At 43.7% G+C, this 57671-nt stretch carries 44 protein-coding genes (1 of these 44 running past the window's edge); 20 read left to right on the forward strand and 24 right to left on the reverse strand.

The features are described from left to right. The 6 genes from F0364_RS29065 to F0364_RS24170 all read left to right on the forward strand — a co-directional run. A partial coding sequence (locus F0364_RS29065) for a hypothetical protein (RefSeq protein ID WP_207632534.1) occupies positions 1-839 on the forward strand: 839 nt, incomplete at its 5' end. A gap of 253 nt (positions 840-1092) precedes the next feature. After that, a complete protein-coding gene (locus tag F0364_RS24150) occupies positions 1093-1992 on the forward strand; it encodes a HamA C-terminal domain-containing protein (protein ID WP_153800389.1) in 900 nt (299 codons plus the stop codon). Beyond that, positions 1959-4265, forward strand: coding sequence for a helicase-related protein (locus F0364_RS24155; protein ID WP_153800390.1), 2307 nt, complete (start codon positions 1959-1961; stop codon positions 4263-4265). The genes F0364_RS24150 and F0364_RS24155 overlap by 34 nt, the downstream gene beginning before the upstream one ends. A 210-nt stretch (positions 4266-4475) precedes the next feature. Further along, positions 4476-4808, forward strand: a complete 333-nt coding sequence (locus tag F0364_RS24160; RefSeq protein WP_153800391.1) for a hypothetical protein — start codon at positions 4476-4478, stop codon at positions 4806-4808. 100 nt (positions 4809-4908) lie between these two features. Next, a complete protein-coding gene (locus F0364_RS24165; protein WP_153800392.1) occupies positions 4909-5865 on the forward strand; it encodes a hypothetical protein in 957 nt (318 codons plus the stop codon). Between the two features lie 211 nt (positions 5866-6076). After that, on the forward strand, positions 6077-6799 hold the full coding sequence (locus F0364_RS24170) for a hypothetical protein (RefSeq protein ID WP_153800393.1): 723 nt from the start codon (positions 6077-6079) through the stop codon (positions 6797-6799). Positions 6800-6988: 189 nt separating this feature from the next. On the opposite strand, the gene F0364_RS24175 is transcribed toward F0364_RS24170, so the two are convergent. Continuing rightward, positions 6989-7639: a tyrosine-type recombinase/integrase gene (locus tag F0364_RS24175; RefSeq protein WP_153800394.1), complete on the reverse strand. Its 651-nt coding sequence runs from the start codon at positions 7637-7639 to the stop codon at positions 6989-6991. Positions 7640-8602: 963 nt separating this feature from the next. Between F0364_RS24175 and F0364_RS24180 the strand changes: the two genes are divergently transcribed. After that, positions 8603-8992, forward strand: coding sequence for a hypothetical protein (locus tag F0364_RS24180; RefSeq protein WP_153800395.1), 390 nt, complete (start codon positions 8603-8605; stop codon positions 8990-8992). Positions 8993-9780: 788 nt separating this feature from the next. On the opposite strand, the gene F0364_RS24185 is transcribed toward F0364_RS24180, so the two are convergent. Beyond that, positions 9781-10437 carry a SanA/YdcF family protein gene (locus tag F0364_RS24185; RefSeq protein ID WP_153800396.1) on the reverse strand — a complete coding sequence of 219 codons (657 nt, stop codon included), beginning with the start codon at positions 10435-10437 and terminating at the stop codon, positions 9781-9783. Positions 10438-10632: 195 nt separating this feature from the next. Here F0364_RS24185 and F0364_RS24190 point away from each other — a divergent pair, with 195 nt between their 5' ends. From F0364_RS24190 to F0364_RS24200, 3 genes are all read left to right on the forward strand, one after another. Next, entirely contained in the window at positions 10633-11583 is a 951-nt protein-coding gene (locus F0364_RS24190) for a hypothetical protein (RefSeq protein ID WP_153800397.1), read from the forward strand. A 372-nt stretch (positions 11584-11955) separates the two neighbouring features. Continuing rightward, positions 11956-15174, forward strand: a complete 3219-nt coding sequence (locus F0364_RS29270) for a glycosyltransferase family 117 protein (protein WP_235921237.1) — start codon at positions 11956-11958, stop codon at positions 15172-15174. Positions 15175-15380: 206 nt separating this feature from the next. Beyond that, the gene (locus F0364_RS24200) at positions 15381-15656 is read left to right on the forward strand and encodes a hypothetical protein (protein ID WP_153800398.1); all 276 of its coding nucleotides are present in this window, start codon (positions 15381-15383) and stop codon (positions 15654-15656) included. A gap of 187 nt (positions 15657-15843) precedes the next feature. Here the strand turns inward: F0364_RS24200 and F0364_RS24205 are convergent, their stop codons facing one another. Both F0364_RS24205 and hppD read right to left on the reverse strand, forming a co-directional pair. Then, the gene (locus F0364_RS24205; RefSeq protein WP_153800399.1) at positions 15844-16599 is read right to left on the reverse strand and encodes a L,D-transpeptidase family protein; all 756 of its coding nucleotides are present in this window, start codon (positions 16597-16599) and stop codon (positions 15844-15846) included. 88 nt (positions 16600-16687) lie between these two features. After that, positions 16688-17821, reverse strand: coding sequence for a 4-hydroxyphenylpyruvate dioxygenase (gene hppD / locus F0364_RS24210; protein ID WP_235921238.1), 1134 nt, complete (start codon positions 17819-17821; stop codon positions 16688-16690). Between the two features lie 266 nt (positions 17822-18087). On the opposite strand from hppD, the gene F0364_RS24215 reads away from it, so the two are divergent. After that, positions 18088-19206 carry a 5-(carboxyamino)imidazole ribonucleotide synthase gene (locus F0364_RS24215; RefSeq protein WP_153800400.1) on the forward strand — a complete coding sequence of 373 codons (1119 nt, stop codon included), beginning with the start codon at positions 18088-18090 and terminating at the stop codon, positions 19204-19206. 3 nt (positions 19207-19209) lie between these two features. Here F0364_RS24215 and F0364_RS24220 read toward each other — a convergent pair whose 3' ends face one another. The 6 genes from F0364_RS24220 to F0364_RS24245 all read right to left on the reverse strand — a co-directional run bounded on the left by F0364_RS24220 (position 19210) and on the right by F0364_RS24245 (position 25743). After that, positions 19210-20649, reverse strand: a complete 1440-nt coding sequence (locus F0364_RS24220) for an NAD(P)(+) transhydrogenase (Re/Si-specific) subunit beta (protein WP_153800401.1) — start codon at positions 20647-20649, stop codon at positions 19210-19212. 53 nt (positions 20650-20702) lie between these two features. Further along, the gene (locus tag F0364_RS24225) at positions 20703-21011 is read right to left on the reverse strand and encodes an NAD(P) transhydrogenase subunit alpha part 2 (RefSeq protein ID WP_153800402.1); all 309 of its coding nucleotides are present in this window, start codon (positions 21009-21011) and stop codon (positions 20703-20705) included. A 391-nt stretch (positions 21012-21402) separates the two neighbouring features. After that, the gene (locus F0364_RS24230) at positions 21403-22524 is read right to left on the reverse strand and encodes a Re/Si-specific NAD(P)(+) transhydrogenase subunit alpha (RefSeq protein WP_153800403.1); all 1122 of its coding nucleotides are present in this window, start codon (positions 22522-22524) and stop codon (positions 21403-21405) included. A 107-nt stretch (positions 22525-22631) separates the two neighbouring features. Next, a complete protein-coding gene (locus tag F0364_RS24235) occupies positions 22632-23015 on the reverse strand; it encodes a VOC family protein (RefSeq protein WP_153800404.1) in 384 nt (127 codons plus the stop codon). Positions 23016-23142: 127 nt separating this feature from the next. Continuing rightward, positions 23143-24165, reverse strand: a complete 1023-nt coding sequence (locus tag F0364_RS24240; RefSeq protein WP_153800405.1) for a hypothetical protein — start codon at positions 24163-24165, stop codon at positions 23143-23145. Between the two features lie 51 nt (positions 24166-24216). Further along, positions 24217-25743: a hypothetical protein gene (locus F0364_RS24245; protein WP_153800406.1), complete on the reverse strand. Its 1527-nt coding sequence runs from the start codon at positions 25741-25743 to the stop codon at positions 24217-24219. A gap of 186 nt (positions 25744-25929) precedes the next feature. Between F0364_RS24245 and F0364_RS24250 the strand changes: the two genes are divergently transcribed. Then, the gene (locus F0364_RS24250) at positions 25930-27906 is read left to right on the forward strand and encodes a KUP/HAK/KT family potassium transporter (protein WP_153800407.1); all 1977 of its coding nucleotides are present in this window, start codon (positions 25930-25932) and stop codon (positions 27904-27906) included. Between the two features lie 394 nt (positions 27907-28300). Further along, positions 28301-30892: a TonB-dependent receptor gene (locus F0364_RS24255; protein ID WP_153800408.1), complete on the forward strand. Its 2592-nt coding sequence runs from the start codon at positions 28301-28303 to the stop codon at positions 30890-30892. Between the two features lie 240 nt (positions 30893-31132). Here F0364_RS24255 and F0364_RS24260 read toward each other — a convergent pair whose 3' ends face one another. From F0364_RS24260 to F0364_RS24290, 7 genes are all read right to left on the reverse strand, one after another. After that, entirely contained in the window at positions 31133-32284 is a 1152-nt protein-coding gene (locus F0364_RS24260; RefSeq protein WP_153800409.1) for a PepSY-associated TM helix domain-containing protein, read from the reverse strand. A gap of 5 nt (positions 32285-32289) precedes the next feature. Then, entirely contained in the window at positions 32290-34653 is a 2364-nt protein-coding gene (locus F0364_RS24265) for a TonB-dependent receptor (RefSeq protein ID WP_153800410.1), read from the reverse strand. A 114-nt stretch (positions 34654-34767) separates the two neighbouring features. Next, positions 34768-35403, reverse strand: coding sequence for a class I SAM-dependent DNA methyltransferase (locus F0364_RS24270; RefSeq protein WP_153800411.1), 636 nt, complete (start codon positions 35401-35403; stop codon positions 34768-34770). 182 nt (positions 35404-35585) lie between these two features. Then, positions 35586-36494, reverse strand: a complete 909-nt coding sequence (miaA, locus tag F0364_RS24275) for a tRNA (adenosine(37)-N6)-dimethylallyltransferase MiaA (RefSeq protein ID WP_153800412.1) — start codon at positions 36492-36494, stop codon at positions 35586-35588. 57 nt (positions 36495-36551) lie between these two features. Further along, positions 36552-37712 (reverse strand): sigma-54-dependent transcriptional regulator, encoded by a 1161-nt coding sequence (locus F0364_RS24280; RefSeq protein ID WP_153800413.1) that lies wholly within the window; start codon positions 37710-37712, stop codon positions 36552-36554. Positions 37713-37817: 105 nt separating this feature from the next. After that, positions 37818-40397 (reverse strand): cytochrome c biogenesis protein CcsA, encoded by a 2580-nt coding sequence (ccsA, locus tag F0364_RS24285; RefSeq protein ID WP_153800414.1) that lies wholly within the window; start codon positions 40395-40397, stop codon positions 37818-37820. Between the two features lie 35 nt (positions 40398-40432). Further along, positions 40433-40849: a cytochrome c maturation protein CcmE domain-containing protein gene (locus F0364_RS24290; protein ID WP_153800415.1), complete on the reverse strand. Its 417-nt coding sequence runs from the start codon at positions 40847-40849 to the stop codon at positions 40433-40435. Positions 40850-41263: 414 nt separating this feature from the next. Between F0364_RS24290 and F0364_RS24295 the strand changes: the two genes are divergently transcribed. From F0364_RS24295 to F0364_RS24310, 4 genes are all read left to right on the forward strand, one after another. Further along, a complete protein-coding gene (locus F0364_RS24295) occupies positions 41264-42307 on the forward strand; it encodes an agmatinase family protein (RefSeq protein ID WP_153800416.1) in 1044 nt (347 codons plus the stop codon). Next, a complete protein-coding gene (locus tag F0364_RS24300) occupies positions 42307-42882 on the forward strand; it encodes a hypothetical protein (protein ID WP_153800417.1) in 576 nt (191 codons plus the stop codon). Before F0364_RS24295 ends, F0364_RS24300 begins: the two co-directional genes overlap by 1 nt. Positions 42883-43083: 201 nt before the next feature. Beyond that, the gene (locus F0364_RS24305; protein ID WP_153800418.1) at positions 43084-44397 is read left to right on the forward strand and encodes a radical SAM family protein; all 1314 of its coding nucleotides are present in this window, start codon (positions 43084-43086) and stop codon (positions 44395-44397) included. A gap of 41 nt (positions 44398-44438) precedes the next feature. Then, complete coding sequence (locus F0364_RS24310) at positions 44439-45347, forward strand: DMT family transporter (protein WP_153800419.1); 909 nt, start codon at positions 44439-44441, stop codon at positions 45345-45347. A 348-nt stretch (positions 45348-45695) separates the two neighbouring features. Here F0364_RS24310 and F0364_RS24315 read toward each other — a convergent pair whose 3' ends face one another. Then, a complete protein-coding gene (locus F0364_RS24315; RefSeq protein WP_153800420.1) occupies positions 45696-46121 on the reverse strand; it encodes an Hsp20/alpha crystallin family protein in 426 nt (141 codons plus the stop codon). A 230-nt stretch (positions 46122-46351) separates the two neighbouring features. Here F0364_RS24315 and F0364_RS24320 point away from each other — a divergent pair, with 230 nt between their 5' ends. Then, on the forward strand, positions 46352-46765 hold the full coding sequence (locus tag F0364_RS24320; protein WP_153800421.1) for a BrxA/BrxB family bacilliredoxin: 414 nt from the start codon (positions 46352-46354) through the stop codon (positions 46763-46765). Positions 46766-46948: 183 nt separating this feature from the next. Continuing rightward, a complete protein-coding gene (locus F0364_RS24325) occupies positions 46949-48247 on the forward strand; it encodes a prolipoprotein diacylglyceryl transferase (protein WP_153800422.1) in 1299 nt (432 codons plus the stop codon). Positions 48248-48395: 148 nt separating this feature from the next. Here F0364_RS24325 and F0364_RS24330 read toward each other — a convergent pair whose 3' ends face one another. From F0364_RS24330 to F0364_RS24355, 6 genes are all read right to left on the reverse strand, one after another. Continuing rightward, entirely contained in the window at positions 48396-49742 is a 1347-nt protein-coding gene (locus tag F0364_RS24330) for a D-arabinono-1,4-lactone oxidase (protein ID WP_153800423.1), read from the reverse strand. A gap of 87 nt (positions 49743-49829) precedes the next feature. Next, positions 49830-50696 (reverse strand): dTDP-4-dehydrorhamnose reductase, encoded by an 867-nt coding sequence (rfbD, locus tag F0364_RS24335; RefSeq protein ID WP_153800424.1) that lies wholly within the window; start codon positions 50694-50696, stop codon positions 49830-49832. A gap of 280 nt (positions 50697-50976) precedes the next feature. After that, entirely contained in the window at positions 50977-52269 is a 1293-nt protein-coding gene (locus tag F0364_RS24340; protein WP_235921241.1) for a nucleotide sugar dehydrogenase, read from the reverse strand. Continuing rightward, positions 52266-53249: a UDP-glucuronic acid decarboxylase family protein gene (locus tag F0364_RS24345; RefSeq protein WP_153800425.1), complete on the reverse strand. Its 984-nt coding sequence runs from the start codon at positions 53247-53249 to the stop codon at positions 52266-52268. Before F0364_RS24345 ends, F0364_RS24340 begins: the two co-directional genes overlap by 4 nt. A 37-nt stretch (positions 53250-53286) precedes the next feature. Further along, entirely contained in the window at positions 53287-54588 is a 1302-nt protein-coding gene (locus tag F0364_RS24350; protein ID WP_153800426.1) for a UDP-glucose dehydrogenase family protein, read from the reverse strand. 31 nt (positions 54589-54619) lie between these two features. Then, positions 54620-55750, reverse strand: a complete 1131-nt coding sequence (locus F0364_RS24355; RefSeq protein WP_153800427.1) for a DegT/DnrJ/EryC1/StrS family aminotransferase — start codon at positions 55748-55750, stop codon at positions 54620-54622. A 952-nt stretch (positions 55751-56702) separates the two neighbouring features. Here F0364_RS24355 and F0364_RS24360 point away from each other — a divergent pair. Then, positions 56703-57671: the 5' portion of a 3-deoxy-D-manno-octulosonic acid transferase gene (locus F0364_RS24360; RefSeq protein ID WP_153800428.1), read on the forward strand. 297 nt of this gene lie beyond the right edge of the window; the window shows 969 of its 1266 coding nt (coding positions 1-969); the start codon lies at positions 56703-56705; its stop codon lies off the right edge, out of view.

The following is a 57671-nucleotide window of genomic DNA, read 5'->3' on the forward strand; positions in this document are numbered from 1 at the left end:
CAGCTTACCAATACGACCTTTATTCACAAAACAAGAGCTTTTACTATAAGTCAATTCCATTCTACAACTACGACCAGACAAATTTTGGGAAGACGATTGTTTACGATGCTAAGACAAAAAAGAGGTTGTATCAAATTGACAACTATCTGCCTCGTCAAGCTTTTCTGAGTAATAACGGTAAATCGCTTATCACGACAAGATATTGGATGTGGGGACATGATAACTTTGACGACCAAGAGCTCATTGAATTTTATGTGAATGGGAAAAAATCAAAGAAGTACTTTGTAAAGGACTTAATAAGCGACAGGTCAAAACTTCAATTTACTTCATCACATACTCTATGGTATGATGATATGTTTATTTACAATGACACACTATTTGTGTTGACCTTAGATGATAAGGCAATACTTATTGACGCCAACAAGACTGAAATCATTGGAAGAAAAGACAAATCATTTGTGACGAAGCGGTTCGACTTGAAAAAGCTTCCTCAACTGAAATCGGTGGTGTACGATAAAATAAAATATCCAGAAGGTTATCAGTTTCCAGATTTGATTACGGGAAGGAAGTTTAGGACTGAGTTAATCAAAGGTTTAAACAAGACCGAAGTAAAAGACTACGATAGCTGCAAATTCTATATTATGGTTTATGGAGCTATTGACAGGAAAGGCCATTGTGATATTTTCTTACTATCTGCAAGTATAAATAAGAGTGACAAAGATGACCCACTATGGAAAAAGCAAGTTGCAGATTGGGTAACAAGGCAAAAGTACAAGACTGACCTCATTCCAATTAACTGCGACAAATGGGTTTTTCAGGAATTCTTTTATCTCAAGTGACGAATAGCAGCACACAACAGGCAGTTTTGCGTCAGCAGGGGGCGACGACTAAATCCTCATCGGTAGTACTACCATCACCTACATATCCGGCTGATCGAACACAGATGAGCAAGAGAATATATTTTCAGCTTTTGTAACTTACATCGGCTGCAGTTCCGGGCTGGACGTTTTTCAAATGCCCTGCCGAACGCAAAGCTGTGGGCGTTAGGCGTTATGCAATGACAGCCCCTACAAACCATCAACAGACCGGCAAATGAGACAGTCTTTACTCAACCTTATTGAAAAAACAATTGTCTACCAATATGACCTGCCTAATTCAAATGTTGGGATATCAAAAACTATCATCTCTGTTGATAATGACCAATGCTTTAAATCTCTCGACAAAAACGACTTTACTGAAATTATTTACAATTCTATTTTAGAATATTCATTTAATGAATTTGAAATTGAAAACAAAGACTTTGACAAATTACATTTTATAGCATTACAAAAGAGGTTAAAATATAATCCCGATTTGGACCTTGACCAAAAGGTGAAATATGGTTTTTTAGGAGAGGTTATCTTGTTTGGGGTGCTATACGTACTATTTAAGTCGCAGCCATTAATAGCAAGAGGATACTTTTATAATCCATTAGAGAATTCAGAAACTAAAGGATACGACTCTTATCATTTAATTGAAAATAATAATCAGACAGAACTTTGGTTTGGCGAAGTCAAATTTCATAAAAATTTTAAAACTGGAATTGATAGCATTTTTAAAAATATTGACAAAGCAATTTCCGATGATTATCTAAAGACAAACGTATTCGCTATTTCAAACCAAATTAATAATCTACATTACCGAGGTTCAAGAATTGAATCAGTTATTAAAGATTGGGAAGAGAATCCCTACTTGTCTATAATTAACGAACTACGGCAACACAATATGAAATTGGTTTATCCTGTGATGCTGTTGTATGAAGAAGATGATTCAGGATTTGATGAGAGTATCAAAAATGTACCTCAATATATTCAAGACAATTATACGGCAAAGGCTTTTAACATTACAGTGCCATACTCGATTTTTTTTATTTTGGTTCCTATGAAAGACGTTAAAACAATTAAAGAAGAAGTTATAAAATGGATAGAATTAAGGAAACCACTAATGTCTTAAGACAGATAAACAAATTCAACTCAAAGGAAATATCTGATGATGTCCTTATTAAATCTGTATGCGACTACTTTAACGAAATAAAAAATGATACTTTAAATCAGTCAGACTTAAAATTTCTGAAATACATATCAAATATCTCAGGCATTCCTCATTACTTCGATTTACTTAACAATTTCAACCAAACTACTGAAATAGAAAATTTCAACTTAAACACATTTGCATCTTTACTTTACGAAAGCACTTTACATACTAATGACAATTTAAAAGTTCATAAATATCAAATGAAAATTATGGACTTATATGAGGCTGGAAAGCTGAACAGATATTTTCTATCTGCAAGCACATCCTTTGGCAAAACCCATATAGTTTTTGAAATAATAAAGAAAATGAACTATGGAAATGTGGTTTTGATATTTCCAACCATTGCGTTACTATCGGAGAATTTAGAAAAAATAATATCAGATAGCAACTATGAATACTTTAGAAATAAATACAAAATCCATACTTTAAGTGAGGCAAGTCAATTCGGCGAAAATAATTTATTCATATATACTCCAGAAAGATTCTTGTCCTTCAAAGAAAAAAATCCAGAAAAAATTAGTTTTGATTTTGCATTTATTGATGAAATATACAAAATCGACAATGAATATATTATGGACGATGAGGTTAAAGAAAATGAAAGAGACGTCGCTTATCGTTTGTCAGTATTCTACGCTTTGGAAAATAACGTGGATGTTTTGTTAGCCGGACCATACATTGATTTTTACGATTCCCAAAAGAACGGATATAATAGTTCATTCGACAATTTCCTAATGCAAAACAAAATTGAGCTCGTCAACTATAATCAGTATGAGATTGTTAGTAAATCTTATGAAGACATTAAGTCCAAAAAGCATATTGAGGTTGATAAAGAATTAACATTTGATTTTGAATCCACAAAAAAATCAGATAAGTTTATTGAAGTAGCCAGAAAAATAAATGCAATTGATGAAAATACCATTGTATACTGTTCAACTAGAAACTCTACAGAGAACTATGCAACGACGCTTTTAGAATCCAATGTATTTAATAACCATTCTGACTCAAGTTATTCTGATTTTATAAACCATATATCAAGAAACTTTAACAAGGAATGGACAATTATAAAAGCCCTTCAAAAAGGAATTGGTGTCCATCATGGCTTAATTCCAAAGTACATTCAAAAAGAAATTATTTCTTTATTCAATGCTGGTTATTTAAAAGTTTTAATATCAACAACTACAATAACTGAAGGAGTAAACACATCTGCGAAAAATTTAATTGTATTACATAGTAAGAAAGGCGATAAAGACCTTAAAAAATTTGATGCAAAAAACATAGCAGGAAGAGCTGGAAGGTTTGGGCATCATTATGCAGGAAGAGTAATTGTACTCGACTCAAAATTTATGAAAGCAATTGAATCAGATGCACAGGGAATAAAGCATAAAAATTACGATTTACAAGCCCCCAAAGACGAAATTGATTTATTTTACTCTAATGATGAATTTCTTACTCAAGCTGACAAAGCAAGAAAAACGGATATAAAAGCAGAACAAGAAAAGAGAGGCATTCCCGATGAAATTTTCAATTTATATAAAGTTGTAAGTCGCCTTGATAAGATTGTAATTTATGATGAGATTAAAAAATTGACAGCCTTAGAAATAGAATCTATAAGAAATCTCATTAGAGTTATTAACTATAAGATGGACATTGACAATGATGGTTTCCAAATAATTTTAAAAGTCATTTTTCCAATCGTCAAAAATGAAAAGCTCAAGTTTTATATTACACAAAGAGATAAAAACGAACAATATTCAGTACTAACACACTTAATTCATTTTTATCTAATCGGTGGTTTTATGAGTTCAGTTAGGTTTAAACTAACTCAAAATAAAACGATTGATAAAGCTATATCCGAGACAGCCGATTTTGTTTATAATACTTTGAAATATCAGGTCGTCAAATATCTAGGTGTGTTTAATGTTATGTTCAGGTTTATACAAGCGCAGGAAAATAATAAAACATTTGATGAGACTACTGGTATTGACCGTCTTTTAGTAAAACTTGAATATAATGCCTTAACTGAATTTGGACGGATAGCAAGTGATTATGGAGTGCCGTCCAACATTATAGACTACTATGAAAATAGCGATAAATCAAATGCGATTAGAGCTAATTTTGACACTTATGAGATGAGCATATTTAATAGAATTGAAAAAATAATTAACTCGACAGACAGAAGCACAAACGCCTAACAAAAGGTTTGCCGCAAGGCTGGCGGACTGAATAACAATTGGCAGTTGTACTATTATCAGCTAATATCGGGCTTGACCGAATTCTATTTGGCTTTTAGTTGTTAACTTCAACATCAGTTTTTCAATCGGCTTCAGTTGCCGGGCAGACAGTTATAAAATACCAGCCCTGCGGCAAGCCCCGAACGTTGGCAGTAATGTTATATGAGCCTTATGCAAACAATAGAGAAGCAAGTAGCAGATACAATAAGAACAATCGAATCTTTTTTTTCAGAAAGCTTTTTTGAAGTTAGTAGCACTCATGAGACATTAAATAAAGCTGTTGCTAAAACTCAGAGAAAAGATGAAGGTTTTTTCTTCGAATTTTCAAAGATGAGTTTGCCATCTCAAGATGATAGGCACAAGATTACATATGCCCCGACATTACCAATTAGATTTTCAAATAATTTTAGGATTATCGAATTTGACTTAATCAAATCAAAATGCAATTTTTCTTTTGGGTTTGCAGGATTCACTTCGGTATCTGGTTTTATAAAAAGAGTTTAAGACTGAAGCATTGCCAAGTCACAACCATTCTTATTATCGAGCAGTAATTATAAGAGAGACAGATCATGCCTTAAGCGGTTTTTTTGCACACAATAATTGTTTGAAAATCGGGACAAGCACATATGGCTCGGGAGTATTAGAAATTAACATAAAAGGCACTCAACTTAATCTATTTTCCTATAAATCAAAGGAAACAAAAAATTCATATTTCATAATAGAGACTCAAGACAAGTGCTCTTATTCAAATTTCATTTCACTTCAAGATGAGATAATACTTGCAATTACTTATTTAACTGGGACTTTTTTAGGAAAAGAGATTTATATAATTGGTAGCGATACAAATACTTTTGAAAAAAACTCTGTATTGAGCTTAAAACGCTTTTTTGATGATTTAAAAAATGGTTATGCAGCGATTCCAGATGTCACTCTTCAGCATCAGGTAAATGCACCAGTTATAAGATTTTCAGTTAAATGCCTTGAGAGCCTTATCACTGAACTCATTGATTCATTGGTTTACAAAAGAACTCTTTTACTTCTTTGCCAGGCTCACACTGAGCCAGCTTATGTGACATCAACTTTATATTCTGTAGCTCTCGAAACTATCACAAACAAAATATCAGAAGAAATAAAAGAAAAAATAAAGCCAATAAAAGAAAAGGAAATTTCCAACAACCTTAGATGCGAACTTAAAAAGGCACTACAAGAATTTAAAGCTAAACTTTCAGACGAAGCATTTACAAAAATCACATCTGACATTGATAGAATTAATTCGCCGACTAATAAACAAAAACTATTACAGCCATTTAAACATTTAAATATTACCCTGCCATCAAAAGACATTGAAGCTATAGAGAGACGAAATGATTTTTTACATGGTAGGATACCTGAGCAAGACGATAAACATTATCTGTCCTTAACTAACGGAAGGCTTCTGTTTTGCATCAATTGTTTAGTTTTAAAGCATATTGGTTTTGAAGGATATGTAGTTTATCATCCGAGCATATATCAATTTAATAACAACCTAAAAATTGAAGAGAGTTTAATTCGAAAAGTGTAAAAACACTACTGCCAACAAAAGGTTTGCCGCAATGCTGGCAGACGTAATAACCATCGGTAGTTTTACTACTATCAGCTAATATCGGGCTTGACCGAATTCTATTGGCTTTTAGTTGTTAACTTCATCATCAGTTTTTCAATCGGCTTCGGTTGCCGGGCGGACAGTTACAAAATACCAGCCCTGCGGCAAGCCTAGAACGTTACCTGCAATTATGAGACTACTCACAACCATATTTCTGCTGAAACTTATTCAGTCATGCAAAGACACAAAACAGCATGACAGACGAACTGCTTTCGATGACAATTTATTAATCGGTGAATGGCGACTTGACTCTTCAACTAATCGCTTCTTTTCTTATGACAGACTGATTATTTTAGAAGACAGCAGTCTTTATTTATTTTCAGGTTCGGACGGAGGTTCTTTAATGACTACAGGACGCAGGTTTGGGAAAGATTCAATTTTGACAGAACTCTATGGCACTTTGAAATTAAATTTAATTGACTCTAACCATTTCCAGTTAGGCGGTGGTTGGACAAATAATGAAAACTTTTACAAACGATCTAAATATGGAGACTTTCATGACAACTTAAAAGAATACTTAAAGCAAGATTCCTTAAGAAAAAAAGTTATTGGTTGGTGGAAACTAGTCTCATTTCAAATGCCTGTAAAACTTATTAATTACAGCGGCTATTTTGACAAATTCACATTAAATATTCGAGAAGACGGTAATGCAGTTTTTTATCTTGAGAATAAACTTGATTCTACAGTTGACTATTCATACAAGGTTAATGTAGACGGCATTGACTTTAATCGTGGTTGTATTGTTGGGTCAGACTGTAAGACATCTTTTGATTCTAAAGGGAGAATGAAATTAGTACTTGACAACAGAATGGGCGACACATTACTGTTAGAAAGACTTACCGACCTAAAATAACTGCAGGTAACATTGGTATTGCCAATAGTGGGGCTTGACATTGGAGCAATCAGTAGTAGTAATTCTGTTGTACTGCGGTTCGGGGCTCGACGAATTAAGCCCAGCATTAGTTCTTAATATTTATCTTTATCAAAAAGCCAGGCAGCGGTTCCGGCGGACGGAATTCTAATTCCCCACCAGCGGCAATACCTATTCGTTACCTGCAAGCATAGAGCGACACACCCTAACGAATAGCACTTCCTGCATGTAAAGGGGCAGCTTGCGGGCGATGAATTTGGAGAGGCCTACATACCGGTCTTTTTTGCCTTTGCCCAGGCGGATATGCACCTGGCTGCGCTGCACATCTACGTCCGTTATCTTGAGCAGCCGCAGTTCATTGATCCGCAGGCCGCCTGCGTAGGCAAAGGCTAACAGGAAACGGTGCTTTAAGGGGCGGGGGGACTTAAACAGCTCTTTGCATTCCTGTTTGGATAACACCACAGGCAACTTCTTTTCTTTCTTTACCGGCGGCATCTGTATGGCTTTATCTTCCATATTAAACAGCCGGAACCAGTAACGAAGGGCGAATACGGCATGCTTGAAATAGGTAAGGGAACATTGTTCATGCACCATCATGCGGTAGAGGTAACTGTTAATCTCTTCCACGCTGACAAGGTGGGGTGGCCGGTTAAAATGAATGGCTATATACGCCAGGCTGCGGCTGTAGTTTACCAGCAGGCTTTTACTGCTTTGTTCTATTGTTGCCTTTTCGATAAATTTGGCGTATGCATCTGCAAAACCCGGTACGCCTTTCTTTGCTTGTGATACAACCGCGTTGTACTGTCTTTTGATAGAACTCATAGTAAATGGTTTTGTTGAACCTATAAGTTCCGAATTTTGATATAAGGCAGGAAAGGCTACCGAAGGTTTAGTTCAACAGGCGGTTTGCCACCATACCGGCTGAAGAACAAGTGTTAAACAAGTGAACATTATTCAACTTCGTAATAAATTTAAACCGACGAACCACGAATGCCGCTACAGCGGCAAGCCGATGGACATTATGCGCGACCTCCTGACTCAAAGCCATGAAAACTAATTTTCAAATTGAACACTTTAGAGATATATTGTTTGATGGCAGGCACATAGACCTTCACAACAATTTTAAGTTCCAGGATTTTCATTACGACCTGGATAAGGGCCAAGTTACACTTCGGTGGATTAAAGACGCTGGAGACTGGATTGTTCAGAATGAACTCTCTAGGGTCATGATCACCCATATCGGAGTTACATACTTTAAATTTCTACCAATGCTGGAGCCGGTTTTACCAGAGGATTCCCAAATCTTATCCGAAGTGACTTTTTTCCCGTCGGCTGACAGACAACAGGACACACATTTTCTCGATCAATCCAAACCGGACCAAGAGGACGATATAATCTACACATTCATTGGCGGACAGGTATTGAGGATTGGCTGCGATGAAGCGACCCTCTCGATTTGACCGAAGGCACACAACAAGCGGTTTGATGTTACTCTGGCTGACCGAGCTCAGCTTAAGCTTCGGTTCGCTTATCAGCAACAGATACGGCTGACGATACGCTAATGGACGAAAGAATATATTTTGTACTTTGGTTTTTTAATCGGCTGCAGTTACCGGCTGGCCGTTATAATATCAGCGCAGCAGCAAGCCGTAACCGTCGGTGCAATTAAATTTGACGCACCCTAATATGCAAAGTGGGATAAGACAGCAACAATATAGAAAATGCTTATATACTCCAACTTCGGGCTGTGCAAAATTTCAATGTTTACTATATAACATAGGGAAAATGAAATTTGAATGCAGAAAAATATCAGTAATTGATGAAGAATTTGGCTGCACCGTTACTCTATCGGAAAATGAAGATAAGTGGTCATCGGTACTGGACATAAATGCTGTCAGCGTAATGGCTTCAGTGGAACAGTATCTTTTGCTCCAACGGACTTTTTCAGAAGATGAATTTGAAAGTGATTATTATTACATCGAAACAAATGACCCTGAGATATCAGGCGAGCTTACAGTATTTAGTATCTACTTATATCGTAAATATTTATCAATGACTTATGAAAACGAGCTGATTGAAATCAGTCTTAATGTAAACGACAGGGAATTTGAAAGTTTGAAGCAAGGGTTAAAGAAATTGACTGGTGGCATTGGCCACTTGATTATTCCTGAGTAACGGAAATTACTATCAATTTTTTTTCGGATATATAGACTTAAGCTCAAAGTAAAAAGCGTTTTTATTACCAGTTAATATTGCCACTATACGGCATTAAAACCACATTCGTGCATTGACAAATACTTTGATCAATCATAGTTGAAATTTCTCATAATCGGATGGTTATTGACGTCAATTAATCTCCCATGGACTGAAAATTTATTATCAGAAAATATCCCTTTAGCAACTTTTTGCCTCCACAGATGTCTTTGCATTAAGCAAAACGCTGAGAAGATATGCAGGATACCCTCCCTGTATACAACAATGCTTAGCTGTCGTCATTACTCCTGATATTTCTCCATGCCTTCACTCCAGGCGATTCCTGGGAGTCATGCAAATCGGGCGTTAGAAAAAATAATGTTTAAATCTCCGGAGCGTCAAGGGTGACTGCTTTTATTTCCAAGATCTTTTCACTAAATGCTGACCTCTTAATGCACTATGCGTATCCGATAAAACAACGCTATTCGGAGATTTCAATCGTAGGTGCTGTTGTAGATAACTGTAAGGTGGCGGAAAAATAAGCGTACTTTTGTACAGATATGCTATTCTTTGTAAAGGTTTATAAGGAACAAGGTGAAAATCAATTTCTGTTCGGCGAAAAATTCGACAAAAAGTATAAGTAATTGATTTGCAATAAGATAGACTCCTCTAAGTAATCCCTCCGGAACATAGTAGAACGTAAATGGCTATTCTACCCACGACACGTCCCTCTGGGACATAGTAAGACTATATGTTTATTCAACCTGATCCTACTGGCAACAATTAATCAACCGGTAAATACCTCTTTTTCCCATGTATCCAGGTGTGTAACCCAATACGATATCTATCATCAGTTTTACCCTCGCCAGCTTTTCCCGGCAATAGGTTTCAGCACCCGTGTATCCATCCACATCTGCGGCATTAAAGCCTATAGCGTTAACACCGGTTTTTTCCGCTGTATAAATGGCCCGCTCGTTATGGAATAACTGGGAAATAATGGTAACAGAATCCTGGCCGAATATTTCTTTAAGACGAACAACAGAATCAAAGGTCCTGAGGCTGTTGCAGTCTAAAAAGATAACGGCAGAATCCACCCCGGCCTTTAGGAGATCTGCACGCATGCTCCAGGGCTCGTTGTATTTTTCTGCGCTGCTGTCGCCGCTAACCAGCAGGTATTTAATCTTATGCAGCCGCATCAATACTGCGGCAGCTTCAATGCGGTATTGGTAATACTGGTTGGGTTTGCCATATGTAGTATATTTTGGCACCCCTAACAACAATCCTACCCTTCTATAGGGCAGGTCGGCGGCGTTGGTGTAGGTTTTGCCCTTTGCGGCATTAACAACCATACTATTGCATATCAAAACTATTACTATTAAAACAGCAAGGCCGCAGGCAATAATTATAATTATTCTCTTTTTAAGCATAAGCAACGCAAAGTTAACCTGCCTGTTGTTACCAGTTGGCCGGGCACACACTATTCTGCAGGGCCTGGCAGGCTATTTCATTTAACAGGGCCGCAGTATGGCAAACAGTTGTTACCCCGCAAAACCAATTGCATCACATGCCCAAAGAATTTGCCATCTTCATGCGGTTTCCCCTATTTTTATCAAAAGAATTTTATGTACAGGTTGTACTGCGTATTATTATTGCTGGCCTTTACCGCAGGTTGTAAAAGCGGAGATAAATCGCTGGCCGGCAACGAACCCGTTAGTGATGATGACTTCTTTGCAGCCTTTTCCAAACTGGCATTGCCAACGGTGTACGCAGATACCAATATGCTCAGGCGGGCAGATACCACTACCATCAGTTACGCGGTCTTTAACCAGTTTGTGCCAGACAGTGCCCTTCAGAAAATTACCGGCAAAACGCCAAAAAAATTGTCTATTCACCCGGTGGGTATGATAAAAAAAGAAAATGAATTTTACCTGCTTGCCAACTTCACCCAAAACAAGCGCACCAAACTGGCGGTATTCACGTTTGACAAACAAAAAAAATTCAGGTCTTCTTTAGAACTGCTGCACGATAAATATGATGATGGCTACCGGCATTATGTATCCGTTAATAAAGAACCGACTTTTAGTGTTGCCAAAGAAAAAATAGCCGATGGCAGCCAACTTTTATATACACGCCAGGGATACGCTTTTAACAATGATGCCGGCATTTTTTTCGTGGTGGTTAACGACTCAAACGAAGACATAAAAAAGCTTTCGGAAATACTGAACCCACTGGATACATTGCCCCGCAAAAACAAATTCAGCGGCGACTACGTGAAAGACAAAAAGAATTTTGTGTCCATACGGGATGGCAAGGCCCCTAACAAATACCTGTTTTTTACCCACTTTGAAAACAAAAGCAATGATTGCACCGGCGAACTTAAGGGCGAATTGGTTATTGTGGCCGATAACAAAGGCATCTTTAAAGAAACCGGTGACCCTTGTGTAATTGATTTTTCTTTTTCAGGCAATACAGTTAAAGTAAAAGAGCAGGGCAGTTGCGGCAACCACCGTGGTATTAAATGTTACTTTAACGACAGTTACACCAGGAAAAAAGAGCCGAAAAAGAAAAAATAGTCATCGTGATAAATGGCGGCAACTTTTCAGTGCGGGCTTTCTACCTGGGCCTGAAAAGTTGCCCATTGAACAGAACGATGAAGTGCTTGCGACGCAACGATGATGCCATGAAACAATGTGGCTGGTACCATAAATCGTGAATGGTGAATGGTCAATGGTGAGTGGGGCACTCCATCTGCCACTTACATCGTACAACATGCCACATCGTATTCCATTTACATCGTACATCCCACATCTTACATCTTACATAGAAAAGGTAACCCGTACTTGCCGGCTGCTCCTTTCCTAATCTATTCTTAAAATCCGTTTTCCACATTTTAACATTTTGCTGTTTAGCTTATATTAGGTTTTCCTTCCTTCAAATCAAAACCTATGCAGTTTAGAACAATCAACAACATTGCCGGCTGGCTGGTATGCCTGCTTGCATGCTCCGTTTACATTCTTACCGCCGAAGCTGGCGGCAGCTTATGGGATTGTGGCGAATTCATCAGCAGTTGCTTTAAACTGCAGGTACCGCATCCCCCCGGCGCACCGTTGTTTGTTTTGATTGGAAGGATATTTATTGTATTCTTTGGCGATAACCCGCTTACGGCTGCTAAAGCTGTTAATATACTCAGCGCACTGGCCAGCGGCTTTACCATATTATTCCTTTTTTGGACCATTACCCATTTTGCCCGCAAAACAGTACAGCAACAGGCGGAACAGCTTACCAAAGCACAGGTAATAAGCATTATTGGCGCCGGTTTGGTTGGCGCCCTGGCATACACCTTCAGCGATTCTTTTTGGTTTAGCGCCGTGGAAGGAGAAGTATATGCGTTGTCCTCTTTTTTTACCGCCATTGTATTTTGGGCTATCCTGAAGTGGGAATATGCGGCGGACAGGCCCGGCGCTGACAAATGGATCGTTTTTATCTTCTTCCTCATGGGGCTTTCCATTGGTGTGCACCTGCTAAACCTGCTGACCATACCAGCCATTGTAATGGTATATTACTTTAAGAAAAGAAACCAGTTTAACTACAGGCTGTTACGCAAATACTTTTTACGTATTACGCTTACCTGCGGGGCACTGGCCTCGCTTACAGCGTTGGCAAGCGCAGGCAGCCAGGCCAACGAAAGCCTTGGCATAGCTATGGATAGCACCGTTGCAGGCTTAATGCTGCTGGCAACCCTGCTGTGCGCAGGCTTTCTTTACCTTGTTGAAACCATTGGCAAAAAACAAAAAGAAATATATGGCGGGGCGTATATTTTTCTTGTACTGGGCTGTGCCATTACCGGCGCTGTACAGGTAGGCGTTATTAAATACTCCGTAAAGCTGGCCGGTAACTTTGATGTATTTTTTGTTAACCAGCTTGGCCTTCCTTTCTTTTCAGGCTTCGCATTTTTCTTTGTGCTTGTGGCCCTGGCCATTCGCCTTGGGCTTAAGTATGCTGAACGCAAAGGCATGCCGTACCTGCGCCTGGGGCTTTGGTGCTTCACTTTTATGCTGGTAGGCTACAGCAGCTATATTACCACCATGCTGCGCAGCAATGCAGACCCCGCACTGGACATTTCCAACGTAGATAACCCCGTAAGCCTTAACGCTTACCTGGGCAGGGAGCAGTATGGCGATTTTCCGCTGCTGTATGGCCAAAAATTTACCGCCCAGCCTATTGACTATAAAGAAACATCTACCCGTTACGTAAAGGGCGACAAAAATTACGTGGATGCCGGCAAAAACTTCGAACCTGTTTATGCACCGGAAGATAAAATGATATTCCCACGCATGTGGGATACCAATAACGAGCAAAACCATGCTGATTACTATGCCAACTTTGCCGGCATTGGCAGGCTTAAAGATGGCAGTTACGAAAGCGCTCCAAATTTTGCCGACAATATCAGTTACTTTATCAGCTACCAGAACTACTACATGTACTTCCGCTACTTCATGTGGAATTTCAGCGGCAAACAAAACGACCTGCAGGGTATGTTTAACGGCTATGCCCGGGATGGCAACTGGATAACCGGCATAGGTTTTATTGACAACCTGCTTTATGGCAACCAGAAGTTACTGCCTGACAGTATTAAAAACAACAAGGCACATAACAAACTGTTCATGTTGCCGTTGATACTTGGCTTAATAGGCTTGCTGTTTCATTTTAAAAGAAGGGGCGGCGATGCATTGGCCAATCTGTTACTATTCCTGTGTACAGGCGTAGCCATTGTATTATACATCAACCAGCCGGGCTTTCAGCCGCGGGAAAGAGATTATGCCTATGTAGGCTCTTTCTTTGCTTTCTCGGTGTGGATAGGCCTCGGCGTACTTAAGGTTAAAGAATGGTTTGCCAAACTTACTGCACCGGGTTTGGCATCTTCCTTAGCGGTGGCGCTGTGCGTAATTGCTGTACCACTGCTGATGGCGCAGCAGGGATGGGACGACCATGACCGCAGCAAAAAACAACTTGCCCGTGACCTTGCCAAAAACTACCTGGAAAGTTGTGCGCCCAATGCCATCCTGTTCAGTACCGCCGATAACGATACGTACCCGTTGTGGTATGCGCAGGAAGTTGAAGGCATACGTCCTGATGTACGCATCGTTATCACATCGCTGCTTACCGCGGATTGGTATATTAACCAGTTGCGCTATAAACTTAACAACAGCAATGCCGTTGATGTAATATGGAGCAAAGAGCAAATTACAGGCAGCAAGCGGGATGTAGCCCTATACCGCCCACTGGCCCAATACCCGGAAAACAGGTATTACGACCTGTACGACATGATGAAAAACTATATTGGCAGCGATGACCCTGCCAATATGGAACAACGCGGTATAGGCAGCTACAATACCTTTCCCGTAAAAAAAGTGGCCGTGCCGGTAGATAAAGAACTGGTACTAAAAAACGGCACGGTAAACGATACCGATGTTGTTTTGCCAGAGATGCGTTTTGAACTCACGAAAAACATTTTGTACAAACACGATCTTGCCATACTTAATATCATTGCCGCCAACAAATGGCAGCGGCCTGTGTATTTTACCCTGCCCAATGGCGGCAGCCTGGGCTTTGAAAACTACCTGCGCAAAGATGGTCTTACTTACCGCCTGGTGCCGGTTGCCAACAACACCGGCATCAATACAGATTATATGTATGCCACGGTAATGAATAAATTCAGTTATGGCAATGCAGATTTGCCGGGCGTATATTTTGATGAAGAAAACAGGCGCCATTTAAACATTATACGCCGTGCGGATACAGAACTTGCCATGAACCTGCTTGACACCAACCACCTTGAAGAAGCCAAAAAAGTGCTGAAGAAAACCGATAAAATGATATTGCAGGAAAACCTGCCTTACGGAATGGTTTCCAAAAACAACGAGCACAACAGAATTTCACTTATGTTCCTGCAGGCCTGTTACCGCGCCAACGAAAAAGAGCTTGCCGGCAAAGTGGTAGATTCGCTGAAGCGTGACCTTGAACAGCAGCTTAAGTACTACAACTCCATGACTGGCGAAAAGGCTGACCTGCTGGCTTACGATAAAAGCACCGCTGTGGCCTTGCTGGATAACCTTAATACCATTCAAAAAGCTTATACAGACAAGCAATCAATATTGCGGTAGCATAAAGTACGTTGAGGGTGTTGAGATAAAGTTCAGGGCGCCCCCGCCAAAATACAGGGCGGGCCGGGCTTTCCGCTGCTACTCCGGCACAAAAGCCCTGCTGCAATGGCCTCACCGGGGTATCCGCTGCAATCCCTGGCGCGGGGGTGACACAACGTAAGTAACTTTACAGCATATTCAGTGTAAATAACCTTAAGGGTTGCGGCATGAAACAACACACGACAACTGCTACAGAGGGCCGGCAAAAATTCAGCACGGAGCTTTCCAAAATACTGGAAGCAGAACTGCGTTCTGCCAATAAAATTGCGGAGATATTTTCTGGCTGGGGCGGCAACTCCTCTACGCTCATTATATTAGAGCGGCCATTCACAGCTACTTATCATCACTTAAAAACCTCCTTTAAAAAATTAAGCGACCCGCATTACTGGATGGAAGAATACCGGGATGAAAACACCGGCGATGTGCTTGCCTGCAAATGGTAGATAACATAAGTTCAGTTTAGAAAACAATGTCAGGTTAAGCTTGTCGAAACTGTTTTATGTTCCTTGCTTTTCATGCATCGCCTTCTACAGAGTCTATACCGCTTATTTCGGGGCCCGGACTGGAAATCCTTGGCTAAACGATATAAACGGTAGATAGCTGCTACTATATGATAGCGGGGAATAAAATTTAATTGGTAACGATATAGTCGCCCGTTTTACTGATAGAAATAAGGGGCAGCTTTTTTTCTTTCTCAAAGTAATCATACACTTCCTTCAGTCGCACCGTAAACTTTTGAATGTCCTGGTCATCTTTGGTAGCCTTGTCAAAAAATTCCATGCTTTTGGGGTTGCTGAAACGCACGGGAAATATGTGGACGGGAATATAATCCTGGCCGTTGTTTTTAGCGTTGGCGGCAAGCACATAAAGTTCTTCAATCTGCGGGTCCTGTATAGGTATGCAGCCTACGGTTACACAACTGCCGTGTATGTATATACCACCGCCGGGTTTCTCAGAATCGCTTAAAATTTTGTCTGAAACATTGGGATAGTTAAGGCCCAGGCTTAAATGATAGCTGCTCTTGGGGTTAAACTGGTTAATGTAGTAAAAGCCTTCGGGAACCTGGTAATCACCCTCCATACGTTTGGGGCCCAGGGCGCCCGCCATAGCGCATACCTTGTATGTTTTGAATAGCTTAAAAGGCTCGTTAATGTTATTGCGCACCCAAACTTCCAACTGGCTGTCGTACTTAAAAGAGCGTACATACATTTGCTTTGCCGGCCATTGTAACCCGGCTGCGGCAAACTGCTTTTTCAAAGTGTCTTCTTTAATACGTACTGCCTGCGCCACACGGGGGTAGGTTCGCTGGAAATCTATAAAAGACGACTGGGAAAAACCTGCAATAGAAATACTTAAAATGAGGGTTGTTGCCAATAACTGCTTCATGAGCCCGAAAATATTCAATAATTCATAAACTGTAAATACTAGGCAGTTAAAAGTTAATGAAACCATTTCCACAAATGTGCATTACACATTAAAGGTTGCCCCTTAAACCCTGTTCCCGCTCTATAGCTTCAAACAAAGCCTTGAAATTGCCCTTTCCAAAACTTTTGGCGCCTTTCCGCTGTATGATTTCAAAGAAAAGCGTAGGCCTGTCTTCCACCGGTTTGGTAAATATCTGCAGCAGGTAACCTTCATCATCCCGGTCAACCAAAATACCGAGTTGCTTTAACGGTTCAATATCCTCATCAATCTTACCTATTCGTTCCTGTAACTCATCGTAGTACGAGGTTGGGATGGAAAGAAACTCAACACCCCGGTTTCTTAGTTCAGTAACCGTATGAATAATATCGTTCGTGGCCATGGCCACATGCTGCACACCTTCGCCGTTATAAAAGTCAAGATATTCTTCCACCTGGCTTTTCTTTTTGCCTTCGGCCGGCTCGTTGATGGGGAACTTAACATAGCCATTTCCATTGCTCATTACCTTGCTCATCAAAGCGGAATATTCGGTGGAAATATCATTGTCATCAAATGAAAGGATATTTCTAAAACCCATCACCTCTTCATAAAATTTAACCCATTTGTTCATCTGGTTCCAGCCAACGTTGCCAACACAATGGTCAACGTACTGTAATCCCGTGGGCGTTGGGTTGTAATAAGGTGTTTTCCATTCCCTAAAACCTGGCATAAACGCCCCTTTGTAATGATGACGCTCTACAAACACATGCACTGTTTCTCCATAGGTATGTATGCCGCTTAAAACAACTTCTCCATCTTCATCTTTCAAAGTAAGGGGTTCAAGATAGCTTTGCGCACCACGCAGGGTTGTTTCCTGCCAGGCGCTGGTGGCATCATCAACACGCAGCGCCAGTATTTTTACCGCGTCGCCATGTTTATAAATGTGGTCCGCAATGACATTGCCACTGCGTAAGGGTGTGGTTAGTACTATGGTAAGTTTGTTTTGTCTTACAGCGTAGCTGACTCTATCTTTTATGCCCGTTTCAGGCCCGGCATACGCCAGGCTTTGAAATCCAAACGCCGTCTTATAATAATGCGCCGCCTGTTTGGCATTGCCTACATAAAACTCAACGTAATCGGTACCCTGCAGGGGTAAAAAATCTGTAGCGGCGTCCATCTTTTTTCTATCGGCATGCAATGTTTCCATACTAATGGTTTTTAATAAGTACTGGGGGCTAATTTACATATGTCTGTGGAATGGCTTTTTTGGCTGCCAGCGACAGTGCACTGTGGCATCGTCCCTTGCGTCGCAATCCTTTCATCTGAATATCGTTGGGCACCAATCCCGCTCCGTAGCTGGATGGTAATTTTTACTGTCCCTTACGGTAACTGCCCGCTGATACATCTTCAAAATTAGAAAAATTAGCCAACCGAGTTAGCTATACAATTATCTTCGCCGCATATTTAACTAATATGAAGGTTGGAATTCTTGGAGGCGGACAACTGGGCCGCATGTTACTGCAAGCCGCTGCCAATTATGTTGTTGAAACCTATGTACTGGAAAATGATGAACACTGCCCCGCGGCACACCTTTGCCACCATTTCATAAAAGGCGATATAAAAGACTTTGACACCGTTTACAATTTTGGCAAACAGTTAGACGCACTTACTATAGAAATAGAGGCCGTAAACGTGGAAGCACTGGAAAAACTGGAGCAGGAAGGCGTTAAGGTATACCCAAGACCATCTGCTATACGCATTATTAAAAACAAGGTTACACAAAAGGAATTTTACAAGAATAACGGAATACCCTCCCCCGAATTTGTGGTAACACATAACCTGGAAGAACTTCGTGAACAGGTTTCTTTTTTGCCGGCCGTGCATAAGATTGGCCAGGGCGGTTATGATGGCAAAGGGGTGCAGGTTATAAGAAAGGAAGCCGAAATTGATAAGGGTTTTGACGCCCCATCTGTTCTGGAAAAAATGGTGGACATCAAAAAAGAAATAGCACTGATTGTAGCCATGAACAACAAAGGCGAAACAGCCTTCTTCCCCCCTGTTGAAATGATGTTTGATACCAGGTTAAACCTGCTTGACTTCCAGGTTTGCCCGGCGGAAATAACGGACGAAGTATTGTGGAAAGCTGAAGCCATTGCACAAAAGCTGGTAAAGCAACTGCAAAGTCCAGGCTTGTTTGCCATAGAGCTTTTTGTAGATAACAAAAATGAAGTGCTGGTAAATGAAACAGCCCCCAGGGTGCACAACAGCGGGCACCATACCATTGAAGCCAGCTATTGCAGCCAATACGATATGCTTTGGCGCATAATACTGGATTACCCGTTGGGCAATACAGACCCCATTTTGCCCTCGTCTATCGTTAATGTGCTGGGCGCAGAAGGCTACTCCGGTGAAGCTAAATATGAAGGGCTTGACGAGGTTTTGAAAATGGAAAATGTGTTTGTGCATTTATACGGTAAAACACAAACAAAACCCGGCAGAAAGATGGGGCATGTAACCATTATGGCCAAAGACCGCAGCGACCTGGTTTACACCGCCAATAAGATAAAACACACGTTGAAGGTTTGCAGTTAACACTTACAGGCTTTTTACTTCAGTTACCAGCTTTTGAAGCACCCCTTTCGCGTCTCCAAAAAGCATAGAGGTTTTGGGCTTGAAGAACAGTTCATTTTCTATGCCGGCATAACCCGGCTTCATGCTGCGCTTGTTTACGATAACCAGTTTTGCATCTTCCACTTCCAGGATGGGCATGCCGTAAATGGGTGAAGTTTTATCATGCTTTGCGGCCGGATTAACCACGTCGTTGGCGCCAAGTACCAGAACCACATCGGCGGATTTGAATTCTTCGTTGGCCTGCTCCATTTCCAATAATTTATCATAAGGCACATCCGCTTCAGCCAGCAATACATTCATGTGCCCCGGCATACGCCCTGCCACAGGGTGGATAGCATACTTTACCTCCACCCCTTTTTCTTCCAGCAGTTCTTCCAGCTCCTGGCATACATGCTGCGCCTGGGCCACTGCCAGGCCATAACCAGGCACTACGATAATCTTATGTGCATAGCCCATTACCATGGCAGCATCTGTAATATTGATTTCTTTATAACTGCCCCCCGCCTGCTGCTGGCCACCGGCAGCGGAAGCAGTACCGCCGAACGAACCAATGAGCACATTGCGCAGGGAACGATTCATGGCGCGGCACATTAAAATGGTAAGCAGCGTACCCGCCGCCCCTACCAGAATGCCGCCGGTAAGCATCACTTTATTGTTGTACAAAAAGCCACCGCATGCCGCAGCTACCCCGGTAAAGGAATTAAGCAGGGATATGACCACCGGCATATCGGCCCCACCGATGGGCAAAACGAAGAGAATGCCGTAGATGAGTGCCGCAACAAAAATTAAAAGGAACAGGTATGCATTTAGCGGCATTATGAATACAAACAAAAGCGATGCTACCATAATTATGAGCAGTACGCCAAGGTTGAGAAAGTGCTGTCCTTTAAAAGAGTAATCTTTTATTTTACTCTTTAATTTACCCCATGCAACCACGCTACCGGCGAATGAGACAGATCCAATAAAACATCCCAAAATAATAACCAGCAGGGTGGCCCTATGGCTAACTACAACACTCTGCCAAGACTCATCAATCAACGCAAATTGTGCAACAAGGTGCCAATCTAAATACTCGCTTATCGAAATCAGCGCTGCACAGGCCCCACCCATACCATTGAACAGGCTTACCATTTCGGGCATGGCCGTCATTTTTACTTTTTTGGCAGCCAGCACGCCTATGACGCTGCCAATTAACAGGCCTCCGAAAATCCATCCATAATTGTGTAAGGCATTGCCTTCTTCATCGCGGTATAAAAAGATGGTGCCCGCAATCGCGGTAACCATCCCGCCAGCCGCAATAAGGTTTCCCTTGCGGGCTGTAGCCGGGCTTGACAGCATTTTTAACCCTACAATAAATGTTACAGATGCAAGTAGATAAATGATGGCCAGTATTTCCGATTGCATATTGAATTTTTAAAATCTCATCATTTAATCAGTATAATCATTTCAATCAGTGGTCATTTCTTTTTCTTAAACATTTCCAGCATCCTGTCTGTTACCACAAAACCGCCTACCACGTTTAGAGTGCCGAGAATTACAGCGAGAAAGCCAAGAACAATTGCCATGTAGTTATCATGCTCTGCTTTGCCCATTACGATAATAGCGCCGATAATTACCACGCCATGTATTGCATTGGCCCCGCTCATAAGCGGTGTATGCAGAACACTGGGCACACGGCCAATAACTTCTATACCCAGAAAGATCATGAGCACAACAATGTAGATGTACTGTTCATGCTGACTTATCCAGTGGAGGACGTTTTGCATAATGAATAGTTTTTACACATATAAGCAACCGGAGACCGATGCCCGCCTTAAGCTGAACGACGCTTTACAAAACCTGCCCGCGACAGCAGCAGCGCAATGTCATTAAGCTAAGGAAACGAATGTCAGGCTGAGCTTGTCGAAACCGGGTTATGCAAGCCGCTTTTTCACCAATCCGCCTTCGACAGGCTCAGGCTGACAGCTTAACTTAATGACATTGAGCAGCAGCGTGTTGCACTTTCGGGTGAGGGATTGCAGCGGGTACCCCGGTGAAGCCATTGCAGCCCGGCTTTTGTGCCGGAGTATGAGCGGAAAGCCCGGCCCGAGGTACGAGGGACACCCCCAACAACATCTTATCACAATATAACGCTACAACCCTGCCGCAAATGTGCATTTACAGCAACGCCTTTACACGCTCATGCAACACTTGCCCATTGTGGGCAATACAACAGCCTTTTACAATATCATCCTCAAAATTCAACTGCAATGAACCTTCTTTACTAATGATAAGCTGTAAAAAATTGAGGATGTTTTTGCCATACAGTTTGCTTGCATCGGCAGGCATACCGGCGGCAAGATTACTGTTGCCAACAATGGTTACCCCTTTGTATGTAACGGTTTCGTTGTTCCTGGTGAGAGCGGTGTTGCCGCCGGATGAAGCAGCGAGATCAATGATAATGGAGCCAGGTTTCATGCCATCTAACATGGCCTGGGTAACCAGTAATGGCGCAGGTTTTCCCGGAATTTGGGCAGTGGTAATTACTACATCCGCCTTGGCGATGGACTGCGCAATTTTGTTTTGCTGCTTTTGCTTGTAATCATCGGTTTGTTCTACCGCGTAACCACCGGCGGCGGTAGCGTCGGCAGCACCTTCCACCTCGATAAACTTGGCGCCCAGGCTCATTACTTCTTCTTTAACCGCAGGCCTTGTATCAAATACTTCAACAACAGCACCCAACCTGCGTGCCGTAGCCACCGCCTGCAGCCCGGCCACCCCGGCGCCGAGTATCAACACTTTCGCGGGGGCAATACTGCCTGCAGCCGTCATAAACATGGGAAAGTAACGCGGGTACATTGATGCCGCCAACAGCACGGCCTTGTAACCCGCAATATTGGCCTGGCTGCTTAACACATCCATGCTTTGGGCACGGGTGGTGCGGGGCGCCATATCAATACTAAATACGGTAACATTCCGCAACGCCCATTGCTGCATTAACTGAGGATTGAACAATGGCTGGAAAATACCCAGCAATACGGTACCGGAACGAACGAGCTGGATATCATCAGCAGAAAGCGGGTTGATGGAAAGAAGGATATCCGCTGTTTGTAAAATGGCGTGGCGTGGGTGTATAACAGCGTTCTTAAGCATGTATGCTTCATCAAACGCAAAGGCACGTATACCGGCTGATTGCTCTACCCCTGTCTGCACATTTAACTTTGCTAACGATTCAACCTGTTCCGGTAACATGGATACCCTGCTGTCTGACCCTGGTTCTTTGAGTATGCCAGCAATCATACTTTAAATTAGAACTATTTTTCTGAAAAACAGCAAGTTAACAGGTTAGAATTTTATAAGAACATGACCAGCCTACAGCTTGCAGGTATTTGCTTAACTGTGCTACACTATACTACAGAAGTTATCCACCAGGTATTGCCGTGTGGGTCTTTTACACCGCCACTACGACCATAGCCTTGGTTGCTTACTGGCATAATTTCTTCAGCACCGGCTTCCAGCGCCGCCGCAAAAGTGGCATCAGCGTCGGCCACATAAACAAAAAGGCCGGCGTTCTGGGGCGGCCACTGGTCGTTACAATCTCCAAACATGATAGCACTGCCGCTGATATTTATTTCCGCATGCATAATGGTTGGGGAGTCATCCCTCAACTTTTTATAAATTTCTTTTGCGCCAAAAACTTTTTGTGCAAAGGCGAGAAAGCCTTCTGCATTGTTTAAAATCAGGTAAGGCATAACCGCATTGTGGCCTTGTGGAATTTTTACTTCACTCATTGTTTTAATTTTTGTTTGCACAAAACTAACTACAGGCCCTTGGGAAAAATTGGAAAAACACGACGGGATGGGGTAATGGGGTATGTTTGATGTAAGATGTAAAATGTACGATGTAAAGATATCATGTCTATTTAGCCGCCGCAAACCAGTTATTGTACACTACCAGGCCAATGGTTATCCAAACAAAAATTGCCGGCACCAGGGCACTGCGGGGGTATAGGAAAAAATTGGAAGTGAATGCAGCGGCAGGCACCAGCGCCATTAGCCACGCGGCGGTGGACATATCTTTTACCAAAAAAACCATGGGTACCAGCAACAGCAGCATTACCAGTAACACAGCCCAGGCCTTGCGTGCCTGTATAAGCATGCGGCCATTGTTGTTTTGCCACACTACAAGCCCTGCAATAACACAAAAACAAAGTACGCCATAGGATGCGTAGAACGATACGGCATTACCCACCTTGATAACATGCGGCTGCCACCGCGGTATATAATGCAGCAGCACGGTAATGTTATCGTTAACAAACAGCCATGCAGCCAAAAAGTAAAATGGTGTTATTATACCCATGAGCAGCAAAAACCATTCGTTGGCATGAAATGGCCGCAATATGGCCAGGGAAAAATAAACCACCAGTATAAGCGGTAAGGCTGGGTAGTAACCGGCTATAGCTATACCGGTTATTAAGCCAATATTATAAATAAGCGTTTTAGGATTAGGGGAGTTGTATAACCGGGCTATCCTGTAAATCAGCCATATCAGGAAACTGTTGGTAATAAGTGCAGGCGTAAACTGGTTCCATTCTTTAAACAGAGCGGTAAACAATACATAAGCCAGGGCGGCGGTAAAGGCCGGCTTATTTACCATCTTCACTTCGTTTAGTATGTAGTTAAGCCTTAATGCCTGTATAATGACCGTGGCATGGTAAAATACCGCCAGCGCCAACGGCGGCATGCCCGCAAAATATTTTGCAAGGATATCCGCTATAAATCCTTCGCCTGGTACCGCCAATACAACAGGCGGTTCTGTAAAAAAATGGGCATGTAATAAAATACTGAACGCGGTAAGCCAAAATACGTTTGCCGCTGAATTGTCTCTAAAGATTGATACCACCTGCTTTGCATTAACTATCCAGTTGTCCGGCGCATCCATTTAAACCGGGCACGGCGCCCTGCGGATATTGAACCAAACAAATGAAGAGGATTAAAACTCGATTTTTGCAAAGCAAATATAATTCCTGTACTGGCACGGAACCAATAAAGTACGGGCGGCCACCTGCTTAGCATAACGCGGCATAAAATCGTAGCCCTTATCCAGGTTGCGGAAAGTGGGGTTACGGGTTATTTTGCCTTGCGCATCTATGCTTTGATCGTTGAGCAGCATGGTACGTTTGGAAGCCTCGTTATAGATGAAGTGCACTTCGCTGCCGGCGTTATAAGTGGTGTAGCCGATAAAGTTGTCTGTATTATCATCAAACTGGGATTTGCGGATAACATTGCCCCATTCCAGTTTAGTGGTTGAGTCGAAGGACAGGATGGCGATATTATCAGCGAAGTAACGGTTTATCTGGTTGTTAAAACTGTTCCAGCGGCCCCAGGGATAGTAATAACTATAGAATGGGCTGTAATAGTAATAAGAACTCATGGGGCTGTAAAATGGTGACCCATACATATAATCCCAGCGGTTGTACATGCCGCCGCGGGAAGAAGTGTACGCCGCTTCTGAAGCTATGAAAAAACCCCCATCCTTACGCATAACAATGTTTTGCAGAAAGTAATCGTTAAACGCGGTTTTCAGGTTACCCTCACTCCTGGCTTCTGCACGCAGCTCTTCATTAAAAAAAGCATTGCCGGTAGCTTTTTCTGTACGGCTTACCTTATTCCACAATGTAGCATACAGCCCGTCTATATTGCCCCGTTTACCTTTACTGAAGAAAGAAGCGATAAGGTAATTTTTATTAATGTTGTCAATTTTAAGGCGCAGGTCGTCAAGGAAAATTTTGGACAGTGTTAAATCATACGATGCAAGTGTATCTTCCATCAATGGCTTGTAAAATAGGGTTATCTTGTTGATATTGTCTTTTTGGTTAGAACCCGCTGGCCTTAAAAAAACAATATCACCATCATTATCCACAGCAAATTCATTCAGGAACATACTTTTTTCGGGCATGGGCACATGCAGGCTGCTTTTTTTCAGCAGTTGCATTTCCTGATCAAAAACAAAAGTGGTTACCTCGTAGTCTTTCTCTTCCTTGCTGTTTATTTTAAACACGAATATTTTTTTCTTGTCATCGCTGTTTAAAAAAGTATAGATCTTGTTGTTGGATGAATAGTTGATATTGGTGGTATCCAGCACAACAGGGTCTGCCAACAGCTTGGCTTCACCATTCATTTTGGCATAGGCCCCAATAACATTGTTACGGTACTGGTATTGAAAAAAGAGATAGAAGTAATCGCGGTAAGCCAGGAACTCCACCCCCAAAACACGGTCTGGCAAAAAAGCAAGCTCCTGTTTGCCAATAAGCTTCATGTCATTGTCCAGCATAGAGATGCTGTATTTGTTCCGGGTATTTTTATACACCAGGAACCTGTCGTTCATTTTGCCTATTACATCAAAATTCAGTTGGCGGGTATCATCTTTATCGGGTGCGGAGTAGGTAATTTTTTGTGCACCACCCCAGGCGATAAAACATATGGACAAAGCAGCAGACAGTAACATTCGTTTCATCATAGTTAACCTTAATTTCGCTAACAAATGTAAGTTTAAGCGTATTTATAATTTTGTAAAGTAAACTTAAAGCTACAGCATATACTACGAAATTAAAACGCAAATAGTTGCGTCCTATTTTTAAACGCTAACATTGTATTAAACTATACATTTGTTAAGATTTTTGATTCCGGACTTAATTTTTATTTCGTGAGTAAGCAGCTTGACAAAGTTTCCGTTGCAGGGTTAGTTATTGCATTAGGAATTATCTACGGCGACATAGGCACCTCCCCGCTCTACGTGTTTAACGCCATTATTTTCGAAAGAACCATTACCGAAACACTTATCATAGGCAGCCTTTCCTGCATTATCTGGACGATAACCTTACAAACAACCCTTAAATACGTATGGCTTGTACTAAGGGCTGACAACAAAGGGGAAGGCGGCACGTTTGCCCTGTACGCCCTTGTACGGCGGCACAAAAAATGGCTGGTAATACCTGCTATGCTGGGTGGGGCTGCCTTGCTGGCAGACGGTATTATTACCCCTCCTATTTCCATTACTTCTGCCATAGAAGGTTTACGGGAATTAAAGGCGCTGCACCATCTTCCGCAAAACACAATTGTAGTTATTGTCTTGTGCATATTGGTAGCATTCTTCTTTTTGCAGCAGTTTGGCACTTCATCCATAGGTAAACTTTTCGGACCCATAATGTTCCTGTGGTTTTCTATGCTGGCAATATTGGGCATAGTGCATATTTCAGATGATTTCTCTATCATTAAGGCGTTAAGCCCACATTATGCCATACAGTTTTTAATACAGTATCCCGGTGGCTTCTGGTTGCTTGGCGCCGTATTCCTCTGTACAACGGGCGCCGAGGCGCTTTATTCAGACCTTGGCCATTGTGGCCGCGGTAATATAAGGGTATCGTGGATTTTTGTAAAAGCCTGCCTGCTGCTTAACTATTTTGGCCAGGGTGCTTACCTGCTGGCCCACCGCACAGGCATGACAATTGATGCAGCCACCAAAGAAGCCGAAGGCATCAATGCTTTTTTTGACCTTATGCCCCAATGGTTTGTAATACTGGGTGTAGTAATAGCTACTACCGCCGCCGTTATTGCCAGCCAGGCCATGATATCAGGTTCGTTTACACTGGTTGCCGAGGCGCTGCGGCTTAACCTGTGGCCTAAGATGAAGCTCAATTACCCATCTGAAGAAAAGGGCCAGATATTTATCCCCTCCATTAACACCATACTCTTTGTGGGTTGCGCCAGCGTAATTCTTTATTTCAGGGAATCATCAAAAATGGAGGCGGCTTACGGCCTTGCTATCGTCGTCACCATGATAACCACCACCATCCTCTTTGCCAATTATATGGTGCGAAGGCGCGTTCCCTCGTACTGGATTTACCTTTTCCTTATTATATATATGGTTGTGGAAATCGCCTTCCTGGTAGCAAATATTCAAAAGTTTCCCCATGGCGGTTTCGCCACCTTTGTTGTGGGCGGCATCATGTTCGTAATTATGTATGTGTGGTTCCGCAGCCGTAGAATAAAAAACCGCTATGTAGAATTTGTGCGGCTGGAACACTACCTGCCCATGATACAGGAACTAAGCAACGATAAAACCGTGCCCAAGTATGCCACCCACCTGGTGTACATGACCAGCGCCAACAACCCGAAGGAAATAGAACACAAAATCATTTATTCCATTTTAAACAAAAAACCCAAACGGGCAGATATATACTGGTTTGTACACGTGGATGTGCTGGACGACCCTTATACCTGCGAGTTTATTGTTGACCACATTATACCCAACGACATTATACGGGTAGAATTCCGACTGGGCTTTAGGGTAGAACAAAAAATAAACCTCATGTTCCGAAAAGTGGTGGAAGAACTCGTAAACAATAAAGAAGTAAACATTACCAGCCGCTATGAAAGCCTGGAAAAAAACAATGTAGTGGGCGACTTCCAGTTTATTGTTATGGAAAAATACCTTTCCAACGACAATGAGTTACCATTTGTAGAGAAGGTGATTATGAAACTCTATTTCTGGGTGAAAGACATTAGCCTGAGCGAAGAACGCGGTTTTGGCCTTGACCCCAGTTTTGTTACGGTAGAAAAATTTCCCCTCATCGTATCGCCGGTACCATCAATACCGTTAAAACGGATTTTTACAGAGTAAACCACTTTTTGTTGCTGCACAACTGTTTAGGTGGCAAACTGAAGTGCCCTGTGGCATCGGCTGTTGCGTCGCACTACGTTCATCGTTCAGTTCAATGGGCGGCTTTTCAGCCCCTTATAACCACCCGGTTTAACCAGGTACACCAGTCAAAATTCCGGTTGAGATAATCTACCCGGGTCTGAAAAGCTGCCATGAAAAACCAGCCGATGAAAGGATTGCGACGCAACTGGGCCGCCATGAAAAACCGGACGCCGGTACCCAAAAGGCTTTGCCGCATTTCTTACTTTTATCTCACTATTTTTTACCCTTGTCTCATTTACTTACGCACAGCTTTTTCTGCATATAGTTTTGTGCCACGGTTAACAGATATTGTTGCCGTGTCAAAAAAAGTTTTATGAAAAAGTTGTTACTCCTTCTTGGCATCATCATTTCTTACGTGCAGTTACAGGCACAGTTTCCCGGCGGCGGTGGCGCTGCCGCCAACATTGGCCATATTTATGGCAAAGTGGTTGACAGTGCGGGCAAACCGGTGGCTGAAGCATCTGTAATATTGTTGCAGAACAAGTTAGACACAGCCACAAAAAAGAAAAAAGATGTACTGCTGAAAGGCCTTACAACAAAAAGCAATGGCGAATTTAGCCTGGAAGAACTGCCCATGTTTGGGCCATTGAAACTAAAAATATCCGCTGTAGGTTTTAAAGATGTGGAACAAACGATTTCCTTTATGCCTGCCGGCGGCCCCAAACCAGGTGGTACCGGCGGCGGCATGCCATCGTTTGACAAAGACCTTGGCAACATTAAACTTTCCGCGGATGCCAATGTGCTGCAGGGCGTAACCGTTACCGCCAGCCAGCCACTGATGAAAATGGATATTGACAAAAAAGTATTTAATGTAGAAAAGAATATTACCAGTGCCGGTGGAACAGCGCTGGATGTAATGCGCAACGTACCATCTCTACAGGTGGATATTGACGGCAATGTTAAATTGCGCAACGCCGCCCCCCAGCTTTATATAGATGGAAGGCCCACTACCCTTTCTCTTGACCAGATACCCGCCGACGCCATTGAAAGCGTGGAAGTAATTACCAACCCTTCTGCAAAATATGATGCCTCAGGCGGTAATGCGGGCATACTGAATATTGTATTAAAGAAGAATAAGAAGAGTGGCTATAACGGTAACATTATGGCTGGTGTTGACAGGCGTGGCGGCATTAACGGCGGTGGCAATTTTAACCTGCGCCAGGACAAGTTCAACTTCTCCGCCGCCTTTATGACAAACCAGATGCGTAACCGTACCACCGGCACTACAGACCGTTTGAATTTTGGCGATGTAAATACCCAGGTTTTTCAGCAGAACACCAACAAAACAAACGGTGGCTTTATGTTTGGCAGGCTGGGGCTTGATTACTTCTTAACCAACAGGACCACCCTTTCTGCCGCTTTTATTAAAGTACATGGCGAGTTTAAACCCGGCGAAACCATTGACCTTACTACCGACAGCCTTTATAACACCGGTAAAGTAAGCAGTTACAGTCAACGCCTTTCCAACAGCCAGAGAGAGTTTAATGCCAATGGCCTGCAGTTAGGTTTTAAGCACAACTTTCCCAAACAGGGCGAGGAGCTTACCGGCGATATCAACTATTTTTCAGGAAAAAACAATAACGAAGCCTTATACACCACCAACTATTATTCCGCCCCCAACGGTAACGTTACCGGCACACAATACCAGCAGGTAATTGGCGATGGTACCAATAAGTTTGTAACCATTCAAACAGATTACGTAAAACCATTAAAAGGCAAAACAAAAATTGAAACCGGTGTACGCGTACAACTGCGTAATACCACAAATAACACAGATACTTACCTTAAAGCTGTAGGCGCAGGCGATTACAGCAAAGTAAATACCGGCACCACCAACTACAAAAACAAAGACAACGTGTATGCTGCTTATGTTTCTGTTACAAGTGGTTTTAAAGATTTTGGTTACCAGCTTGGCTTAAGGGCGGAAAGCTCTAACTACAACGGCGAGCTTACCAATACAGGCGAAAAGTTCAGCAATAAATACCCGGTTAATTTGTTCCCGTCTGTATTTCTGAGCCAAAAGTTAAACCACAAGCAGGAGCTTCAGTTAAGCTTTACCCGGCGCATTAACAGGCCTAACTTTTTCCAGTTAATCCCTTATACAGATTATACAGACAGCCTTAACATTACAAGCGGTAACCCCAACCTGGTACCGGAGTTTACCAACTCCCTGGAGTTTTCTTACGGTAAAACCTTCAGCGGCAACAACAATATACTGGCATCGGTGTACTACAAGCATACTACAGGCCTTATTACCCGCTATCTCGATACGGCTATTAACCCCGCAACCGGCAGTAAGGATATCATTAACACGTATGAGAACGCCAACTCTTCTTACTCAGTAGGTGCAGAATTTACCTCCGTTAACTACCTTACCAAGTGGTGGGATATTACCAGCAACATTAATATTTATAAGTCTAAAATCAATACCGATAATTTAACCGGCACATCGCAGGATGCCATGTGGAGTTGGTTTGGCAAGTTCAACAGCAACTTTAAGCTGCCAAAGAATTTCTCCCTGCAGCTTTCTGCCGATTACCAGAGCAAAACCAACCTGCCGGTAACCAACAATACCAACCAGGGTGGCGGCCCTCCCATGCAGCAGGCGCAGGCTTCATCCCAGGGTTTTATCAGGCCGTTCTGGGGTATGGATTTCGCTGTAAAAAAGAGCTTTCTTAAAAACAACGCGGCTACTGTTACTTTAACCGTAAGCGATATTTTCAGAACACGTAAGTCTGACCAATACTCTACCAGCGATTTCTTTGTGCAGAATTACTACCGCCTTAACAACCCGCAAATGGTACGGCTTACATTCTCCTACCGCTTTGGAAAAATGGACATGTCGCTGTTCAAGAGGCAGAATACCAAAGGCCAGGCAAACGCTATGGAAGGTATGAACCAGTAATGGTTATTAAAATACCAGTTCATCAATTAAACATGCCCAATGCTTTATGTTATGGCACAACATGAAGCATTGGGCATAATGTATTTTACAGTATTGCAAACCCTTTATATACGTTACCTAAAGCAGGAATTTTATGGGCCCGGCAGCACGAACTACTATTGAGCTTTGCTTGCGTCGCACTCTTGTACGTTCAATCCGCTATGCGGCACCGTGTAAATGGCTTTAACTATTCAGGTGCTTTTATACAATAGGGCTTGGCCTTGTAATATAAACGGCACTGGCTTTTGCAGGCGACTTCTTTTTTCGCCTGCCCCACCAAACAAGAAAGCCGGTAACAGGCAGGGATGCCGCTACCAGCGAGGCCAGGAAATACACAATTTTACTGCCTATGCCCAAAGCCCTGATGCGGCCGGTATGAAAATCAAAATTGCTTCTGGCTATCCTGTCGTATCCTGTATAGTTTTTGTACTGCTCCGCTTTTACCAGTTTACCTGTAACCGCATTGTAGTATAATGTGTTTTGCTTTCGCACAATGCTGTAGGGGTAACGCATAATTACACGGGTAATAGCTTCCTTACCGGAAGCGGGGGTAACAAAAGTTTCCTTTGCACCTGGAAAAGCGGTTGTAGCTGCCAGGTAAGCATCCTGCACAGAAAGCACTTGTTTTGCTTTGCCCGCCTTTGCCGTTACTTTTTTGTTGTTAACACTGGCGCTGCCGGTAGTTATAAACGATGCAATGCTTTTAACGGTGTCAAAAGTCCAGAACAGGCCGGTAAGGGAAATAATCAACAGCACCAGCAAGGCGTAAAAGCCCAGCACGCTATGCATATCCCACACAAGGCGTTTACGGTTGGTTGTTCTAAAATTTAGGCGTATAGCCTGGCGTAAGAACCTTTTTTGTTTAGGCCACCACAATATCAATCCACTGATGCACATGATGAAAAATATCAGCACATTCCACTTTACTATTTGAGTACCCACTTCCCCCATGTAAAGCCCGGTGTGAATTTTTTGGATGACCGTAAAAAAATCCCTGTTCTTATCCCGCACGCCTGTAACAAAACCGGTAACCGGGTTAATGGTTACCAGGCGCTTATCAGTAAGGAATACAAAAGCCGCATCGCTGGTTTCTTTAAAGCGTATGCTGGTAATCTTTTCGTTAGGGTAATAAGAACGAAAGGTATCAATCATCCTGTCAAGCGGCAAACGGGGGGCGTTGCTTTCAGCAATATGGTAATATTGGTGCTGAAAGGCTTCCCGCCCTTCTTCTTCAAAAACATACAAGGCGCCGGTAATGGCTACTATAAAAACCACCAGCCCGGACACAAGTCCGAGCCAGCGGTGAACAATGCGGAATGTATTTTTTATGGTCTTCTTCTTTTTCTCTGCCATATCATTTAAAATCTGAAAGTAATGTTAGCGGTTACCCTTGTTGGCATTTGCGGCGCCAGCCTGAACGACCAGTATTTTTCATTGGCAAGGTTGTCAACCTTAACACCTATGCGAAAAGTTGGCTTGTCGTAAAAAACAGTGGCATCAAGTACAGTATAGGAGGGTATGGAAAAAGCAAACGTTGTTGTATTTGTCTGGAAAGAAGAGCTGCCGTAATTGCCGCCTATGCCAAAGCCAAGCCCTTTTGCCGCTCCGCCCATCAGCCTGTAACTTATCCACAGGTTGGCAAGGTGTGCCGGTCCGGCAGTGGCAGGCCTAAGACCTTCCACATTTTTGTTAGAAAGGGTGTATTTGCTGTTGTTATACGCATAGCCGGCAACTATGTTTAAGCCGCCAAAAGGGTTGGCAATCACTTCTGCTTCTATGCCTTTGCTTAATTGTGTGCCATCCTGCAGGTTAAAGCCGGGGTGGTCAAGGTCGTCCCTGGTTGTATTGGTTACATCAATATTGTAATAGCTGATGGTGCTGCTAAGCCTATGTTCAAAGGCGTCCAGTTTCATACCTGCCTCCCACTGGTTGGCCTGCTGGGGTTTAAAGGGCACACCGTTAAAATCGGTACCGCCGATGTTGTTAAAGCCATTCATGTAATTAGCGAAAAGAGACACTTCATCTTTTACCAGTTCATACACCAAACCCAGCTTTGGGGATAGTGCGTTTTGCGAAAAAGCGCCATCGGTAGAATCAAGCCCGGGATAATAAGTGCCTTTGTTAATAAACCTGTCAAATCGCAGGCTAAGCATTGCCTTAAAGCGTACCGTAATGTCAATAACATTCGAAACATAGGCGCTGTAAGTGTACTCATTTGTGCGGTAAATGGAATAAGCGCTGTGTGCCGCGGCCGAGTCAACCTTATCGGCATTAAAATAGTTGTATGCCTCGCCGGGCCTTTTAAAATTAATGGCGGGCAGGGTAATGGTCGGCGTAGTCCTGTCGCTGCGCTGGTTATAAAAATCAATGCCTGCCACCAGCCGGTTCCTCATGCTGCCTATTCTAAAATCGCCCACAATGTTCTGTTGTATTTCGGTACCGTTGTAAGGAAAATTTTCTTTTTGCACGCTTTGCTGCAGCGTACTGTCTGTACGGCCTATCAACTGTGTAACATAGCCTTTGGTGGCGGAGTAAGTGCGGGTAAAGAATGTTTGCAGTTTCCACTGGCCTGAAAGGCGGTAGTTGATTTGCCCAAACACATTAAGCTGTTGGGTAACGTAATCCAGGGAATTATTCGTAAACGACCTCTTGTAGTCCATACCCAGGTCTTTTATATTGGTTACTTTACCTGTACGTGCGGGTGCAAACCTGACAGGTGAGGTTGCATTGAAGTTAGATGCTTCCACATCCAGCAAAAAAGACAGTTTGTCGCTGGCTTTGTAAACAAAGCTCGGGGCAAACATCATGCTGCGGGTAAAACCGGCATCCTGGAAACTTTGCTCCGTATGCAGTGCCCCGTTAACACGCATAAGCACCGTTTTATCGTCGTTTAAGGGACTGTTGATATCAAAACTTAACCTGTTAAGATTGTAACTGCCGGCAGTATAACTAATCTCGCCCCTGCGGTATTCATTGGGCTTTTTGGTTACCCGGTTAAAAAGGCCGCCAAAAGAAATCTGGCTACTGTTGAACAGTGTGCCGGAAGGGCCTTTTACCGCTTCCAGTACTTCAAGGTTGGCAGGGTCTATATTGGTATAAACAAACCCCGAAATGCTGTTGCGTATAAGATTGGCGGTAGTAAACCCGCGGGACAGCATGGCACTCCTGCCCTGGTTATACACTACAGGCACACCTGCGCCGGGAATATTTTTGAAAATGCTGTTATAGTCTGTTACCTGCTGCTCTTTCATGATTTCCTTGGTAACAATGGTATACACCTGCGGGTTTTCAATATTCTTCAGCGGCAGCCGTGCTACATCGTCTGTTTCCTTTTTATTAAAACGGTTATGGCCTGTGGTAATGGTTACCTCCGTGAGCTGTTGTTGGGTTACTTTAAGCTCTATACTTATAACAGAGGCCTGGCCTTGAATTACGGTAACAGATTGTTCGGCTGAACTATAACCAATGAAAGAAACATTTAACGTATAAGAACCTGGCTGCAGGTTCTCTATTACAAAGGTGCCGTCTTCTTCAGAAACAGATTCCCGGTTGATATTTTTTACATGAATGGAAGCGCCATACACCGGCTTTTTATCGGCTGTAACCACTTTTCCCTTAATGGCGCCGGAACCTGGTACTTCAGCCTGTGCAGTAATAACAGACAACAGCAATACGAGTACAAAAGAAAATGTTCTATAATAATTACCTGATTGTTTGCCCATAGCATTGTTAATTGCCGGCAAAATTGAAGGTGATAGCGCTTAACCATTTACATTATCGGGAGAAAGCAGTTACGAGAAAAGGAATAAGTATAAACTGTTCAGTGTACCATAACCTTACACATTATTTTTTTTCAGCACTGCAACCAGCAGCCGGGGAAGCGTTGTCCTGTCGTTGTCGTCAAAATATTCCTTGACATCATACACATCCAATCCATATTCTTTACCCGCTTCTGTAAAGTCTGAAACATGATGATTAAAACAATTTACTATCTGCGTGCCGTTCTCTGTTTCAAACCGGGCTTTGGAGCCTGCGTATTGCTTAAAAGGGTGCAGTTCGCCAATATATACATACCCACCCGGACATAATACGGATGACACCTGCTGAAATACCGGGAAAAGGTTTTCAATATGTTCCAGCACCAGGCTAAAGCTAACCAGGTTGTACTGATTGTTTTCAGCAAAGTGCCAGGGCTGCATAATATCGGCCTGCACAAACTTTACATGCGCATCATTCACTTTTTGCCTTGCTTTGGCAAGCATTTCTTCCGACAGATCAACGGATGTTAACTGTTTTGCATGCTCCTTTAACCAAACCGTGTTTTTACCTGTGCCACAGCCAATTTCAAGGGCTGCATCAAAGGGTATGTTGCCGAGCGTTTCCCGCAAGGCGGTGGCTTCGAGGTCTCTTGTTTTGTTGATGTTGGTGTCATACTGACCGGCCCAAACATTATAAGCCTGTCTTGTATCCATACTGTTATATTAAGACTGATTAATAAGTTAAAGCGTGCTGCACAATGGCGGGTAGAGGACAAGTCCCTTCGTTTTGCTCAGGGCAGGCTACTGAAGCAATTGGTGAATAGAATTGCTTCAGTACAAGTGAGTGACACAACCGCAGCCTCATAGCAGCAACAAAGTTCGTCCCAAAAATGTATTTACAACTGCTGCTCAACATAGTTTACCAAATGCTCATATTTTTCCGGATTAAACCATTTAATAGCACTGTCTTTTTTAAACCAGGTGATTTGCCGCTTGGCATACTGGCGGGTATTGGTTTTAATTTGGTCAACCGCTTTTTCAAGTGTGCAGTGGCCGTCAAAATAATCAAACAATTCCCGGTAGCCAACCGTTTGTAACGCGTTTATATGCTTTAAGTGCCGCAGGCTTTTTACTTCCGCTTCCAGCCCCGCCTGCATCATCATATCAACACGTTGGTGAATGCGGGCATGCAGGGCTTCCTTGGGCAGTTCAAGAGCTGTTTTAATGATGTGAAAAGGACGGTTAACCTTATTGCCTTTTCTAAATGTTGTAATGGATTTACCTGTTGCCTGCACCACTTGCAGGGCCCGCATTAAACGTTGCGGGTTCTGCTGTTCGGCAACAGCCCAGAAAGCGGGGTCGGCGTTTTTTACTTCATCCTGCAACCATTGCAACCCGTTACTTGTGTAACCGGCAATTATGCTGTTACGTAACTGTAGTGGCACGGCAGGCATTTCGTCCATGCCTTCACAAAAGGCTTTTATGTAAAGGCCCGTACCGCCAACCATTACTACAACACTGTTGTGCTTAAGGATGTCCTCCGTTTTTTCAAGAGCGTACAACTCAAAAGTACCGGCATTTACCTCTTCCTGAATGCCGTGGCTGTTAATAAAGTAATGCTTTACCTGTTGTAATTCTGCGGCAGAAGGTTTGGCCACGCCAATATTGAGTTCACGGTAACATTGGCGGGAATCAGCAGAGATAATTTCTGTGCCAAAATGTTGTGCCAGTTGTATAGCCAGCGCCGTTTTACCAACGGCTGTTGGGCCGGCAACAACAATAACTGTTTGGCGTGGATGGCTCATGGAAAAGATAGGGAGAAGTAACGTTATCTACGTTTCTGCCACACTTCTCCCGTTATATCAGTTGGGCAGTACGTAATTGGTAACATCTTCCAGCATAATGGATTTGCCAGACAAAATAACCAGCCTTTCCACCACGTTGCGCAGTTCGCGGATATTGCCCGTCCAGTCGTGCTTTTGCAAGGCATCCATTGCTTTTTTATCAATCAGCTTTTTGGCCTGTCCATATTCCTCCGCTATATCGCTCAGGAATTTATCTACCAGCAGCGGGATATCATCCCGGCGCTCATTCAGAGACGGTACATGAATCAGTATAACGCTCAGGCGGTGGTAAAGGTCAAGCCGGAAGTTCTTTTCTTCCACTTCCTTCATCAGGTTTTTGTTGGTGGCGGCAATCACCCGCACATCTACCGGAATTTCCTTATCGCCCCCTACCCTTGTAATCTTGCCTTCCTGCAATGCCCGCAGCACTTTTGCCTGCGCATTAAGGCTCATATCGCCAATTTCATCCAGGAAAAGTGTGCCGCCATTAGCCTGCTCAAACTTGCCGATACGTTGTTTAATGGCCGATGTAAAAGAACCTTTTTCATGGCCGAATAATTCGCTTTCAATCAGCTCGCTGGGTATGGCCGCGCAGTTAACTTCTATCATCATTCCATCGGCGCGGTTGCTTTTGGCATGTATCCATCTGGCCACCAGTTCCTTGCCACTGCCGTTCTCGCCGGTAATAAGGCAACGGGCATCGGTTGGCGCCACTTTTTCAATGGTTTCTTTAATACGGGTAATGCCATCGCTTTCGCCAATCATTTCCTGCACTTTGGCCACTTTGCGGCGCAACGTACGGGTTTCTTTGCTTAGCACATTACGATCCATGGCATTGCGTATGGTAATAAGCATGCGGTTTAAATCCGGCGGTTTGGATATGTAATCGAAGGCGCCCTTTTTCACCGCATCAACGGCTGTTTCAATGGTACCGTGGCCGCTTATCATAATAATGGGCACATCCGGGTTCACTTCACCGGCCTTTGTTAAAAACTCAATGCCGTCCATTTTAGGCATTTTGATATCGCAAAGCACAACGTCGTAGCTGTTAGAAGTAAAGTATTTCCATCCTTCTTCACCGTCAGCGGCTTCCGTAACCTTAAAACCTTCGTTGCCAAGTATGTCTTTCAACACATTCCTGATGGCACGCTCGTCATCCACAATCAAGATATTTGACATAGGGGTGTTATTTTAGGGCTGCTAAGATAAGGAAGTTGCGGTGACTGAAAACCAGTAATGTACGATGCCGGGCACCGGTATAAGATGTACATGTATTCAGGAAGATTATTTAACCACGTTAAGTTTACGCATTCTATAACGGTAGCGGATACTCATAATAAAACCAATAACCATAATGATGATACCAATCCAGAGTATGTTAATGAAGGGAAATTCGTACACTTTAAGCGTGATGGCATTGTTCATAATGCTGGCCTCTTTAAGGCCTATTTCCAGTATGCCGTTTTTCTCATCCTTCACTTTATTGAATTTCAAAACCAGGTTTTGCGCTATTACAGAATCCTGCAGGTTGCGGATGGTATTGCCTGCCAGTGCAATGCCAGGCTTTACCGGGTATTGCGCTCCGTTTTTGGCAAACACAGTCATATCCAGCAGCATTACGGTTTCTCCCGGGTTTACAGGCCTGTTTACCTGTGCCGGGTTAATATCCACTTTATTTAAAACAATAAAGCCGTTTGAGTAGAAAGTGGTATCTCCGGTTTTCATTTCCCGCGGCTGAAAAGAGCTGGTATCCGCTTTATCTGCATCCAGCCACGAGCTTACGTACACAAAAATATCCTTGTTGGCGTAATGCTTTTTATCGGGGTTGGCGGCAGGTTCGGCATTGTCTCCTTTGCCTTTGATTACATCAGGATAAAGCGTAAAATTTTCACCGGTGGCTTTGTGCTCAAATGCCAGCTTGAAAAAGCGTTTGTTGGCTTCATGCCCAAAGGTATCATTAACATAGGTAACATGGTATTTACCCATGTCTGTTTTAATACCCTGGAACAAAGTCATATTTTCGGCGGGGTCTTCATTTTTTGTTTTCTCAAACAAAGCAATCCCGCTGGTATTTTTGCTAAGCACCTCTTTTTTGGCAGATGAAAGCAATACACCTAATAACACCAGCCCAAAACCTACATGCGCCACAGATGCGCCGGCACTTTTCAGTTTGCCTTTAAGGCCAATCCATATATAGCTGGCATTGGCAACCACAGCGTAAGCGCTGGCAAACAATGCAATATGAATGGCTGCCAGGAATCCAACACCATGTTTATCGTACTGAATACCCCCAAATACGCTGATTAAAAGGCTTAACGCAATTGCTGCAACTGTAGGCCACAACACTTTCTTTACAAATAGCTGTTTAGGCGTATCCTTATACCGCAGGTATTGGGTGGCGGCGGTAAGTATGCCTATAATGATGGCAATAAATATTTGCACCTGGTTATAAGAGAATTCAGGTTCTTCCGGGTTGGCCATTTTAGTGCCGAGTAGTTTATTGAATACCGGCACCGATGTTTTAAAGGATATGATAATACTGGCCAGGAACAACACCAAAGCCCCTATAAACATCCAAAACTCGCGGCTGTAGCTGCTTTCTTCTTTATTAACCGAGGGTACATTTTTTTGCAGGTAATAATATACAATACCGAGCCCGCCAAAAAATGAAAGTAACATGGTTGGCGGATAAAAATAACCGGCAACCAATGTGCCTACAAAAAAACCTGTAACAATTAGTTTTTGTTTAATATCTGCCGCACCGGTTACGTTAAGCAGCCATATAAACAAAGCCATAAACAGGTACAACTGCACGTTCATATCAGCGCCGGTAAAGGCATGTACAGAAGTATCGCCCAGTATGCCGCTACGTGTAAGGAAGGTTGAATAAAGTATTAATATAAATGACAGAAAATAAAAAAGATAAGTGGTACGCAGGGAGTAGCCGGTGCTTTTATAGATAAGGTTGGTATGCAGCCCGCCAACCAGTATAAGCCAGGGCACAAGGGAGGCATTCTCCACAGGGTCCCATGCCCAGTAGCCGGCAAAGCTAAGGCTTTCGTAAGCCCATGCGGCGCCCATCATTATGCCCGTGCCCAGCACCGCCGCGGAAAAAGAGGCCCAGGGCAATACGGGTTTTATCCATTCGTCATTATTGTTTACAAAACCTGCATAAGCAAAAGCGAAGGGTACGATGGTTGAAGCAAAACCAAGGAACAGTACCGGTGGGTGTATCACCATCCAGTAATTCTGCAGCAATATGCTGATGCCGTTACCATCCTGTATAAGGGAAAGATAATCCTGCCGCAGTGCGCCGGTGGCTATATCCCTGAAGGCCGGGGCATTGTCAAACATGCCTTCGTTGCGCATCAGCACAAAGGGGCTGGTACCTATCTTCAAATCAAACACGTAAACACCCAGCAGCATGGTAGCCAGGCAAAACTGTGCAAAACTCACCACTGTCATTACCGGCGCTTCCAGCTTTTTGGTAGTGGCAATCAATATCCAGCCAAGCACACAATGCCAGAAACTCCACAACAGAAAGCTGCCCTCCTGCCCTTCCCAAAAACCGCTTAGCAGGTATTGGGTATCCATTATCCTGTCGCTATGCTGCCAGGCATATTTGTATTCAAAATAGTGGTTGGTAATAATATAATACAGGCAGGAGAAAACACCCAGTACAGAAACAGTTTCTACCAAAAAAGCCCCCCTGGCCAGCTTAAGCCAGCTTTGCTTATCAGCCGGAAGCAGTGCCCTGTTGGCCGAGTAATACGCTAAGGTGGCTACCAGTGATGCTACTAAAGAAAGTACCGCAAAAAAATGGCCTATTTGGCCTGGGAGTAAATGTTCGCCTGTATAATTCATTGCTTGTTACTTGCTGATCAAAACCCGTGGACTGCTTAATAAGTTTCTGTAGAAGCGTTTAGTTCTTTTTGTGCCGCTTTAATATCGTCTTTGTATTTGGAGGGACATTTTAGCAATATGTCCTTGCATTCAAACCTGCCGTCTTTTACTTTGCCGCCCAGCACCAGCCTTTCGCTTTTTTCCATATCAGTTGGTTTGCTGTTGCGGTACACTACGTCTATTGAGTTGCCCAGTGTGTCAAGGGCGGTAAAAGCGAGGTAATTGGGGTCTTTTATGGGGTCGTAAACAAAGGGTTTGCTTTTGTCAATTTTGGCCACCAGGTGTACAAATTTTCCTTCGTTTTTCCTGGCCGAAGCAATGGTGTCATAAGTTGTAACGTTACCCATGTAGCTGATTAATACGGCAATGGCCACAGCAATCAGCACAAGCGCAATAATATGGGTCTTCTTCATTATATGTTAATTTCTGCTGCAAAAGTAGGTTGCAATTATGATAATCAGGTAAATAAAGAATGGTTGAATTGTGAAAATATGTTAACGTTAAATGGCCTGCCGGTTAGGTGCGCATTCTATCCTGCGGGGAAGCCAAATAGTATTCCAGCCGCTTCATGGGCTGCGGGATTGAAGCGGATACCCCGGTGAAGGTTTGTGCCAAGGCCCTGTGCCGGAGTATGAGCGAAAAGCCCGGGACCACAGCCGCCACAACCACATACAGCCGAAAGCCCCAATGCCCCTGCCTCTTTGGTACTAAACTTGCAACACGCTTTTAAGCGTTTCGTAATGAATACTTAACGGGGCCTTAAGCACCGGTTATTTTCTTTTATAAAAATTCCGGTGTAAATTGCAGCCCCTTACAATTTTTTTTGCATGACAGATTTATCGAAGTTCGACCCCAATGCCGCAGCTAACCCCCGCAATAATATATTCGGACTTCCATTTTCAGAAGATGATTCAAGAGTGGTTCTCTTACCGGTTCCATGGGAGGTTACGGTAAGCTACAATGCAGGTACTGCCCGCAGTGCAGAGCATGTTTTTAAAGCTGGCTTGCACGTTGACATATTTGATGCCGACGTACCAGATGGCTGGAAACAAGGCTTTTACATGCGGGAGATTGACAAAAAAGTTTTACTTAAAAGCGATTACTTGCGCAAAGAAGCCGAACTGTATATTGACTATATCTCCAAGGGTGAAGAAGTAGCCGACAATAAATTCATGTGCAAAAGCATGAAAGAAATTAACGAGGGCGGCACACTTTTAAATACCTGGGTGTACCAGCAAACAACAGACCTGCTTAACCAGGATAAACTGGTGGGCATTGTTGGCGGAGACCACAGCACATCCTTAGGCTACCTGAAAGCGCTGGGTGAAAAACACGATAACTTTGGCATTTTGCATATTGATGCCCATTGCGATTTGCGCAAAGCCTATGAGGGCTTTAAATATTCTCACGCCTCGGTAATGTATAATGTGTTAGAGGAAGTACCCTCAGTAACCAAACTGGTGCAGATAGGTGTGCGTGATTATTGCGAAGAAGAATGGCAATACATCTGCAACAGCAATTACAAAATAGTCACCTATTTTGACCAGCAGATAAAAGAGCGGCAGTTGGAAGGCGAAACGTGGAAATTGATTGTTGATGAAATTGTAACACACCTGCCCGATAAAGTGTACATAAGTTTTGATGTGGATGGCCTTGACCCCAAGCTTTGCCCCAATACCGGCACGCCTGTTTTTGGCGGCTTTGAAGCAGAACAGGTACTTTATCTTTTTAAGAAAGTGGTGCTGAGCGGCCGCAGGATAATTGGTTTTGACTTGGTGGAAATAGGCGTTGGCGAAGGTTGCGAAGATGCCAACGTTGCTGCCAGGCTTTTATGGAAAATGTGTAACCTGCTGGTAAAAAGCAACAGCTAATGAGCAGCAGGGAATATGATTATATTGTTACGCTGCAAAAAACAGACCCCAGGCTCTTTGACTACCTGGGCAGGCTGATGTTGTTTTTTTCGTTTGTATCCTTTGCCTACAACGGTATTGTTTCCTCCGGCAAAACGGCCATATTTTACTTTGCACTCTGCACACTTATAGTAATCACTTTTCTTGTTTTCAGAATTATCCGCAAAGGCCCACCAGCTTTTTCAACGCCATTAATGGTTGCCGCTGTGGGCTGGTTTTACGAGCCCGGCTACTACAAATGGCTGGGTTTGCTGTTTATAGTAGCGGCCATTATGGAAAAGCAGGTTAAACTGCCCCGCGAAATTGGTGTTGACAATGAAGGCGTTACCATCAACAATTTTCCCATTAAAAGGTACGGCTGGCCACAACTGGCCAATGTGGTGCTTAAAGATGGCCTGCTTACCATTGATTATAAAAACAATAAAATTTTTCAAAGAGAGCTGGAGTCGCATGTTTCGCCCGAATTGGAACAGGAATTTAACGAGTTTTGCAGGGCAAGGCTACAGCAGGCAAAAGCGGTACAGACCGGCAGTTGATTTTTTTTTGGGGGACAAACAGTATTACTACTATGAGGCTTTACTTGTGTCACTCACTTGTACGCTTTGTCCGCTACGCAGCATTGTGACGCCGGTTTACATTTTTTTAAACATATAATTTAACAGTGGTATTTGTAGAGTAAAACAGGGACGGGATATAACTCATTCCCTACTCACCACTCACCACTCACTACTCACTACATGATCTTACAACAATCGCCATACATACTTTACTCCGACGGAAAAGGAAACATTTTTGAAGACACCAGTCTTTACACAGTAGGCCGTGCCGGCTGGGATGCATTTCCCATACCCACAGAAGAATGGATTGAACTGCCGGATGGCGGCAACCTGTACGAGTTGCCGGGCCGTAAGGGCATTGGCATAGATGTAAAAACAGGTGAAATGCGCCTTTGTGAAAAAGGCTGGGCGGTAGCGGCTTTTATACCACCTGCACATACAGGGTTGTATATTGCCGCCTACGAAACAGAAAAAGATGCGCCTACCCTGCCGCTGTTTTGTTATACTGCCGCAGGCTGGCTGGATGATAAGTTTTATGTGCCCGCTGTACGTATTGAAAAAGACATACGCCAGGAGTGCGCCGGTTACGACGCCGCCAAAATTGAAACAGGAACACAGCATTTACTACAGGCTTACCCACATAACCGGCTGGTAAAGCACCTGATGGAAAATTGCTGCATGACATATAATTGCCCGGCTGCCCGTAATTTCTCACTGGGAAGGTGGGAGTGCCCGGTACCCACTTCACCAGCCTGTAATGCCAACTGCATTGGCTGCATATCCTTTCAGCCGGAAGAAGAAACAATTGTATCTACGCAGGACAGGCTTACTTTTAAGCCAAAGGCGGAAGAAATTGTAGAGTTCACGGTTCCGCACCTGGTAAGCGCACCCTACCCCATTGTAAGCTTTGGACAAGGCTGCGAGGGAGAGCCGCTGCTGATGTGGGAAACCATTCGTGAAGCCATTATTGAAATACGTAAGCACACACCCAACGGCAGCATTAACATAAATACCAACGGCTCCAAACCCAGCGCGGTAAGAGCCCTTTGCGAAGCCGGGCTTGACAGCATAAGGGTAAGCACCAATTCCGCACGTAAATCCATATACACACCATATTATCGCCCCAACAACTACCAGTTTGAAGACATTGTGGAAAGCCTTAAAGTTGTACGCAGCTACGGCGGCTGGGCCAGCATTAACTACTTTGTTTTTCCGGGCATGACTGATACTGTGGAAGAATACGAAGCATTGAGAAAGCTGATACAGGAAACAGACCTGAGCATGATACAGTGGCGCAATTTCAACATTGACCCTGACTGGTACCTGGGCCAGATTGGCGTTACCGAAACCGGCGAAATGCTGGGCGTAAAGCAATTGATGGACCTGATTCATGAAGAGTTTACACAGGTAAAGTTTGGCTACTTTAACCCGCCGATAGAACGCATTAAAGGAAATTACGAATCGGCATTTGCGGGTGCTGAGCTGTATGCATAGCCCATATCTTTGCAGCCTCTGCGTAGAACGTAGCAAGCTGCATGGGCAAAAGAAAGTTATTCAGCAACGAGTTTAAGGGCATAGCATTGGCCATTACGGCGGTTATCGTCTGGTCCGGCAACTTCATTGTAGCAAGAGGCGTTATAAAGCATATACCTCCGGTTCGCCTCGCCTTCTTCCGCTGGGCAACGGCAATGGTTATACTTACCCCCATCGCGTACAAATCTTTTATGGCAGACAGGCAGGCGGTACTTACCAATGCCCGCTATTTTTTTCTTCCTGCGTTTTTAGGCGTTACACTATATAATACATTCCTGTATGTAGCCGGCCATACCATACCTGCCATTAACCTGGCATTGATAGCCACTACATCTTCCCCGGTATTTGCCATCATACTGGCCGCCATAATCCTGAAAGAAAAAATTAGCTGGTTAAGAATTGCTGGGCTTGTGCTTTGCATAGCAGGTATTGTACTGCTTATCAGCAAGGGCAGTTGGCAAAACCTGGCCAGGTTTCATTTCAGCACCGGGGATGTATGGGCCATAGTGGGCGCATTCACGTTTGCGGCTTACAATGTACTGGTACGCAAAAAGCCGGCAGGCATATCGCCGCTAACGTTCCTGTTTGTTGTATTTGGCCTTGGTACTATTATGCTGGTACCAGCTTTTGTGTATGAAAGAATTGTTTCCCCGCCTATTAGCTGGAACCTTAACCTGGCGCTGGTAATATTATACCTTGGCGCCGGGGCCTGCGTAATATCTTATCTGTGCTGGAACCTGGCCATTGCCAGGCTGGGTGCAGCCAGAACGGCTTTGTTCGGCAACCTGATCCCTTTGTTCAGCACGGCGGAAGCCATCCTGATTCTCCATGAACGCTTTTTAACTATTCACCTGTTTAGTGGCCTGCTTGTTATTGCGGGTTTGATAATTGCCAATTACAGGAGAAAATAATAAACAATTAATTAAAAGTGATTTACTCTAAACATTTATTAATTAATGTATTAAATTGATTAAAACCGGAAAATCGGATTGTAAAATCCGGGATGCAATAATTACTGCATAAAACTATTTTAAGCCCAGGTTCATATCTGCGCAACTATTGAAAGGGATGGCCGCAATAGCGCCAGGGATTGAAGCGGCTACCCCGCTGAAGGCTTGTGTGCTGGCCCTGCGGCGGAGTAATAGCGAAAAGCCCGGTGCCTTTGGAAGGCGCCCTATAAAATCTACCTATAACACAAAAAGGTCCCGCATGAAAATGCAGGACCGTCAAATCAAAACCAACTGCTTATGAAAAATCGTTTACTGAATAGTGATTTCTTTTGGTAATACTTTCACTTCTTCTTTTTTGGGAAGCAACAGTTTCAACACACCATTTTCGTATTTAGCCTGTATGCCTTCCACGTTAATATTATCTTCAACTGTAAAACTGCGCTTAAAGCTGGTTACGTTAAACTCTTTGCGATGGGTTTTATAATCCTTGTTTTCAGTTTCGCTTTTCTTTTCGTAACTAATGGTTAACAAGCCTTTCTCCAGGTTTACTTTGAAATCTTCTTTACTTAAAGCAGGGGCTACCAACTCTAAATGATAAGCTTCATTTGTTTCATGAACGTTTACAGGAGGAGTGCTCCAGCCAGCTTCCTTACCCCAGGCTGTAGTGGGAAAATTGCCAAAGAACTCATCGAACAGGTTGTCAAGATTTCTGTAGTTGCGTTTTACGAGTGTCATAACTTATTCAATTTTTAGGTTTGTAAATATTTGCAGAGCATAATTCAAACCCTGTACCATGCCATTTTCCAGGTATAAAATCCGAAATTTTGTCTTTGCAGCGTGTCCGCAAAAGACAAAAAGTCATATATTCGCAAAGTTAAATGCCAAAAAGTCAACTTATAAGCGGTTACGTTGAATGCTGATTTGACTTATTTTTGTAATCTCAAATTTTAAAAAGAGGAGAAAAGATGTATCCAGCAGAAATAGTGATGCCGATGAAGGCAGAGTTAACAGAAAATGGCTTTGATGAATTGCTTACACCTAATGAAGTAGATACGGCACTGGCAAAAGAAGGCACTACACTGGTGGTGGTTAATTCGGTTTGCGGTTGTGCGGCAGGCGCAGCAAGACCGGGGGTAGTAATGGCGGTTAACAACTCGCCCAAGCGCCCAGACCATTTAACTACCGCATTCGCAGGTTTTGACACAGAGGCTGTACAGAAAGTAAGGGAGCACCTGTTGCCTTATCCTCCTTCATCCCCGGCAATTGCATTGTTTAAAGATGGCCAACTGGTGCATATTGTAGAACGCCACCAGATAGAAGGCCGTCCGGCACATATAATAGCCAACAACCTTATTGCTGCTTTTGACCAGCATTGCTAAGCAGTTAAAATTATCCATGCGGGCAGCTTTGCCAATGGATGGGTTAGTAAATATAACCTCCTTATTCCTGGGGAGGTTATTTTTTTGCGCTTCAACGCCAAAAAACAGGCAAACTAAATAGCCGGTACACCAACTATAAACTGTTTTGTATATCATTGCAAACCATAATGCCAAAAACATTTCATGTATCCCAATCTCTACTATTTATTCAAAGATTTATTCGGAATAAGCCTGCCTGCCTTAAAAATAGTTAACAGCTTTGGCTTTTTTGTGGCTGTATCTTTTCTTATATCCGCATGGGTACTGGTAAAGGAGCTTAGACGCAAACAGGCAGAAGGGTTATTAACTTATTCCGATTCAGTAGTTACGGTGGGGGAGCCCGCAAGTGCGGGAGAAATGTTGCTGAACTTTATATTAGGGTTTATACTGGGCTACAAAATACTGGGGGTTTTTATTATTAAGGGGGCGTTGGATAATCCGCAGGCATTTATCTTTTCCGGCAGGGGCAGCCTGCCTGCAGCCCTGGTGCTGGGCGGCTTGTTCGCCTGGTTAAAATGGAGAGAAAAAAACAAAGTAAAACTTGCCAAGCCAGAAAAAAGGACCATACGGTTGTGGCCAAGCGACAGGGTTGGAGATGTGGTGATTATTGCCGCAGCCTCGGGCTTTATTGGCGCCAAAATTTTTGACAACCTGGAAAACTGGGACAGGTTTATCCAAAACCCCGTTGGCAACCTGCTATCGCCCAGCGGCCTTACCTACTACGGCGGCTTAATATGCGCCACCATTGCTTTGGGCTATTACTTTAAAAAACATAAGATACCCTATGTACATATCTGCGATGCGGCAGCACCAGTGCTATTGCTGGCTTATGGACTGGGAAGAATAGGTTGCCAGGTTGCCGGAGATGGCGACTGGGGTATTGTTAACAGTGCCTACGTAAGCGATGCTGCGGGTAAAGTATCACCTGCCGCACCCGGGCAGTTCCAGGCTGCTTTGCAGTCAAATACCACATTCTATCTTCAGCAATTCGGGTCTGTTAATAATGTACACCATAAACCATTTTCCGGTTTTGCAGGCCTGCCAGACTGGTTTTTTGCCTACACTTATCCCAACAATGTAAACGGCGAAGGTGTTGCCATACCTGGGTGCGATTGGGGCGAATATTGCAACCGCCTTCCGTTACCTGTATACCCAACGCCATTGTATGAAATTATTATGTGCCTGCTGCTTTTCGCACTGGTTTGGGCCTTGCGTAAAAAAATAAAAGTGCCAGGCCGCATATTTGCCGTTTACCTTATACTAAACGGGCTGGAAAGGTTTTTTATCGAGAAAATAAGGGTCAATACTACCTATAACCTTTTTGGCTTTCACCCCACACAGGCTGAAATCATATCTACGCTGCTTGTTGTAGCCGGCATCGCTTTATATGCGTATGCGCCCAAAATAAAAACCCCGGTTTACGAAAGCCTGGAATCAAAATAGTGCGGTTTATTTTTAAGACAGTTTAGACAAAATTTCAGGGCGTGCCCCAGGGGTCGGGCTTTTCGCTATTACTCCGCCACAGTGCCGGGCTGCGAGGGCTTCAGCGGGGTAGCCGCTTCAATCCCTCACGCAGGCATAGGCTGGCTTATCAGCTTCCGTAAATGTTTTTGCTCAGGAAGTCGTTTCTAAATTTCCCCGTGGGGTCATACTCTTTCGCCAGTTGAATAAAATCACCATAGCGCTCGTACAAAGACTTTAGCCGGGCATTGGGAATGGAGAACAGCTTACCCCAATGCGGTTTTACATTAAACGGCGACAGCTCTTTTTCAATTATGGGCAACAGCTTGCTAACCGCATCCCACTCCTGCTTCCACGTAAAATGTATGGCCACGCTGTCTTGTTTATAGCAAGGGCTCATCCACAAATCATCAGCGGCAATAGTACGTATTTCCGATATGAACAAATGCGGCCCCACCTGTTTGCCCAAGCGGGCTATAGCCTGTATGGCTTCAACCGCATGGCGGCGCGGCACAAAAAATTCAGACTGCAACTCCTTACCGCTGCTGGGCGTAAAGCCCATTTTAAAATGCGGCATGCGTTCGTACCAGGGGCCCGGTATGCCTAACTGTTCAGTACAATGCTCTGCAGAAAGTTCAGCAATTGGGTGCAGGTTTTTTGAAGCTGCAATCGCACCAAAAAATTCGGCTTCTTTGTTAAATGGGGCGCCAGGCTCTGCCTTGCTTTTAATCCATACCTCGTTAATGCTGTCGCTTTGCCAATCTGTAAAAAGGCTAACACTGTAACCTGCTGATTCAATTTCCTCAAAATGATCCTTAAGCTCGCTCATGGGCAACCGCTCATACACTACCTGACGCATGGCAAAGTTGGGCTGCAGGTTAAGGGTAACTTTCGAGATAAAACCCAAAGCGCCCAGCGATACCACCGCACCGGCAAACTTATCGCCATCTTTTTGTCTTGACAGTTGCACAACATCGCCCGAAGCTGTTACCAATTCCAAAGCAGCCACGGCTGTTGCCAGGTTCCCGTTTTTATCCCCTGAACCATGCGTGGCGGTGGCGCAGGCCCCAGCTATGGATATATGCGGCAAAGAAGCAAGGTTATGCAGGGCAAACCCATTACTTTCAAGATACGGGCATAGCTGCCCGTACTTTATCCCGGCGCCCACTGTTACCGTGGCGGCTTGTTTATCCAGTTCTATTACCTTATCAAATTTTCCAGAAGATACAAGCTGATGGGTGCTGTCTGCAATGCCGTTGAAGCAATGCCGGGTGCCCAACGCCTTCATTTTGCTGTACTTCTTTACCAAGGCCTTTAGCTGCTCCAATGTCTCAGGAGTATCCAGGTTGGTAGTACTGTATTCGTAATTACCGGCCCAGTTTCTTAGTTTTTCTTTTTGGCTGAAACTTATCATAGGCGAAAACATAGCCCCTGTTACCAGGGCTGAAGATAATTTTACAAAGGTTCGTTTGTGCATGTTTCATACGGCTTTGCACTAAAGCTACATGATGGGCCGGAAAATTTCAAAACTAATATAATTATGAGTGAGCAGGTGTAAATAGCTTTAAGCTTTCAGCAATTCCCTCAAACAAAGCTCCAGGCTTTGCTGCCAGGGTTTGTCTGCAAGGTTATACTGGCCGTGGATTTTAGTGGTATCCATCGCGGAATAAGCAGGACGCTTTGCCGGTGTAGGATAAGCTGTTGTAGGTATGGGCAGCACATTGCTGTTTAGCTGCGCCTTATCCCGTATGGCAACGGCAAAGTCGTACCAGGAAATGATACCCGCATTGCTGTAATGATAAACACCAGCAACAAAGCTGCCTGATTTGATGACGGCCATGATTGCATCAGCGAGATCGAAGGCGTAAGTTGGCGAGCCAAGTTGGTCGCTTACAACGCGTATTTCCGGCCTTTCTTTCATTAACCGCAGCATGGTTTTTACGAAGTTATTACCATAATAACTGTACACCCAGGAAGTGCGGATGATGACTGTTTGAGGGTTGTTTTCCAAAGCCAGTTTTTCCCCAATCCACTTGGAGTAACCATAATAGTTTACCGGTTCTGCAGGATGGTTAACCGGGTATGGCGCTGTGCCCTGTCCATTGAACACGTAATCCGTTGAAATATGAATAAGCTTTGTATTGTACTGTTTGCAAAGCATGGCTATTGCGCCTACCGTTTCGCCATTTACTTTGTACGCATTTTCCTGGTCGCTTTCGGCTTTATCTACAGCAGTGTAAGCAGCACAGTTAACAAAGTATGCAGGCTGGTATTTTTCAAAAGCAGCAGTTAAAGCATGAGGATTGGAAAGGTCTGCCTCTTCCCTGCCGAGAAAGACAAAATGATAATCCTCAAAGTTGGGGGTAATGGTTTGCAGCGCATGACCAAGCTGGCCATTTTTACCGGTAACAAGTATGACAGGTTTGCTCATGTAATAAGTTTTAAGTTAACATTCCCCGCCTTCGACAAGCTCAGGCTGACAATGCCTTCGACAGGCTCAGGCTGACAATGCCGACAACAAGCCTTCGACAGGCCCAGGCTTGACAGCACCAGGCAAATGGAAGAGATAAGGATAGTAAATAATTACGCTGTTGCACTTTGCGCCAGGGATAGAAGCGGAAAGCCCGCAACCACCGGAGCCTTAGCGGAGGTGGTGAGGACTTGCAGCGGATAGCCCGGCCCGCAGGGGGCGCCATAATAATTTCTTCTCCTCACAAACTCCAGTAAGCCCTTTTTGAAATTTTGTTCCTGTATATGCCCTTAAGATCGGCTATTAAGCCATGCTCTTTGGTAATGGCGGCAAAATAAGCATCGCCCAGGTGGCAAAACTCGTCGTGAGAAACCGCGATGATTACCGCGTCGTAGTTATCACCCGGTTTTTCCACCAGTTCAAAACCGTACTCATGCTTTACATCGGCACTGCAGGCATTGGGGTCGTACACTTCAACATTAAGATAGTAAGACTCCAGGTTTTCCACCACATCAGCCACTTTTGAGTTGCGTATATCTGTAACGTTTTCTTTAAACGTGGCGCCGAGTACCAGTATCCTGGCCTCTTTTATGTTGCCGTTGTATTTAATGATGTGCTGCAATACTTTTTTGGCCACATAATTACCCATGGCATCGTTTACATGCCTGCCCGCAAGTACCACCCTTGATATATAGCCCAACTCAGAAGCCTTGTAGGTAAGGTAATATGGGTCAACACCAATGCAGTGGCCACCAACGAGACCGGGATAAAATCGGAGAAAGTTCCATTTGGTGCCAGCGGCTTCCAATACTTCGGAAGTGCTGATGTTCATTTTATCGAAAATAATGGACAGCTCATTCATCAGGGCGATGTTCAAATCACGCTGGGTATTCTCAATTACTTTGGCTGCTTCGGCCACTTTTATGGAGGAAGCTTTGAACACACCGGCCTTTACCACAAGGGAATACACTTTTGCTATCTGTTCCGCAGCCTCTTCGTCGCTGCCGGAGACTACTTTTACCACATTTTCAAGCGTGTGTTTTTTATCGCCGGGGTTTATTCTTTCGGGCGAATACCCTACCTTAAAATCAATACCAGCTTTTAAGCCACTCAGTTTTTCAATAACGGGTACACAATCTTCCTCGGTACAACCGGGGTAAACCGTGGACTCGAAAACCACATAATCGCCAGGCTTTATTACCTGCCCAACAGTTTTGGATGCCTTTAAAAGCAATGAGATATCGGGAACTTTGTGCTCATCTACCGGGGTAGGAACAGCAACAATGTAGAAGGAAGCCTCTTTAAGGGCGTTAACGGATGATGTGAAAATGATGTCGGCATTTTCAAAATCGGATGCGGATAGTTCTCTGGAAGGGTCGGTAGCCTGCTGCATCAGCTTTATCCTTTCTTCGTTGATATCAAAACCAACTACCGGAATTTTTTTGGCGAAAGCCAATGCAACAGGTAAACCAACATAACCCAGACCCAGCACTGCGAGCCTGGATTGCCTGTTAATTAAAGCAGAAGATATCATTTATTACTTTGAAATTCTTTTGGCTGCTTTTGCAGTTCTTCTTTGGGTAAGGATTTAAAATATTCATAGGTTATGCGAAGACCGTCTGCACGGGAAACTTTAGGTTCCCATCCTAAAATTTCTTTAGCCTTTGTAATGTTTGGCTGGCGCTGCTTGGGATCATCCACCGGCAGCGGTTTGTAGCTGATTTTTACAGAAGAGCCAGTAAGTTTAAGCACTTCCTCAGCAAATTCCTTCAATGTTATTTCCACCGGGTTGCCAACATTTACCGGCTTGGCGTAATCGCTCATCAGCAAACGGTAAATGCCTTCCACCAGGTCGTCAACATAACAAAAACTGCGTGTTTGGCTGCCATCTCCAAATACGGTAAGGTCTTCTCCCCTTAAAGCCTGGCCAATGAACGCTGGTAAGGCGCGGCCGTCGTTGAGCCTCATGCGGGGGCCGTAAGTGTTAAAGATACGCACAATACGCGTTTCAACACCGTGAAAAGTATGATAGGCCATGGTAATGGCTTCCTGGAAGCGTTTTGCTTCGTCGTACACACCACGTGGACCTACCGGGTTTACATTACCCCAGTATTCTTCTGTCTGCGGGTGTACAAGTGGATCGCCATATACTTCGCTGGTGGATGCAACCAATATCCTGGCGCCTTTTGCTTTGGCCAGGCCAAGGCAATTGTGGGTACCCAGCGAACCAACCTTAAGCGTTTGGATAGGTATTTTAAGATAGTCTATCGGGCTTGCAGGGGATGCGAAATGCAGGATATAATCCAGCGGGCCCGGCACATGGATAAACTTGGAAACATCGTGGTGATAAAACTCAAAATCTTCCAGCTTAAAGAGGTGTTCGATATTCTTAAGATCGCCGGTTATCAGGTTATCCATGCCTATTACGTGGTAACCTTCCTTTATAAAACGGTCGCACAGGTGAGAGCCAAGAAACCCTGCTGCGCCTGTTATCAATACTCGTTTTTTTGCCATTGGCTTTTCTGATTTGGAAGTTTAGTGTTTATGAAGATTAGGGCCTGCCTATGCTTACGTAATGGTAACCCATACCACGAACACGCTCTGCATCAAATACATTACGGCCATCGAAAATAACTTTTGACTTAAGCAGCTTGGATATTTTTTCAAAATCCGGTGTCCTGAATTCATTCCATTCGGTAGCAATGATCAATGCATCGGCATTTTGAAGCGCCGAATACTGGTCATGCGCATACGCCACTTTATAACCCAGCAGTTTCTGCACATTCTTCATTGCTTCGGGGTCAAAAGTGCTGATGCTGGCGCCGGCCTGCGTTAATGCATCAATCATATACAAAGCCGGGGCTTCGCGTATGTCATCTGTATTAGGCTTGAAAGCAAGTCCCCACAGTGCAAAATGTTTTCCTTTCAAATCGCCACCAAAGAATTCCGCTATTTTCGGAAACAGGTGCAGCTTTTGAGCTTCATTCACCGCTTCAACAGCATGCAATATTTTAAAGTCGTAGTCGTGCTCAACAGAAGATTTAATGAGGGCCTTTACATCTTTAGGAAAGCAGCTACCACCATAGCCAATACCAGGGAAAAGAAAACGCCTGCCAATACGCTCATCGCTGCCGATACCACGGCGTACCATATCCACGTCAGCACCTACCCTTTCGCAAAGCTGGGCAATCTCGTTCATAAACGAAATTTTGGTAGCCAGGAAAGAATTAGCGGCGTACTTGGTAAGTTCGGCTGACTTCTCATCCATAAAGATGATGGGGTTACCCTGGCGTACATAAGGCGCGTAAAGGTCGTTCATTACTTTACGGGCCCTTTCAGAGGTAGTACCGATTACCACACGGTCGGGCTTCATAAAGTCGTCAACGGCAACACCTTCACGCAAAAATTCCGGGTTGCTGATTACATCAAACTCACCGGTATAGTTTTCACGTACTTTGGCAGCTACTTTTTCTGCAGTGCCCACCGGAACGGTGCTTTTATCAATCAGGATTTTATAATCAGTAAGCAGTTTGCCTATTTGTTCAGAAACGCCGAGGATATAGCTTAAATCGGCGCTTCCATCTTCACCCGGAGGGGTTGGAAGGGCAAGAAAAATAACTTCAGCATCTTTAATGCCTTCAGCGAGGTTAGTAGTGAAAGAAAGACGCCCTTCTTTCAGGTTCCTGGAAAAGAGTTTTTCGAGGCCGGGTTCAAAAATGGTGATTTCTCCATTTGACAGTTTAGCAACTTTCTCCGCATCAATGTCCACACACGTTACATAATTGCCTGTTTCAGAAAAACAGGTACCGGTTACCAATCCTACATAACCCGTACCTACTACAGCGATTTTCATGTGCTTTTTGTTTTAGTTTTAGTTTTAGATTTTAAGAGTTGATATATTCCAATACAGATGAGGCAATAAACTCTAATTGCTCATCTTCAAGTTCAGTATGCATTGGCAAGGAAATCACCCTATCTGTAAGCCAGTCTGTAGCCGGCAATTGATAAGCAGAGGCATTATAGGTATGGAACATCTTCTGTTTGTGCCCTGGCACAGGATAATAGATCATTGAAGGAATGTTACGGGACGCAAGAAACTGGTTAAGTCCATCCCGGTTAGCGCCGTGCAATATTAAGGTATATTGGTGAAAAACATGCAAAGAATTTTGACTACGTACCGGTACCTGTATTTTAGGATTTCCGGCAAAAGCAGCGTCATAATAGTCGGCAGCCTTTCTGCGGGCGGCTATATAACTATCCAGTTCGGCCAGTTTTATTTGTAAAATGGCGGCCTGCAAAGTATCCAGCCTGGAGTTACAGCCCACCATATCGTGGTAATACCTTTTGCTTTGCCCATGATTGGCAATCATGCGCATTTTAGCGGCAAGCTCATCATTATCAGTAAATAACGCCCCGCCATCCCCATAACAGCCCAGGTTTTTAGACGGGAAGAACGAAGTGCTGCCAATGGTACCGATAGTGCCCGTTTTTTTGGCAATGCCATTGCTGAAAGTATACTCAGCGCCAATGGCCTGTGCATTGTCTTCTATCACAAACAAATCATGCTCTTCAGCTATCTGCATAATGGCTTCCATATTACACGGCTGCCCATACAAGTGTACCGGAACAATGGCTTTTGTTTTAGGGGTAATGGCTTTTTTAATGGCTTCGGGATCTATGCAGAAAGTGTCTTTGTCAACCTCAACAAATACCGGGGTAAGATTTAATAAAGCCACCACTTCTGTTGTGGCTATATAGGTAAAAGAAGGTGTTATTACCTCATCGCCCGGTTTAAGCTCCAGCGCCATCATGGCAATCTGCAGGGCATCGGTACCGTTGGCACAGGGTATTACATGTTTAACCCCAAGGTAAAAAGAAAGCGCATCAGCAAATTCCTGCACGGGCTTGCCATTAATAAAGGCTGAGCTTTCCAGCACATCCAGCACCGCATTGTCTATTTCCCGCTTAATCTTATGATACTGGCTCTTTAAATCTACCATCTGGATGGGCTTCATATTTCCTTTTTTAACGGCGCAAAACTAAGGCAAAAAACTGTGCCAGTTTTAAGTTTGAAAATTGAAGCGGCAGCCTGGCCTCCCCGGATAGCGTATCGTAATACGGTCATTTGTATAAATATGTTTTGGGGCTATCACCGGCAGCAACATTTTGCAACAGCAGTACCGGCTTTTCACTGCAACTCCGCCACAAGACCGTCCGCACATCACCCTCAGCGGGGTTTTCGTTTCAATCCGGCAGCCATTAGGCGATAGGATTGCTATTGGGCTTTGCCTGGTAATCATACATCACGCAGTTTCTCATCACCCCGTTTTACATATCGCACCTACGGCGCTCTTTGCAAACCGGTTCTTTTCTTATCTACTAACATGACGCTTCTAAGAGGCTTTGGTTGTTCCATGTTCTTTTGTTCAACGTTCAATGGAAGCCTGAAAGGCTTTACTTACAATAGCCCCGATTGTAAACCGGGGTTACTTGCAATGTAGCAATCCAACCCTGCAAGGGTTGAACGCTTGTGTATATTCAACCCCTGCGGGGGTTGTTAAACTGTTACTTTTTTTGACCACGGGTTTCACCCGTGGCTATTGTTATTAATGCCCTTCGGGCAAACGGCAACCGATAATACAACATTACTTCTTCAAGACACCATATCAACAGTATGGCAACCAGCAACTGGTAAACTGTTTATGAGCTTCTGCACTTCATTATTCAAACAAATTATAAGCCTTTTAAACTTCAACAGACCGGCAACCTGCAACTGGTAACCGGTATCGGGCTGTCGGGTGAGGGATTGCAGCGGAAAGCCCACAGCCACGAGGAACGAGTGGCGAGGACTTGCAGCGGAAAGCCCGGCCCCTTGCGTAGCTTGGGGACACCCCCTAAAACTATTGGCATAAAATAAGTACCTGTAGTTCATTTGCCTGCATTTCTATACTTTCACGCACAATCTGTATGGGAAAAGTTTTATACCACATATTCATTACCCTGTATCCGTTGCTGGCCAGGCTGGCCGCGTTGTTTAACAGCAAAGCCCGCAAATGGGTTACAGGCCGCAAGGATATTATGAATACAATAGCAGAAGCGGTTAAGCCTTTAGATGCGGGAACTGTATGGGTGCATTGCTCATCCCTGGGTGAATTTGAGCAGGGCCGCCCGCTGCTGGAGAAAATAAAAACGCTGCACCCCCAGTATAAAATTATACTTACCTTCTTCTCCCCTTCCGGCTACGAGGTGCAGAAAAAATACAGCAAGGCCGATTATATTTTTTACCTGCCTATGGATTCGCCGGCCAACGCCGCAAGGTTTTACGATATCATACGGCCATCGCTGGTGATATTTGTTAAGTACGAATTCTGGAACTACTTTTTAAAAGAAGCCCATAAAAGAAAAATACCCCTGCTGCTGGTGTCGGGCATTTTTAGAAAAAGCCAGCCTTTTTTTGCCTGGTATGGAGGTTTCTACAGGCAAATGCTGCAGTACTTCAGTTTTTTGTTTGTACAAAATGAAGCATCCCTGCAGTTGCTTGAAGGCATAGGCATTACGCATGCATCCATTAGTGGCGATACCCGTTTTGACCGTGTGCTTGAAATAGCAGCCACGCATAAAAACATAGATGGCATAGAAGATTTTTGCGAGGGCAAAACCGTAATTGTTGCCGGCAGTACCTGGACGGAAGACGACGAGGAGCTTGACCACTACGCCAATACGCACCGCGATTACCGCTTCATTATAGCGCCGCACGATATAACCGAAGAGCGCCTGAAAGAGTGCGATGCCCTGTATAAGTATTCCATACGTTACTCCACCTACCTGCAGTTGCTGAAAAGCGGTATACCTACGCAGGAAGTAAATACGTTGATTATAGACAACATTGGCCTGCTTGGCTATTTATACCGTTATGGCAAGGTTTGCTTTGTTGGC

Source organism: Foetidibacter luteolus (genome assembly GCF_009650435.1).
GTDB classification, from domain to species: domain Bacteria; phylum Bacteroidota; class Bacteroidia; order Chitinophagales; family Chitinophagaceae; genus Foetidibacter; species Foetidibacter luteolus.

Coding starts and splice junctions, on each gene's coding strand:
- rfbD (WP_153800424.1), bottom strand. CDS start 50,696: ATGAGCAAACCTGTCATACTTGTTACCGGTAAAAATGGCCAGCTTGGT.
- F0364_RS24200 (WP_153800398.1), top strand. CDS start 15,381: ATGAAACAACACACGACAACTGCTACAGAGGGCCGGCAAAAATTCAGC.
- F0364_RS24160 (WP_153800391.1), top strand. CDS start 4,476: ATGCAAACAATAGAGAAGCAAGTAGCAGATACAATAAGAACAATCGAA.
- F0364_RS24190 (WP_153800397.1), top strand. CDS start 10,633: ATGTACAGGTTGTACTGCGTATTATTATTGCTGGCCTTTACCGCAGGT.
- F0364_RS24260 (WP_153800409.1), bottom strand. CDS start 32,284: ATGGCAGAGAAAAAGAAGAAGACCATAAAAAATACATTCCGCATTGTT.
- F0364_RS24185 (WP_153800396.1), bottom strand. CDS start 10,437: ATGCTTAAAAAGAGAATAATTATAATTATTGCCTGCGGCCTTGCTGTT.
- F0364_RS24280 (WP_153800413.1), bottom strand. CDS start 37,712: ATGTCAAATATCTTGATTGTGGATGACGAGCGTGCCATCAGGAATGTG.
- F0364_RS24155 (WP_153800390.1), top strand. CDS start 1,959: ATGGATAGAATTAAGGAAACCACTAATGTCTTAAGACAGATAAACAAA.
- F0364_RS24230 (WP_153800403.1), bottom strand. CDS start 22,524: ATGATTGCTGGCATACTCAAAGAACCAGGGTCAGACAGCAGGGTATCC.
- miaA (WP_153800412.1), bottom strand. CDS start 36,494: ATGAGCCATCCACGCCAAACAGTTATTGTTGTTGCCGGCCCAACAGCC.
- F0364_RS24315 (WP_153800420.1), bottom strand. CDS start 46,121: ATGACACTCGTAAAACGCAACTACAGAAATCTTGACAACCTGTTCGAT.
- F0364_RS24215 (WP_153800400.1), top strand. CDS start 18,088: ATGAAGGTTGGAATTCTTGGAGGCGGACAACTGGGCCGCATGTTACTG.
- F0364_RS24325 (WP_153800422.1), top strand. CDS start 46,949: ATGTATCCCAATCTCTACTATTTATTCAAAGATTTATTCGGAATAAGC.
- F0364_RS24300 (WP_153800417.1), top strand. CDS start 42,307: ATGAGCAGCAGGGAATATGATTATATTGTTACGCTGCAAAAAACAGAC.
- F0364_RS24175 (WP_153800394.1), bottom strand. CDS start 7,639: ATGAGTTCTATCAAAAGACAGTACAACGCGGTTGTATCACAAGCAAAG.
- F0364_RS24255 (WP_153800408.1), top strand. CDS start 28,301: ATGAAAAAGTTGTTACTCCTTCTTGGCATCATCATTTCTTACGTGCAG.
- F0364_RS24225 (WP_153800402.1), bottom strand. CDS start 21,011: ATGCAAAACGTCCTCCACTGGATAAGTCAGCATGAACAGTACATCTAC.
- F0364_RS24265 (WP_153800410.1), bottom strand. CDS start 34,653: ATGGGCAAACAATCAGGTAATTATTATAGAACATTTTCTTTTGTACTC.
- F0364_RS24345 (WP_153800425.1), bottom strand. CDS start 53,249: ATGGCAAAAAAACGAGTATTGATAACAGGCGCAGCAGGGTTTCTTGGC.
- F0364_RS24170 (WP_153800393.1), top strand. CDS start 6,077: ATGAGACTACTCACAACCATATTTCTGCTGAAACTTATTCAGTCATGC.
- F0364_RS24235 (WP_153800404.1), bottom strand. CDS start 23,015: ATGAGTGAAGTAAAAATTCCACAAGGCCACAATGCGGTTATGCCTTAC.
- F0364_RS24305 (WP_153800418.1), top strand. CDS start 43,084: ATGATCTTACAACAATCGCCATACATACTTTACTCCGACGGAAAAGGA.
- F0364_RS24330 (WP_153800423.1), bottom strand. CDS start 49,742: ATGCACAAACGAACCTTTGTAAAATTATCTTCAGCCCTGGTAACAGGG.
- F0364_RS24350 (WP_153800426.1), bottom strand. CDS start 54,588: ATGAAAATCGCTGTAGTAGGTACGGGTTATGTAGGATTGGTAACCGGT.
- F0364_RS24320 (WP_153800421.1), top strand. CDS start 46,352: ATGTATCCAGCAGAAATAGTGATGCCGATGAAGGCAGAGTTAACAGAA.
- F0364_RS24150 (WP_153800389.1), top strand. CDS start 1,093: ATGAGACAGTCTTTACTCAACCTTATTGAAAAAACAATTGTCTACCAA.
- hppD (WP_235921238.1), bottom strand. CDS start 17,821: ATGGAAACATTGCATGCCGATAGAAAAAAGATGGACGCCGCTACAGAT.
- F0364_RS24270 (WP_153800411.1), bottom strand. CDS start 35,403: ATGGATACAAGACAGGCTTATAATGTTTGGGCCGGTCAGTATGACACC.
- F0364_RS24245 (WP_153800406.1), bottom strand. CDS start 25,743: ATGATGAAACGAATGTTACTGTCTGCTGCTTTGTCCATATGTTTTATC.
- F0364_RS24180 (WP_153800395.1), top strand. CDS start 8,603: ATGAAATTTGAATGCAGAAAAATATCAGTAATTGATGAAGAATTTGGC.
- ccsA (WP_153800414.1), bottom strand. CDS start 40,397: ATGAATTATACAGGCGAACATTTACTCCCAGGCCAAATAGGCCATTTT.
- F0364_RS24340 (WP_235921241.1), bottom strand. CDS start 52,269: ATGATATCTTCTGCTTTAATTAACAGGCAATCCAGGCTCGCAGTGCTG.
- F0364_RS24310 (WP_153800419.1), top strand. CDS start 44,439: ATGGGCAAAAGAAAGTTATTCAGCAACGAGTTTAAGGGCATAGCATTG.
- F0364_RS24220 (WP_153800401.1), bottom strand. CDS start 20,649: ATGCAATCGGAAATACTGGCCATCATTTATCTACTTGCATCTGTAACA.
- F0364_RS24295 (WP_153800416.1), top strand. CDS start 41,264: ATGACAGATTTATCGAAGTTCGACCCCAATGCCGCAGCTAACCCCCGC.
- F0364_RS24290 (WP_153800415.1), bottom strand. CDS start 40,849: ATGAAGAAGACCCATATTATTGCGCTTGTGCTGATTGCTGTGGCCATT.
- F0364_RS24240 (WP_153800405.1), bottom strand. CDS start 24,165: ATGGATGCGCCGGACAACTGGATAGTTAATGCAAAGCAGGTGGTATCA.
- F0364_RS24205 (WP_153800399.1), bottom strand. CDS start 16,599: ATGAAGCAGTTATTGGCAACAACCCTCATTTTAAGTATTTCTATTGCA.
- F0364_RS24355 (WP_153800427.1), bottom strand. CDS start 55,750: ATGAAGCCCATCCAGATGGTAGATTTAAAGAGCCAGTATCATAAGATT.
- F0364_RS29270 (WP_235921237.1), top strand. CDS start 11,956: ATGCAGTTTAGAACAATCAACAACATTGCCGGCTGGCTGGTATGCCTG.